The sequence below is a fragment of the Bradyrhizobium yuanmingense genome (genome assembly GCF_029167105.1).
GTDB classification, from domain to species: Bacteria; Pseudomonadota; Alphaproteobacteria; order Rhizobiales; family Xanthobacteraceae; genus Bradyrhizobium; species Bradyrhizobium yuanmingense_A.
Window position 1 is genome coordinate 57,514 of sequence record NZ_JARFML010000018.1, and the last position, 57,671, is coordinate 115,184.

The window sequence follows — 57,671 nt, forward strand, 5'->3', positions numbered from 1 at the left end:
AAACAGCCCCGTCTACTCCCGCGTATCGACGCGGACGAATTGTCCGAAGATCCTTGAGATGCACGGCCGTCAGATGGATCGCGACCGCTTATGCGCGTCGCCCGCGAGCGAGTCAGGGCGAAGGCTTCCTGACCTCTCCTTCTGCCGCACCTCCGGTTATCTCGGGAAACGGGGGATGTCTTCAAACATGGGGGGCGGCTCATGACTCATGTGGCGAACGGGCTTTTCGGCGCGGAGAATTAGGACGAGGTTTGCGGCTGTTGTCGTGGGAGGCCGCAACGAAATCGCAATGAATTGGGTGAAACGACCGTAAACAAAACGGGACAGGAACGACCGTCATACTAATAAATATCAATAACTTAGAAGGTGTACACTGCGTTCGGGACGCAGGGCAGCCCACGCTCAGATCGGGACTTGAACTGAATGTCGGTATCGGTAGTTGCGGCTCCAGGATTTGAACCTGGCTGCGCTCCATTTCCGCCGGCAAGGAATTGCGTACGAACGACGGCTATTGACGAACTATCGCGGGCTCAATTCGCCAGTTAGACTGCCCTTCGATAGAAAAGCAAGGCCTCCGAAATAGTGGGTCTAGCGATGTAGCGGACCAGCGACTCGAACCCCCGACATTGAGCTCAATAGAAGCAATACCTGCGCAGGATGATCTCTTTGTTTCCTGAAGTGACAGTATTCGAAAACCTCAGATTGGTGGCCCCAAATCTCGAACCAGCTGGGTTGATGTCCTTGCCGGTCTCTTGCAGCAAGAATGCGGGGGCAGGTGCCATAGAGCTGCGGATCATGAGCTGAACATTCACTTATCTCATCGTCCGCGGCAGATAGAGCGCAAGATCGGGGATCAGCATCAGGATGCCCAGCAAGAGTACCATCGCGGCGAGGAACGGCAGAATTCCACGATAGATCTGCTCCATCGGCACGTCCCTCACCATGCCCGATATGACAAACACGTTGAGTCCGACAGGTGGTGCGATCATGCCGGCCTGACACACCACAACGATAACGACGCCGAACCAGATCGGATCGTAACCGAGCGCAACGCAAACCGGAAAGAGTATAGGTACGGTCAGCAGAATCATGGCGAGTTCGTCCATGAATGCGCCCATGATCAGATATGCGGCTATGATGAGCAACATGATGGCCGCAGGCGACAATCCTGAATTGGCGAGCGCAGTTGCTAAGGACATCGGCAGTTGCGTAACGGCGAGGAAGTAGCCCAGAATCACCGCTCCGATGAGGATGACGGTAATGATGGCCGTAGTCTCGACCGTTGACATCAATGCCCGTAGCAACGCCTGCCAGGTCAGACGCCGCCGCGCCAACGCGAGGATCAAGGTGCCAAATGCGCCGATGCCGGCGGCCTCGGTCGCGGTAAAGACGCCGCCATACATGCCCCCAATCACCAACGTGAACAGCATCGCAACGGCCCAAACATCTCGAAAAGCCCGAGCACGTTCGGCGAAGCTTGCCTTCGCTTCAGTTCGGGGAGCAAGGGTCGGATCCCTCAACGTCGTGACAGCAATCGTGAGAACAAACAGGATCGTCAATAGAATCCCGGGAAGTACGCCGGCCAAGAACAATTTTCCGATCGAAGTTTCGGTGATGAAGCCGTAGATCAGAAAAATGATGCTCGGCGGAATCAGAATTCCGAGCGTGCCACCAGCGGCGATCGAACCGGTGGCGAGCCGTGGATCATAGCCGAATTTACGCATCTCGGGCAGTGCCACTGTTGTCATTGTCGCGGCTGTCGCAAGGCTGGAGCCACTGATGGCTGCAAATCCGGCGCACGCCATCACAGTCGCCATCGCGAGTCCTCCGCGCCGATGACGCAGCCAGGTTTGCGAGGCGGCATAAAGCTCACGGCCTACTCCTGTCTCATTGGCCAAGTGGCCCATCAGGACGAATAGCGGCACGACACTCAGCACGTAGTTGGCGACTGCGCTGTAGGGCGCGAGCCCGATCAGGTTGAGTGCCGAATCCCAGCTGTTGACGACGGCGAAGCCGATGAATCCGACGATGCCCATGGCGACGCCAATCGGCACGCCAAAAAACATCAGCAACAGCATTACAAAGAAGCCGATGACGCCGATTGTCGTATTGTCCATTTAGCGTCTCACGGTGTTGATCGCCCGCGCGATGCGCAGCACGAGCACGATCGCGACGAGGGCGGACCCCACGGCGAGGAAGCAGTAGAAGGGAAACGTCGAGACGCCGAGGTTGAGTGAGACTTCACCGCTATCGCGCACCTCTTGAGCGTGATCGATGGCGCGCCAGGAAATCAAACTCCAGAAAACCATTCCGAACAGCGCACCGACGCCGTCGAGCGCTGTACGAACCCGTTCGGGAAGCATCTGGGTAAAGAAGTCCACTTTGATGTTGCCGTTGCGAAGTTCCGCGCAGGCCAGTCCGCCAAAGCTCAGGAAGATGAGAAGAAACTCGGTGATTTCGACGCTCGCGAATAGCGGTTTACTGAAGAAGTAGCGACCGGTCACGTCGAAAACCGTCACTCCGACGAGACCGGCCAAGGCTATGATTGCGACAAAGTTCAAGCCCCTTGCGGCCGGTTCCAGGATACGAGCAGCCATTCGCTGATGCCTAGGGATCGTACTGCTTGATAAGGGCGCGGAGATCGCCAAGCGCCTGCTTTGCGGGCAGACCCTTTGATTCGGTCGCCTTCAGCCATTCCTCGACGATCGGCGCGGCCTTTTCGTGCCATGGCTGCAGTTGGTCGTCGGTGAACTTGTAGAACTGGCCGCCGGCCTTGTTGGCAGCATCGACGCCCGATAGCTCGCCCTTGTCCCATGCGGCTCCGGCGAACTCCGCGCCCCATGCACCGCCAAGTTCGTCCAGCACCTTCTTGAGGTCGGGTGGAAGCGAATTGTACTTGGCAAGATTCATTACGAGGAACTGCGATGTCGTGTACATGCGCAGCTCGATATGATGTTTTGTCACCTCAGCAAGCTTAAAACCGTGAAGGGCTTCGTGTGGAAGGATCGTACCGTCAACGATGCCCCGCTCCAATGCATTGTAGCCTTCAGGCACAGACAACGCGACTGGTACACCGCCGAGCGCCTTCACCAGATCGGAAACCGGCCCGCCGCCGACCCGAATACGCAGGCCGGCGAACTCTTCAGGCTTCAGCACCGGCTTGTTTGCCATCTGAAGATGGAAGGGTGGAGGAGCTTGCAGCCACAGCACCTTCACGCGCGCATGCTCTTTTTCCAGGTGCTTGACGTAGTATTCCCACAACGCGCGGCTAGCGCCTTTTGCCGTTTTAGTCTGGAACGGAAGATCGAAGGCTGCGGTTAGCGGGAAGCGCCCGGCCGTGTAGTTATGCGTTCCCCATGCGATATCGACGATGCCGTTCTGCGCCATGTCCCAATGGTCGGCCGGCTTACCGAGAATGCTGCCAGGAAAGATCGTGATCTTCAGTTTGCCGTTACTGTTCTTCTCGACCATCGCCGCCCACGGCACCAGAACGTGCTGATGGTTGACGTGCGCAAGCGGCAGCCAGTGAGACAACTTCAATTCGATGGGCTTGTCCTGAGCGACGGCGAGCGTACCGGACAACGCGAACGCCAAAAGGGCGTAGCCGCCCTGTTTGATCAAACCTAGCATCCCGATCCCCTCCCTCGGAGTTCTGTATCTCGGCTTCTGCCGACTTTTGGTTGCCTGTATCAGCAATTTTCGATGGCCGACGCGGGTGACGCGTAACTTGTGATAACAAATCACAAGCAAGTGCATTTGAAAAGGCTTATCTGCGCCATGGTTCCCAAGCGCAGCGAGGTAGACGCAATCAGAAAATACAACTGCAGCGGCACCCACGCGGACCAATCAAGGTGCGTGCGGCTCGCATCCCGAGCATCAGTGCCGTTCAAGGACACTGCCATTCGTGTCTATTGGCTTGCTGGGGTAACGTGCTGCATGCCGATAATATGCGGTGCCGTGGCACTCTCACCGAACCCGGGATGAAACTGATGATGTATGCGAAAACGATCCGCCAGCCCCTCCGCCAACCGATAGCCCTCGATGGTCGCTGCGCCATGGAAAGCAAGCAGCGACGGCCCGCTGCCAATCGCTTTCACTATCGTATCGACGCCATCGACCTTGGGCCTTAGCGTCTCGAATTCCATGCTTTCCACTTGGCGGCTGCGGTTAGGCGGAGCTGCGGTTACCATGTGTTGTGTAACGCATTCAAACGGCTTGCATCAGGCGCCTCGGCCACGGAAAAAGCGTTACTCTTCAAGGATACGGCGATACGCGTCTATTGCCTGCGCGGAGTTGAGCGCGGATCATCGGTGAGCGGCTAGGATGCATCCGGAGAAGGCGTCAGATTTGCCAAGCTCACGTCTCTTGATAAGGTGACGCGATTTCTCGGGGACGAGGCGACTCAGCGAATGGTTAAAGGGGTAGACAAGGTCGGGCTCGGGGGCTCGATTCGCGCTGTCGAACGAGAGACTCTCAACGATCGCGTGTACCGCGAACTCCGGACTATGATCATGTCTGGAGGCTTCGCGCCCGGCTCGGAAATGAAGCTCCGAGATCTGGCCCAAAGCCTACATGTTAGCCCGATGCCGGTTCGAGACGCCATTGGGCGCCTGGTCGTCGAACGTGCACTGAAAATGCTCCCCAACCATCGCGTCATCGTACCCGAAACGACGATCGATGAGTTCTTGGAAATTCGCAGAGTTCGGATTCTTCTTGAGGGCGAGGCCGCCGCCCTGGCATGTCAGCACGTTAGCCCTGACGTCATTGCTTCCCTCAAGCGCATCCATGAGAAGATTAAATCCTTGAGTGGAAATAAGCAGCGTCAATTTTGGGCGCTGAACCAGGAGTTCCATTTCACGGTGTATGAAGCGGCCAAGAGCCCGTTAATACTTTCCATGATCGAGTCGCTGTGGCTCCAGATCGGGCCCGTTTTCAACCATATTCCGATCAACTTGACCTCGGAAGGCGCCCGCGGCCATCAGCGAATTATAGCTGCGCTTGGTGCCGGCGATGCCAAGGCCGCAAGGGCGGCGCTAACAGAAGATCTTATGAAGGGTGGCGATCGCATCATCGCGGCCTTGATCCAGGACAAGCAGCCGGCCCACTAGCCGTCTAGTCCTCCACCAAACTATCCAAATTCAAACACGAAGCTGGGAGTGCTGCGCTGCTGCTAGTTGCGCGTGCGTGCTGGGGCGCGCTCAAGGCTCTTGACTCTCATATTTGATTTGTTATCACAAATCACAATTGGCGAGCTCCCGAGGAGGATAGCTCGCTTGGGAGGAGATTTGCGATGAGGTGGCTAGGTGCGGTTTTCGCAGGTGCGTTGATGTGGGCCAGTTCGGCGCGCGCTGACGTTGCACCCATCAAGATCGGCGTCATGAACGACATGTCTTCGGTTTATGCCGTGGCCGGCGGTCGAGAGACTGTTGAAGCCGTTCGCATGGCAATCGACGACGCTGGGCCCGTGCTCGGCAAGAAGGCCGAACTCATCTTTGCCGACCACCAGAACAAGCCGGACGTCGGCTCGGCCATCGCGCGCCGGTGGTATGACGTTGAGGGTGTCGATGCGGTCGTCGACGTGCCGAACTCGGCGGTTGCTTTCGCGGTCCAAAGTCTTGCCAAGGAAAAGAAGAAGATTTCGCTATTTGTCGGCGCCCTGAGTTCCGATGTGACTGGTCCCAAATGCGATAATTACACGACGCAATGGGCCGTTGACACGTATTCGCTGGCGCACGTGATGGGAGCCGCTGTTCTCAAGCGGGGCGGCAACCGCTGGTTCTTCCTCGGCGCCGATTATGTATTCGGACGTGCCCTTGTGCGCGATACCAGCGCCGTAATCGAGGCCAACGGGGGCAAGGTCCTCGGCGCCGTCTACGCGCCGCTGAACACGTCCGACTTCTCCTCCTTCCTCTTGCAGGCGCAGCCGACCAATCCGAACGTGATCGGCCTTGCAAATTCTTCGGACGATACGGTCAACTCCATCAAACAGGCCGTCGAATTCGGTCTCACCTCTAACGGCGCGACTTTCGCGGCTTACGTGCTGTTTCTCGAGCACGTCCAAAGCATCACGCTCAAGACCGGCCACGGCTTGCTTCTGGCCAATCCCTTCTATTGGGACCTGAATGACGAGACGCGTGCCTGGTCGAAGCGCTTCGAAGAAAAGATAGGTCACCCGCCAGATTGGGATCCTGCGATGTCGTACAGCGCGGTGTTCCATTATCTCAAAGCAGTCAACGCCGCCGGATCGCGCGACGCGGACGCCGTCGCTGCAAAGATGCGCGAGCTGCCGGTCAATGACTTCACGACCAAAGATGGGAAGGTGCGGATCGACGGCCGTGTGTTGCGCAACCTCTATCTTCTCCAAGTCAAGAAGCCCGAGGAGTCCAAAGGAAAGTGGGACCTCTATAACGTGGTGGCTACAGTACCTGGAGATGAAGCATTCCGTCCGCTCCAAGATGGCGGCTGCCCGTTGGTGAAAGCCGGCTCGGCCAAACCGTGATCAACGTAGCAAATCGTCGCGCGAAGCGGGGTTGTGGTCGTCAATGACAAAAACTGGATCGAGGCAATGGTGATGAAGAGTGGCGGTCAAGCCGTCGTTGACGTTCTCAAGGCCGAAGGCGTGAAGTTCATCTTTGGTATGCCTGGCGGCCATACAATCGGAATTTACGACGCTCTCTACGGACAACAGCAGATCTCTCACATTCTCGTGCGGCACGAGCAGCATGCTGCAAGCATGGCTGCCGGCTATTCACAGCTTACCGGTGAGCCCGGCGTGTGCTGTGTGACGGCAGGGCCCGGCGCCACCAATCTGGTCACGAGCGTAGCGGAAGCATATGTTGGTGCGTTGCCGATGGTCATCATTGCGGGACGTGGTGCCACTCGCAATGCACATCGTGGCGCAAGCCAAGAGATCGACCAAGTCAAGATTTTTGCCGCTATCACGAAATGGGGCGTCCGGATCGATCGACCGGACTTAATTGTCGAATGCCTGCGTCAAGCGTTTACCATTGCCCGCTCGGGTAAGCCGGGTCCAGTGCTTATCGATATCCCCGCGGATATTCTTAGAATGCAGTTTGACGTCGGCGACTATCTCCCAGTCGGCAAACCCGCTGTGGTCCGCGGTGATAGCGATCGTATCAAGACCGCGGCGGCGGCTCTTCTCGCGGCTAGAAAGCCGCTAATTGTCGCCGGTGGCGGCGCCGTAGCCGCAAACGCGACGTCTGAAGTGCGTCAGCTCGCGGAGATGCTGGGTAGCCCCGTCGTCACGACGCTCGCAGGGCGTGGCATTTTGCCTGACGATCATGAACTCACGGCTGGCGGCATCGGTCATCATCGACAGGACGTCACAAAGTATCTTCTGCCAAATGCTGACGTTGTCATCGGCATCGGCGCTCGCTTTGAGGAGCAGGAAAACAACTGGAAGCCAGAATATATTCCGGCGCCGGCGGCCACCTATATCCAGATCGATATCGATCCGAACGAACTCGGCCGCTCGGTCATTGCGACCATAGGCATCACGGGAGATGCGCGCCTGGTTCTCCAGGATCTTCTCACGGAGTTAAAAGCAAAGGGCACTGGTCAGCGCACGGCCTCCAAGGAGTGGCTCGCCGAGTTGTCGAACCGGCGCGCTGCGCTCGAAACAGAGCGCGAAAGCATGGCGAGCTCTAATGCCACGCCAATTCATCCGATTCGGATCTTCGATCGCATCCAGCGCGTGTTCCCACGCAATGCAACCGTCGCCATCGACGTCGGCGTGCTCGCGCAGGGGATGGGTGGCGCATTCCCCTATTTCAAGATCTTTGAGCCACGCGCCACGATCGTGCCCTCGAGCTTTTATGGCATGGGCTTCGCGGCATCGGCCTTTCCCGTCGCACGCCTTGTCTATCCTGACCGGCCTGCGGTCTGCTTCGTAGGCGATGGATCCTTCCAGATGGTGATGAATATCCTTCCCGTTGCCGCCGAACTCAAGCTCGGTGTCACGTGGTGCATATTCAACGATCACGCCTTGGGCTCGATCCGCGACATCCAAGTGCAAGCGTTCAATGAGCGGTTCATTGGAACCGAATTCGTACTTGATCTCGATTACGCGGGCCTTGCAATCGCCTCCGGCTGCTACGGCGAGCGTGTCACCGATCCCCACCAGGTCGAGGCCGCCCTACAACGGGCGTTCGTGGCCAATGAAAGCGGTAAGCCCGCAGTTCTCGACTTCGTGGTCGCCAAAGAGCGCTTGGCGGGGAGTAGGGAGTTTTTTGCACGATGAAGCCGCTCTCATTCGGACAGCCGGTCGGGGGATTAGTGCAGGCAGCCTATACGGTGGAAAACATCGATCAGGCGATGATGCATTATGTGAAGGCGCTGAATATCGGGCCTTGGTTTGTGAGCGGTCCTTTCGTGCCTGCGAAGGGAATGTATCGAGGCCAGCCGACCGACATGAGCCTGACTCTCGCCGTCGCCTTTACCGGCCACATGATGATCGAGCTCATTGAGCAGCACGACACCAAGCCGTCGGTCTATCAAGAGACGATCAAGGTCAAAGGTCACGGTTTCCATCACTGGGCCGTCTGTTCCAAGGACTTCGATGCGGACGTCGCTCGCTACGAGGCTGCCGGCTACCCAGTCTTGTTTTCCGACCTCTCGCCGCGCGGCGTGCGGATCGTCTATGTCGATACCCGCCGCGACTTGCCGGGCATGCTTGAGGTGATCGAAACGACGGAGGCGCTCGAAGGCATTTATCACAGCTACTTCGCAGCGGCGCAGAACTGGGACGGCAAGGATCCCATCCGGCGCTGGTCACTCAAACAGGGGACCTCGACGTGAAAACCCAGGATCTGTTCGACGTCACCGGCCTTTCTGTCGTCATTACCGGCGGTGCCAAAGGCCTGGGTCGGGCCTTCGCCGAGGCAATGCTCGACAATGGTGCACGCGTCGTCTTACTGGACAAAGACGAGGCGAGCCTTGATCAGGCCGTGTCCGAGCTCAAGGCGCGCGGCGATGTGGCCAGCGTTGCCGTCGATGTTACGGATCGCGATGCAGTCAGGGCTGCTGTCAACAAAGCCGTCGAACGAAACGGCCGTCTCGATGTCGTGTTCGCGAATGCGGGCATCGACGCCGGACCGGGGTTTCTGTCGATGGCCGGCGAACGGGATCCGGAGGGTGCGATCGAGGCCGTCCCGGACAGGCTGTGGGACAAGGTCATCGATACGAATTTGACCTCGATCTTTTCGACCATTCGAGCCGCTCTTCCGCATATGAAGCGACAGAGCGGCGGACGCATCATCCTGACCTCGTCGATTGCGAGCATCAGGCCAGGTGCTATCGTCGGTATGCCCTATCAGATATCGAAGGCGGGTGTGTCGCACCTCGCCAAGCAGGCCGCACTTGAGCTCGCCCGCTACAACATTCTCGTCAACGCAATCTTGCCGGGTCCGTTTCTGACCCAGCTCACGACGCCCGACCTCAAGAAGCGCTTCGAAGCTGGCAGTCCTCTTCACCGCGTCGGTCGACCCGAGGAGATACAGGGGCTGGCGCTTTTCCTGGCTTCACCAGCGTCTAGCTACATCACCGGGACCCATATCGTCATCGATGGCGGTGCCTTGCTTGGTCGCGCTGACTAAGCGGATCGAACGTTAGGCCACGAGAGACACGATGAAAGCCGCTGAACTGTTTGACCTGTCCGGACATGTCGCCGTCGTTACAGGCGCTGCGTCTGGCCTTGGACTCGCGATTGCGCAAGTGATCGCAGCCAATGGAGGGCGGGTCGCAATGCTTGACATCGACGAGGGCAAATTGAAGCAGGCGGCGGCTGCCATCGACGAAGCCGGTGGAGCCGTTGACACTTTCTGCGTCGACATAGCCGAGGCGGGCAGCGTCGAAGCTGTCGTGGATGCTTACGTCGAAAGATATGGCCGGCTCGATTGTGTGTTTGCGAACGCAGGCGTGAGCGGTGGCCCCGGATACGGCAAGCCCGAAGGCGAGCTCAAGGCGGCGTCCCTGGAGCTTTGGGACGCCTGCCTTCGGGTCAATCTTGATGGCGCTTTTCGGACAATTCGCGTGGCGGCAAAGCATATGAAGCCACGGCGGCAGGGATCGATCGTCGTGACGTGTTCCGTCGCTGCGCTGCGCGCGTCGGCGCTACCGAGTTACGGCTACCACGCGGCAAAGGCCGGCATTGCACAGGTGGTGCGCGTCGCGGCTCTCGAGCTCGGTCCTCACAATGTGCGTGTCAATGCCATCGCGCCAGGACCTTTTCGGACGAATATCGCCAATGGCCGGATGCATACGCCCGAAGGTGCCGCGGCGTTCGCAGATACCGTGCCCTTAGGGCGGCTTGCCGAACTGGATGAGATCAAGGGGCTCGCGCTGCTGCTGGCATCGCCGGCTTCCACATACATGACCGGCGCGATCATTCCAATCGACGGCGGAACGCAGGCCTGAGGGCCGCGTACTTGGAAAATCAGGAGAGCATCGATGGATATCGGATTTATCGTTAACGGTGGTGCGGTTGCGGCCGAGGGAGGGGGCACCTTCGAGCGCAAGGATCCCATGACCGGTAAGGTCGCGACACGCGCGCCGGCTGCGACGTTCGCAGACGTCGAGAAGGTCGTCGCTGCTGCGGCCAAGGCGTTCGAGACCTGGTCAGAGACCGGGCCCTCGCTGCGTCGCGGCCTCCTTCTGAAGGCGGCGGACCTTATGGAGAGCCGTACCAATGACTTTATCGAGCTGATGCTCGAGGAGACCGGGGCGACGGCGCCTTGGGCTGGCTTCAATGTCCATCTCGCCGCCGGCATCTTGCGCGAAGCTGCAGCTCTCACCACCCAAATCACCGGCGAAGTCATTCCATCCGACAAGCCCGGTATCTGGTCGATGGCGGTACGCCAGCCGGCCGGCGTCGTCCTCGGCATGGCGCCGTGGAACGCCCCGGTCATCCTTGGCACGCGGGCAATCGCGGCGGCGCTCGCCTGCGGCAACACGGTCATCTTGCGTTCGTCGGAAACCTGTCCCGGAACGCATCATCTTATCGGCCAAGTTCTGAATGATGCTGGCTTCCCCAAAGGAGTCGTCAACGTCCTGTCGAATGCACCTCCGGACGCGCCCAAGATCGTTGAGGCGTTGATTTCCAATCCTGCCGTACGCCGGGTCAATTTCACAGGCTCCACCAAAGTCGGTCGCGTCATCGCCAAGCTCGCGGCGGAGCATCTCAAGCCTGCCCTGCTGGAACTTGGCGGCAAGGCGCCTTTGGTCGTTCTCGATGACGCCGATCTGGACCAAGCGGTCGATGCTGCGGCCTTCGGCGCTTTCATGAATCAGGGGCAGATCTGCATGTCCACGGAGCGCATTATTGTGGATCAGAAAATCGCCGATGCGTTCGTCGCCAAACTCGCGGCCAAGGCATCGACATTGCCGGCTGGCGATCCGCGTGAGCATGTCGTCCTGGGATCATTAGTCGATCTGGCCCCCGCCGAGCGTATGGATGCGCTCATCAAGGATGCCACCGGACAGGGAGCGAAGATCGTCGCGGGCGGCAAGCGCAACGGAACGGTCGTCGAAGCCACCTTGCTCGACCACGTGACGTCGGAAATGAAAATCTACAACGAGGAATCGTTCGGACCCGTGAAATCGATCATTCGTGTCGCCGGCGTCGATGAGGCCGTGCGCGTCGCCAACGACACTGAATACGGGCTGTCCGCTGCGATTTCCGGCCGCGATGTCTCCCGCGCTCTGACGATTGCAAAACGTATCCAGAGCGGTATCTGCCACATCAATGGGCCGACCGTCGCCGACGAGGCTCAGATGCCATTCGGCGGCACAAAGGCCAGCGGGTACGGCCGCTTCGGCGGAAAGGCCGTCATCAACGAATTCACCGAGCTTCGTTGGATAACAATCGAAGGTCCGCAGCACTACCCCTTCTAAGGAAAGATCAGGAGGTCCAGCATGTTCATCGGCAAAGCTCTTGACAATATCCGGGTGCTGGACCGCCTGCACAAAACATCAACTGTAGATCGCTCCTCGGAGCGGCGAGATCGACCGGTTGGGGCACAAGCATGGCTTAGCAACGCCGCTGCATAGTCTCGCCTATCGACTTCTGCAGCCATTCCGTGAGGGTGCGCCGAAGGCAGCCCCTGGGGCTTGAGCGAAGCATGATGTGGCTAGGCCTCAATCGCAACAAGAAGGCAGTCACGCCTGTAGGAAATAGAAGAGGGATTATGTCCGTTGAAGCAAGAGTCGCCATCGTGGGCGCCGGCCCGGTTGGTTTGCTAAGCGCTCTTGGGCTCGCCCAGGCGGGCATCCCGGTTATCGTCATCGAGCGTGCATCGGAAATCATCGCTTCGCCGCGCGCGATAACTTATCATTGGTCTGTACTTGAGGGCCTCGACCGACTTGGCTTGCTTGAAGAGGCGCTAGACGTCGGGTTCGCCAAGCAGGACTATACCTACTTGGATTTCGCGACCGGCGAGAAAATCAACTACAGCCTGGACGTTCTCGACGGACGGACACCATTCCCATTCAATCTCCATCTCGGCCAGAATCTACTTGCCGGAATTGCGTTGCGCCGACTCCAGCAGTTTCCGCATGCCGAGGTTCGCTGGGGTGTGACAATGCGCGATCTGATGCAGGATGGCAGCGGGGTCACTCTCTCGGTTGACGGCCCTGAGGGCCCTTCCGAACTCCGTGCCGGATGGGTTATCGGCGCCGACGGCGCGACGAGCGACGTTCGAAGGGCCTTGCATCTGGAGTTCGAGGGTATCACATGGCCGAAGCGGTTCATCGCGGCCAACGTCCGGCACGATTTTTCGAAGCACGGCTACGCGCGCACCACCTTTCTGATTCACCCGACCCATGGCGCAATCATCGTAAAGCTGGATAGAGACGATCTGTGGCGCTGCACCTACAGCGAGCCGCTCGATCTACCCGAGGAGAGCATCGCCGAGCGTATGACCGCGTACTTCGACGTCATCCTTCCGGGAGCGCGCGACATTGAGGTCGTTGCCTTTGCGCCTTATCGCATGCATCAGCGGGCAGCCGAGCGGTTTCGTGTCGGCAGAGTGTTGCTGGCCGGCGACGCAGCGCATGCAACGAATCCCAGCGGCGCCTACGGGCTCACATCGGGTTTGTTCGACGCATTTGCGCTTTACGAGGCGCTGGCTGCTGTCGTTCGCGGCGATGTCGACGACGCGATCCTCGATCGTTACGCCGAGGAGCGCCGCCGCATCTTCCTCGAGGTCGTCTCGCCCGCGGCGGTCGACAACAAGCGGATCATCTTCGACACGACAGATCCGGAGCAGCACGAGGCCAATCTCATCCGTTTGCGCCGTCTGACGGACAAGGAGGTGCTGCTCGACCGGCTTATGCTGACGGTGCAAATGCGCAGCGAGGCGCGACCTCAGTAGCGTCTGAAGGTCAAGCCCCTGTTCGACGCACTGCAGTAGATAACGCGCCTCTTCAACGGGTTCGGCTTCGAGGCAGGCGGCTCGCTCCGGCTCGTTGGCGAGCAGATCGACGGCAGCTTCCTCTTGGGTGGCCAAACGAAGACATAGCGTGCTCAGAGCATTACTGTTATAACGAATTATTCTTCATCACCACGAGGCGCATATTGCGCTGCAGCGGGCCCCGTCAGACTACACGCGGAGCAGGAGATGGAAGCCAAGCGCGAGTTCAGAGGCTCCGATACCCACGGTGTTCTGCAACGGTTTGGGGCCGACATCCGTGCAACAAGTGAGGGGCATGGGTGGTCTTCGATCTACGCGTCGATCCAAAGGGAGAACCCCTTCGAGGGGCGGTTCGAAGCGATCGCTGACGACCTCATTGTTTTGCACCGTAGCGGCCCCGTGGAGACGACCTTTGCATCCGGCGGGCACGTCACTTCACGCCGCATTCCAAAAGGAAGCATCTTTTTTTTGCCGGCAGGTCATGCGTGCGAGGTGGGGTTGCATGGGGCGCTGGACACTCTCCACATTTATCTCCGCGCAAACTTAGTTTCTGTCCACAATGTTGCACCGCTGCTGGTGGAAAGGGACGTGGTTATACAGCATCTGGCGCAAGCGGTTGAGCAGGCGGTTTGCGAGAATGCGCCGAATTCAGATCGCTTCATCGATCCGATAGCGCGGGCGCTTGCGGACAGGGTTTCCGCGATCAGCAGGAGTAGCGAGCCGTGGCAGGTTCAGACCGCTGGGCTACCGGACTACGAACTTCGGCGTATTAACGATTTTATAGAAGCCAATCTTGAGGGTGAGATCACCCTTGCTGCGATGGCCAGCGCGTGCGGCATCGGCACAAAGTCTTTCGTTCGAGCTTTTGCAGCAGCGACCGGCAAGTCACCATACCAATATGTGATCGCGGCACGTGTCGAACGGGCCAAGCTCCTGATCGAGCAAAACCAGCAAGGTCTCGCTGAGATAGCACTGCGCTGTGGCTTCTCCCATCAGGAACACTTGACGCGTGCCTTCCGCCGGCTGACGGGCCAAACGCCCGGTCGGTACCGTCGCAGCGTCAACTGATGAGCAACCAGGCCGATGCAGACACGCTCTGATTCGCTATCGCCAGCCGCAGCGCAAAATGAGCGCACCGTGCGGCCTTTCGACGGAGGCGAGGTCCATTCCGTGTTGCGACAGTTCGCCGTGAAACGCGAGGCATCCAGTGCGGGGCTCGGCTGGTCGACTATGTTCGCATCGCTCCAGCGGGAAGAGCCGTTCAGGGGCCGCTTCGAAGCCAATGCCAACGCGCTGCTGGTGACTGCAGCGAGTGGACCAGTCGATGTGACCTATCGGATCGATGGGCGTGTCGTATCCAGGCACTTGCAGGAGAAGGGGATCTTTTTCCTACCGCCGCGCCGCGACTGTGAGGTGACGCTAAATACGCCGTTGAATTCGATCCATGTGTACCTGCGTCCTGAACTGTTCTCTGGCTCTGAAGATAAAGCGCAGAACTCCGATTTTGGCCTCTTGCCTTTGTTGGGTGAGCCGGAGCCCCTAACCGGCAATCTCCTGGCCGTGGTGGAAGAAATGGTGCGTGAGGGCGATACCTCGTGTTCCCTCCTGGCCGATTCGATTGCGCATGCAATAGCCAATCGCCTTTTCGTCCTCAATGCACGGGAGCGGAAAGCGCCGTGCGCTGTGGAACGCCAGCTGAGTACACGTAGCGTCCGCTCGATTCGTGATTTTGTCGAAGCTAATCTCGCGGATTGCATCAAGCTGGACGATTTGGCTGCGATCTGCGGCGTAAGTCCCGAGTATTTCATAAGGGTGTTCAAGTCTTCGCTGGGCGTGTCTCCTCACCGCTACGTTGTGGGGGTGCGAATTCATCATGCGAAACTGCTCCTGACGGATCCAAACATTGGCCTTGCGGAAATTGCGAGGCAGTGCGGGTTTGCGCACCAGCAGCATTTCACAAACACGTTCCGTCGGATGACCGGTTTGTCGCCAGGCGCTTATCGACGGGCAATGAACTGAGAACTCCACGATCAGCCTTTCCGATCTGAACGCTGGCTCGTTTCCTGGAAACGAAGCCGGCAGTTTGTGTCAGTTTCCTGCAAACCGGTCCGGTTTGTGCAGGCTTAGCCCCCCGGCTTGTCCTACTTTCACCTCACGTAGAGGCGCCAGACGCAATCAAGGCGCCAACGATAGGGAGAGACGCGCATGGCATTGTTCGATGCCGGGCGAGGGTGCTCGCATATCCGAACTGGCCAGCATTCGCTTGGGGAGCCTTGCACCTCGGGTGATCGTGCTGCGCAGGACAGCGGGCCGCTGCGATGAAAGACTGGTCACCGCTCGTCGTCGGGGTCGGCGGAACGTTGCGCGACGGATCAACCTCGGAGAGGGCGCTGCGCCTCGCTTTGACGGAAGCCGCGCGGCTCGGTGCGAGAACGCAAATCTTCGCCGGGCAATCGTTGAATCTCCCGCACTACGACAGCATTGAACGTACGGAGCGTGCGACCTCGTTGGTCGAAGCGCTGCGCACCGCAGACGGCGTCATCATAGCCACCCCAAGCTATCATGGCTCGATCTCCGGCCTGGTCAAGAACGCAATAGATTACACCGAGGATCTCCGCGCGGACGCGCGCAGCTATCTTGCCGGACGCGCTGTCGGCGCCATCGTATGCGCGGGCGGAGCCCAAGCCATGGGAGCGACGCTCGGAACTCTGCGGACCATCGTTCACGCGCTGCGCGGTTGGCCGACTCCATTTTCAGCGGTCATTAACAGTGCGCAGAGGCCATTCTCCGCAGATGGTGCGTGCAGCGATCCGATCATAGCGCAACAGCTCGCATTCGTGGCCGAGCAGGTCGTCGAGTTCGCGAGAATGCGGCGGCTGTATGAGAGCCGGCGCAATGGGCTGGCGCCTCGAGAAATATCAGAAGCCGCGCCGGCGCAATGCGCCTAGAACGCGGCCGCAAACGACCATAACGGGAAACAATAGGGAGGGGTCATGAGCAGGAATCGCATCCTTAGTTATGAAAATCTCGTTGTCGTCTTGATGGGGTCCGCGTTTGGCTTCGTATTCTTCGACCGTCTTGCGCTGAATTTTCTATCTCCGTTTCTGATGCCTGAGCTCCAACTGAACAACACCCAGCTGGGTGCCCTCTCGGCTGGCCTGGCTCTGACCTGGGCAATCGCCGGCTATGCGGTCGGCACTCTTTCGGACTATTTTCAGAATCGTAAGACGCTCCTGGTCTGCGCGATAGTGATCTTCTCGATGTGCTCGGTAGGATCCGGTCTCGCCAATTCGTTTCTGACGCTGCTTGCCGCGCGCCTCGTCATGGGATTTGCGGAAGGACCTGTACTTCCGATCGCGCAATCGATCATGGCGGCGGAATCGTCGGAGCACCGTCGCGGCTTCAACATGGGCGTTCTGCAGAATTTCTTCAGCGCGCTCCTGAGTAATTTTGCCGCTCCTCTGCTGCTCGTCGCAATTGCGCAGATCTACGGCTGGAGAAGCGCATTCTACATTGCGGCGGTGCCTGGCTTCGTGGTGGCGGCTCTGATTGTCGCATTCGTCCGTGAACCCTCGTCGGGTGCCGCTCCGATGTCGAAAGCGTCAGCGCGCAACACGATCCCGCTTTCGACGATGCTGAAACATCGCAACATCTGGGTTTGCGCGATCGTGAGCTGCCTGATGGTGGCTTGGCTCCTGATCCAGATCACGTTCCTCCCGATCTACCTGGTGCAGGTCCGGGATCTGTCGCCCAGCGCGATGAGCGTTGCCGTGGCCGCGACCGGTATTGCAACGGCCGCGTCTTCGATCATCGTCCCGGCGCTGTCGGATCGGTTCGGCCGCCGTCCGATCCTCGTCTTGTCAGGCTTCGTTGGCGTGATTGCCCCGGTGACCACCGTCATGTTCGACGGACCTTTGCCGTTGATGGTGTTGTTCATGGGTGTCGGCTATCTCGCCATTGGCGGCTTCTCGTTGTTCATGGCCACCGTGCCGTCCGAAACAATCCCGCCGACCCATGTTGCTACCGCGCTTGGCTTCATCATGGGGGTTGGCGAGCTCGCGGGAGGCTTCGCGGGCCCGGCCCTCGCCGGGATCGCTTCCGACGTGTTCGGTCCGTCCAGCGCGATGTGGATCTCCGCTACGCTTTGCATCTGTGCGGGCTTGCTCTGCCTGATGCTGGACGAGACTGCTCCGCGGGTGCTCGAGCGCCACAAAAGAATGATTGTGAGTTCGCCGGCATAAATCGCTATCGCCGCTTAGCTGCAACCGCGGTCAACGGAAGTATCAGGAGATTGAAATGAACGTTCAGGCCATGCGCAAGAGCATGCCGGCACCGGAACCTCACCTCACTCCGCAGGATCTGGTCGACCGCGCAGCCTCGATGAGAACGCTGCTGCGGGAATCGCAAGCCGAAACCGATGAGCGGGGACATTATTCGGACGAAATCCAGCAGAAGTTCATCGATGCTGGATTCTATCGGATCTTGCAGCCCAAAATGTTTGGTGGCTACGAGTTCGATTACGAAACATTTTTTCGCGTCATGGTGGAGATATCGCGCGGTCATCCGTCTGCAGGGTGGTGCTTGACGTTGGCCGCTTCTCATGCGCCGGTCATTGCCTCGCACTGGTCGGAAGCCGCGCAGATCGAAATCTTCGGTTCATCCGGACATTTCGCATCACCGCATCGGGCTGCCCCCGGGGGCACGTGCCTGCCGGTCGAAGGCGGCTATATCATCAATGGTGTGTGGCCATATTCGTCGGGAATACCGCACAGCACGCATTTCCTGGGCGCAACGTTGCTTCAAACGTCGTTTCCACCACGCATGTTGCACTTCGTTGTGCCGCGTGGGCAATACACAATTCTGGGCGATTGGGGTGGAGACCGCACCTTGGGCATGCGCGGCTCCGGCTCGAACAGCGTCAAGCTGGACAATGTCTTCGTGCCCGAGCACATGACCGCGTTTTTCGACGCGCTGGGTGTGAAGCAGGATCTCTCCGATGGCACACCCGGAACGCGATTGCATGGCAACCCCATGTATCTCGGCGTTCTCATGGGTCCTTATCACGCGTCTCTGACATCGCCGATCATCGGTGCCGCGCGCGCGGCGATCGATGAATATCGCGATATCCTGTTCTCGCAGAACACATTTGTTCCACCCTTCATCAAGCGCGCCTTCGAGACTGATTTCCAGGTCAACTATGGCCGCGCCATAGCGTTGACCGATGCCGCCGAAGGCGTGCTGCTCCAGGGCTTGCGTAAGCACATGGACTACTGTCAGCGGTGGGCGAAGACGGGTTTGCAAGCCTCCGCGGAAGAAAACTTGCGACTCTGGGGAATGCTGCAGACCGGCGCACGTCTTGCCTGTGAAGCCATCGAACTCTTGTTCCAGACCGCCGGGTCGACCGCGGCGCGGAAGGGCTCGAGGATGCTTCGATACTTTGGCGACGCCCAGATGTATCGAGGACATATGTCCTCCCAATACATGACCTTCGCGAAGTACATTGGTCGCAGCAATCTCGGGCTGCCGACCGGTTTTCTGGATCTCTGAAGAAAGTCGGAGGGGGACGTGACCCAAACTAAGGCAAAACCTGCTCCGTTGGTGCTGTCAGATCAGGGATTCTTTTGGACCGGTTTGGTCCGCCAGCCGACACCGAATGGCACCATCCCCGCGGGCCAGATGTTCGTACAATATCAGATCCCGGAGCACATCCGGCATCCATATCCCATCGTCATGGTGCATGGAGGTGGGGGGCAGGGAACGGATTTTCTCGGTACTGCCGATGGACGGCCGGGATGGGCCACTTACTTTCTGAAACAGGGTTACGCGGTCTACGTCGTCGACCGCCCAGGGCACGGTCGTTCACCCCTGCATCCGGAGGCGCTGGGTCCCATGACGCCTCCGCTGACCTACGAATTTGCGATGACGCTGTTTAGCGCGCCCGGCAAGCAGCCGAACAGCTGGCCAAACGCGCAAAAGCATAATCAGTGGCCTGGTTCGGGCGTTGTCGGCGATCCAGTTCTGGACCAATTCATCGCGACCCAAGGTCCGTTCCTTGTCTTTTTGGCACAGACGCAACAGCTGATGCAGCGAGCCGGAGCCGAATTGCTGGATCGTATCGGTCCAGCGATCCTGCTCACCCATTCCATGGGCGCGCCTTTCGGCTGGCTCGCGGCAGATAGTCGACCGAACCTGGTGAAAGGCATTGTGGCGGTCGAGCCGATGGGGCCGCCTTTCGCCCAGTTGCCGATGGGGCTGGGCGACCTCTCTTACGGGCTCACTGCGGTCCCGATGACGTTCGATCCGCCCCTCAAAGGCCCAACTGAACTGCGGCGCGAAATTCGCAAGGCCCAGAAGCCGGGGCTGGCGGACTGCTTCGTTCAGAAAGAGCCGGCGAGGCGTCTTCCCAACCTGGCATCGATACCCGTTGCTGTCGTGACATCGGAGGCGTCGGCCTGGTCCATGCACGACCACGGCACCGTCGATTATCTCGTCCAAGCCGGCGTGCGAGCCGTCCATCTGCGGCTCGAGGACCATGGGCTGTACGGCAACGGCCACCTGATGATGCAAGAACGGAACAGCGATGACATCGCTGCTTTCCTGGAAAGGTGGATCTCGGAATATGTGGGCTCACGACCGACATAAATTCGATTTTTCGCGCCGCACTTGTGGTGAAGCAGCGGCTGGAAGGTGCGAGTGAGATGGTCCGGTTTGTCAACAGACCGTTAGCGCAAGAGGAGTGCGAGATGGCGAAGAAGGGATATTGGGTCGGTCACGTCAACGTCACGAACCCGGAGCGCTACAAGGACTACATCGCGGCCAACGCCGCACCATTGAAGAAGTACGGGGCGCGGTTCCTTGTCCGAAACGGTGCATGCGAGGTGCACGGCGACGCACTTCAAGGGCGTCGCCACGTCGTCATCGAGTTCGAAAGCTACGCAATGGCCAAGGCCTGCCACGACTCACCCGAGTATCAGGCGGCGGCCAAGATTCGCGACGAAGCCAGCACCTCCGATTTCGTCATGATCGAGGGCCACGAGGACTAACAGCGATCCGCGGCGGGGACTGGCAACTTACGATTAAGAGCCTAGCCGGAGGTGGAGACGCTAATTCGTTCCACCTTATGCCGGTCGGTATCCGTCGCCGTAGCGGCGGGGCTTGCACTCCACCTTCTCGCTCATGCTGGAGAAGTCGCGATGACGTCGAGGGGTGTGCGCAGGGATCAGGAGCACCATCAAATGAAAGATATCGAAGATAAGGTCGCGTTCATCACGGGAGGCGCGAGTGGGATCGGGGAATGGCCCGCGCGTTCCTGCAACATGGGTTGAAGGTCGTTATCGCGGACGTCCGTCAATCGCATCTCGATGCGGCGGCTTCCGCCCTCGATCGCTCCAACAAGAACTACCATCTGATCCGTCTGGACGTTACCGACCGCGACTCAATGGCACGGGCCGCGACGGAGACCGAGAAGGTATTCGGCAAGGTCCACATACTCTGCAACAATGCAGGCGTATCGAGCATGGTGGCTATGGAAGACGCGAGCTTCGCGGATTGGGATTTTGTGATGAACATCAACGTCGGGGGCGTCGTCAACGGCGTCGCGACGTTCGTTCCCCGGATTCGGGCGCATGGAGAAGGTGGTCACATCGTCAACACCTCCTCGATGGCCGGCATTCTCGCTCTTCCAAATCCCGGCGGCATCTACTCGACATCCAAATTCGCGGTGCGCGGCCTGACGGAGTCGTTGCGTATGGCGCTCGGACCGCACAACATCGGCGTTTCGCTCCTTTGTCCCGGTCTGGTTCGCAGCAATCTCGTCGACACGACGCTTCACCTCAACACGGTCGGTTCTGCTCAACCGGCGGGCGGCCCGTTCGCGGCCGGCGGTTCGCCGTTGGAAGCCGGGATGGATCCTCTCGCCGTAGGCGAACGGGTGGTCGAAGGAATCGTCGGGAACGAGCCATACATTCTTCCGCACGGCGAATTCAAAGACGAAGTCGCAGAAGCGTTCGGAGAGATACTTCAGTCGTTCCCCATCGATCGAGATATCGATCCGAAACGGCAACAGTTCGAAGCGATGCGCCGGCAAGCGACGACGGAGGCCAAGCGCTTGGCTGCAAGCATCGGTTAGAACTTCGATCTGGCGATCGAGGAGGGCGCCGATCTCCATTGGACGCCCGCTCGCAGCCGGGTCATTCGAAAGACGTCGCAAGAATCGGAGGGAAGCAATTCTCCGGACAAACAGCCGCTCTCAGCGCGGCCTATCAGGGAGGTATCGATGCGAAGCGTTATCGCAGCTGCAGGGCTGTGCGTGGTCTGGTCCGTTCTCGCGGCGCCGGCCGTTGCCGAAGACCAGCCCGGTATCACCGCCACCGAGATCCGCATCGGACAGACCATGCCCTATAGCGGGCCAGTTTCCGCCTTCGGCATCCTCGGCAAGGGTGAGGTCGCATATTTCAAGATGGTCAACGACCGCGGCGGCATCAACGGCCGCAAGGTCAACCTGCTCTCGCTCGACGACAGCTACGTGCCCCCCAAGACCGTGGAGCAGACGCGCCGGCTGATCGAGAGCGACGACGTCTCGTTCATCTTCTCGACGATGGGGACCGCGCATAACACGGCGATCGCCAAATATCTGCAGGGCAAAAAGGTGCCCCAGCTGTTCGTCGCCTCGGGCGCCTCGAAGTTCGGCGACCCCGCGCAGTTTCCCCTCACGCTGATGGGCGTGATGGCGCCGTTCCGGAACGAGGCCCGCCTGTATGCGCGCTATGCCCTGCAGAAGAAACCCGACGCGACCTTCGCAGTGCTGGCGCAGAACGACGATTTCGGACGCGACTACCTCGCCGGGCTCAAGGACGTGCTCGGCAGTCGCTATGAGACGGCAGTCACGGCGGCGGCCTACGAGACGACTGAGCCGACGATCGATTCCCAGATCGTGAAGCTCAAATCGACCGGTGCGGATGCGCTCGTGATCGCCGCGGCGCCGAAATTCGCTGCGCAGGCGATCCGCAAGACCTACGAGATCAACTGGCGTCCGATGATGTTCCTGACCAATGTGTCGGTATGGATGTCCTCGGTGATGGAGCCGGCCGGGCTCGACGCCGGCACGGGCATCATCTCGAGCGCCTATGTCAAGGATCCGCTCGATCCGGCATGGGCGGACGATCCCGGGGTAAAGGGGTGGCGCGACTTCATGGCCAAATACGTGCCTGACGGCGACATCCGCGATGCCAACTACGTCAACAGTTACAACAATGGCATGGCGCTGGAGCACGTGCTCAAGGCGGCGGGCAACGACCTCAGTCGCGAGAACATCCTGCGGCAGGCGCTGTCGATCAAAGATTTGGAGTTGCCGATGCTGCTGCCCGGCATCAAGGTCAACACCGGCGAGAGTGACCATCTGCCGGTCGAGCAGCTGCAGTTCATGCGCTTCACCGGCAAGCAATGGGAGCGGTTCGGGGAGGTGCTCTCGACCAAGTAGCGCGTCGATATCGAACCGCATATCGAGGCAGGTTGGTCCGCGGGTTGCTGCCATTGCGCTGCAGCAACAATGGAAGCGATCGTATTGAAAATCGAGGGCCATTGGGTTTTACTCCGCAGCACCGAAGCCTCGAGCCCTTGGTCTGTCGGATGCAGGCGACGTCGAATTTTGGGGTGCAGGAGACGCACGGGATCCTGAACCGCTTCCAGGCCGAATTCCGCGGTTCGAGCGAAGGGCTCGGTTGGTCGTCCGCCTTTGCCTCGGTCCAGCGCGAACGGCCGTTCGAGGGGCACTTCCACGCACTATCCGACAATCTGATGGTGCTGCATCGGGGCGGCCCGGTCGACATAACGTATGTGATGGACGGCAAGTCGGTTGCCCGGCACATCCCGCGCGGCGGGGTTTTCTTCCTGCCGGCGGGCCATGCATGCCACGTGCTCCTGCGCGAACCGCTGGAATCCACCCATATCTATCTGCGCTCCGACCTTTTCGCCGGCCCTGACGGGTCGCCCGGCGTGATCGGCGGCCTCGCGCCGATGCTCGGCGATCAGGACGCCGTGCTGGAGCATCTTGCCTCGGCGATCGGCGATACCATCACCGGTGGTCTGCCGGCCTCGTCGCTCTTCGTCGATCCGATCGCGCAAGCGATCGCTAGCCGTTTCGTGGCGATCAACTTCCACAAGCCGAGCGTGGAGGCCGGCAAGCATCCGAACCTGCTCAGCGGCAGGCAGATGGCCCGCATCCGCGAATTCGTTGATGCCAATATCGATAGCGATATCCGCCTCGACCAGCTGGCGGAACTGTGCGGCCGCAGCACCGAGTATTTCGTGCGGCTTTTCAAGGCGACCAGCGGCGTCTCGCCTTATCAATACGTGCTCAATTTGCGCATAGAGCGCGCCAGGGCGCTACTTGCCGACGAAACCTTAAGTCTGGCCGAGATCGCGCTGGCTTGCGGCTTCTCCCATCAAGAGCATTTCACGCGGATGTTCCGCCGCTTTACCGGCATAACACCCGGACGATACCGACAGAGCCACTAGGTCCCGCTGATCGCGGCCCCGGCGGTCGAAGGCCCGATCCGGCCCTGCATTATTTTTCCGGTTTTGTGCAGATTTTCTTCGGTTTCGTGCAGGCCCGCCGCGCCAGCCCGCCCCTAGCTTCCTTCCCAACGACATGAGAACGCCGGTTCGCCGGCTTGGGAGGATTGCCATGAGGATCGCGCTGGCCGATGCCGGAGGCGCGTCCGTTGCGACGGCCGGTGATGCCGGCAGGGGCGCGTTTGCCTATTGCTCGCGGCAATATCGCGTCCTGTTCGGTACCGGCACCTCGGTACGACTCGGCGAGGAGGCAGCGCGCCTCGGCATCAAGCGGGCATTTGTGCTGACCACAAGCGAGCAGCATGATCTGGGGCGCCGGCTCGGCGCAGGCCTCGGTGACAGGCTTGCTGGGCTGTTTTCCGGCGCGCGCATGCATACGCCGGTCGAAGTCACAAACGAAGCGCTTCGGATTGTGGAGTCCCGCGACATTGACGGGCTGGTCGCGATCGGTGGCGGCTCGACGGTCGGACTCGGCAAGGCGCTCTCGCTGCGCACCGGGTTGCCGCATATCGCGATGCCGACCACCTATGCCGGCTCCGAGATGACGCCGATTCTTGGCGAGACCAGCAACGGCATCAAGACCACGCAGCAATCCCAGGATCTGGTGCCTGATACCGTCATCTACGACGTCGATCTCACCGTCAGCCTGCCGCCGCACATCTCCGCCGCCAGCGGCCTGAACGCGATCGCCCACGCCGTCGAGGCGCTTTATGCGCCCGACGCCAATCCGCTGACCTCGCTGATGGCGGAGGATGGCATCGCCGCGCTCGCCCGCGCGCTGCCGCGCATCATGGTGGCGCCCGCCGATCCCGGCGCCCGTCGCGATGCGCTCTATGGCGCCTGGCTGTGCGGCATCTGCCTCGGCGCGGTCGGCATGTCGCTGCACCACAAGCTCTGCCATGTGCTGGGCGGCATGTTCAACCTGCCGCATGCCGAAACCCACGCGATCGTGCTGCCGCACGCCGCCGCCTACAACGCCGCCGCGGCGCCTGAGGCCATGACTCGCGTCGCGCGGGCGCTGCACAGCGCCAATGCTCCGCAGGGCCTGTTTGACCTTGCCCGGCAGCTCGCGCTGCCGCGCGCGCTTGCCGACATCGGAATGCCCGAGGACGGCATCGCACGCGCCGCGGAGACGGCAGTGCGCAACCCGTATGCCAACCCCAGACCGATTGATCGCGCCCCGATCGAGCAATTGATCGCGGCAGCTTGGCGCGGCGATGCGCCCGCGCAGGACTGAACCTCAGGAATCAAGGACAACACCATGGCCAATTTCAACGAGCATGACCTCACTGACGAGGTGGTTCGCAGCTTCGCCAACACGCCGAACGAGCGGCTGAAGTTCCTCATCGAGGAGACGGTGAAATCGCTGCACGATCTGGTGCGCCGCACCGAACTCACCTTCGAGGAATGGAATGAGGCGATCGAGTTCCTGACCCGAACCGGCCAGACCTGCACGCCGCTGCGCCAGGAGTTCATCCTGCTCTCCGACGTGCTCGGCGTCTCGATGCTGGTCGACGCCGTCAATCACCGCGAGCGCGAGGGCGCGACCGAGACCACGGTGCTCGGCCCGTTCTATGTCGGCGAGCACCGCGTTACGCCGCACGGTGGCAATATCTCCGAGGGCATTGCCGGTGAAGTGATGTTCGTGCAGAGCCGCGTCACCGACCTTGCCGGCAAGCCGCTCGCCGGTGCCGAGATCGACGTCTGGCATGCCGACGACGACGGCTTCTACGATTCGCAGAAGGCCGATTACGCGACCCACGGCCCGTCGCTGCGCGCGCGCTTCGTCACCGATGCCGACGGCCGCTTTTCGTTCCGCACGATCTTGCCGTGCAGCTATCCGATCCCGACCGACGGCCCGGTCGGCGATCTCATCACCGCCACGCAGCGTCATCCGATGCGCCCCGCGCATGTGCACTTCCTGGTCAATGCCGAAGGTTACGAGCCGCTGATCACCCACGTCTTCCTCGATGGCGACCAGTATCTGCGCAGCGACGTGGTGTTCGGCGTCAAGGACGAGCTGGTCGCGCGCGTCGAGTCGCGCAACGAAGCAGCGCTGCCGAACGGCGAGCGGGTCTCCGGCCCGTGGCACCTGATGACCTACGATTTCCAGATGAAGCCCGGCGCGGGGCTGGTGCCCCGGCCGATGATGGCGGCGGAATGACGATCGCAACCAACAACACGACGAAGGAGGGGATGATGACCAGTAAACCTGTTGAGACCGACGTGCTTGTCGTCGGCAGCGGCCCAGCCGGCGCGACGGCGGCGGCGCTGCTCGGCATGTACGGCGTCAAGCACATCTTGGTGACGAAATATGGCTGGCTGGCTGACACGCCGCGCGCCCACATCACCAACCAGCGTGCGATGGAGGTGCTGCGCGATCTCGGCCTCGAGGACAAGGCGGTGGCGCAGGCGGTGCCGCAGCATCTGATGGCCAACAACGTGTTCTGCGAAAGCCTCGCCGGCGAGGAGTTCGGCCGGCTCTATTCCTGGGGCAATCATCCCTCGCGCAAGGCGGATTACGATCTCGCCAGCCCGACCCGGATCTGCGACCTGCCGCAGAATTTGCTCGAGCCGATCCTGATCGAGGCCGCCGGCCAGCGCGGTACTTCGCTGTGCTTCAACACCAAGTTCGTCGACCTGGTGCAGGACGCCGACAGCGTCACGGCAACGGTGAAGGATCGGCTATCCGGCGAGACCTGCCAGATCCGCGCGAAATATCTGATCGGCGCCGATGGCGGCCGCAGCCGGGTTGCCGAGGTGATCGGGCTGCCGATGGAGGGTCAGATGGGTCGGGCCGGCAGCATGAACATCATCGTGCAGGCCGACTTGACCAAGTACGTCGCGCACCGGCCGAGCGTGCTGTACTGGGTGCTGCAGCCTGGCGCTGAGATCGGCGGCATCGGCGCCGGCCTGATCCGCATGGTGCGGCCCTGGAACGAATGGCTGATCATCTGGGGCTACGACATCGAGCAGGGCGAGCGCAAGCTCGGCAATGACGAGGCGATCTCGATCGTGCGCAATCTCGTCGGCGACGAGAGCCTCGAGGTCAAGGTTCGCTCGACCTCGACCTGGACCGTGAACGAGATGTATGCCGGCCACTATTCATCGGGTCGCGTGTTCTGCGTCGGCGATGCCGTGCACCGCCATCCGCCGACCAACGGCCTCGGCTCCAACACCTCGATCCAGGACTCCTATAATTTGTGCTGGAAGCTGAAGCTGGTGCTCGAGGGCCACGCGGCACCGTCGCTGCTCGAGACCTATTCGGCCGAGCGCCAACCGGTCGGCAAGCAGATCGTGACCCGCGCCAACAAGAGCATCGGCGATTTCCCGCCGATCTTCGAGGCAGTGGGCCTTGTCGCTTCGACCGATCCGGCGGAAGCACGCAAGGCGATCGCCGCGCGCAAGGCGCCGACCGCCGAGGGCAAGGCGCGCCGCAAGAAGCTCTATGAGGCCATCGCCAACAAGAGCTACGAGTTCAACTGCCACGGCGTCGAGCTGAACCAGCGCTACGGCTCGACCGCCGTGGTGTCCGACGGCACGCCGATGCCGGCCTTCACCAGGGATCACGAACTTTATCATCAGGCCACCACCTGGCCCGGCGCACACTTGCCGCATGTCTGGGTCGAGCATCAAGGCCAGCGCAAATCGACGCTCGATCTTGTCGGCAAGGGCCGTTTCACGCTGCTCACCGGGATCGGGGGCGATGGCTGGAAGGCGGCTTCTGCCGCAGTCGAGAAGGCCTACGGCCTGCCGGTCGATGTCGTCACCATCGGCCCGCAAGGCTGCGATGCGCTCGACATCTATGCTGACTGGTATCGCCAGAGCGAAGTCGACGAGGACGGCTGCGTGCTGGTGCGGCCCGACATGTATGTCGCCTGGCGCGCCAGGGAGGCGGCCGTGAATGCCCCCGACGTGCTGCTCGATGTGTTCGGCCAGATCCTCGGCCGTGGTGCGAAGGAGCAGGCGAAGTCCGTCGCCGCCGCGTGATGCGACGCTGCGATGGATGATTTTCCAGAACGGAATGAAGACCGGCTTGCCTCAAGGGAGGGGAAAATGACCAACGACCTATTGAACATACAGTCTTTCGATCGCCGCCGTGTGCTGCAGGGCATCGCCGGTGGGCTCACAGCCGCAGGCGCGACGACCTTGTTCGCGCCGGCGGTGCGGGCGGCGAGCAAGCCGATCAAGATCGGCTATGTCTCGCCAAAGAGCGGTCCGCTGGCCGCCTTCGCCGAAGCTGACGATTTCGTGCTCGGAGAGTTCAGAAAGTTCATCAAGGACGGCGTCAAGGTCGGATCGCAGATCTATCAGGTCGAGGTAGTGACAAAAGACAGTCAGTCGAATCCGAACCGCGCCGCCGAGGTCGCCAAGGAGCTGATCACCCGTGACAATGTCGGGCTGATCGTGGTCGGTGCCACGCCCGAAACCAACAATCCGGTGGCGACGCAGTGCGAGCTCGAGCAGGTGCCTTGCATCTCCAGCGTCGCGCCGTGGCAGACCAACTTCATCGGCCGGCAGGCCAACCCCGCCGATCCCAAGAGCTGGAAGCCGTTCGAATACACCTTCCACTATTTCTGGGGGCTGGAGGACGTGATCGGCGTCTTCACCAGCATGTGGAGCCAGGTCGCGACGAACAAGTCGGTCGGCGCGCTGTTCCCCAACGATGCCGACGGCAACGCCTGGGGCGACACCACCATCGGCTTCCCGCCCGTGTTGGCCAAGCAGGGTTTCAAGCTCACCGATCCCGGCCGCTTCCAGAATCTCACCGATGATTTCAGCTCGCAGATCGCGGCGTTTCGTGGTGCCGATGCCGAGATCGTCACCGGCGTGATCATCCCGCCCGACTTCACCACGTTCTGGAACCAGGCGCGGCAGAAGGGGCTGAAGCCGAAAGTCGTGTCGGTGGCCAAGGCGCTGCTGTTCCCGGCGTCGGTGCAGGCGCTCGGCAAGGGCGGCAACAACATCTCGACCGAGGTGTGGTGGACGCCGACGCATCCCTACAAATCGAGCCTCAGCGGCGTCAGAGCGGCCGATCTGGCCAAGGGATATGAGCAGGCCTCCGGCAAGCAATGGACCCAGCCGATCGGCTTCGTGCATTCGCTGTTCGAGGTCGCGATCGACTCGATCAAGCGCTCCGGCGACCCAGCCGATGGCGCGGCGCTCGCCAAGGCGATCGGCGCCACCAAGCTCGATACGATCGTCGGCCAGATCGCCTTCGGCTCCAGCGCCGTGCCGCCGTTCGCCGCGAAGAACATCGCCAAGACCCCGCTGGTCGGCGGCCAGTGGCGGCTCAGCGGCGACAAGTACAACATGGTGATCACGGACAACAAGCTGGCGCCGCAGATTCCGCTCGGCGGCGACATGCAGGCGCTGAGCTAGCGCAAGCTGGCTGCTTCATCGAAGGCGGAGGATGCGTGGCGTCGCTACGCATCCTCCTCTCCGCCGAAACCAGATGTGGGCGACCATGCTCGAACTCCACGCCATCTCGAAACGGTTCGGCGCCATCGTGGTTGCCGACGCGATCGACCTGACGCTGTCCTCGGGCGAGGCGCTGGGCGTGATCGGGCCGAACGGCGCCGGTAAATCGACGCTGTTCAACCTGATCACCGGGCTGCTGCGGCCCGATGCCGGCCGCATCGTTCTCGATGGCGCCGACATCACGGGTCTCTCGCCCGAGGCACGCTGTCGCGCCGGCATCGGGCGCTCGTTCCAGATCCCGCAACCGTTCGACCATCTCTCGGTGTTCGAGAACCTTGCGGTCGCCGCGCTGTTCGGCGGCGGCCTGTCGGAGGCGGAGGCGATCCAGCATTGCGGCCGCATGCTCGATCTGACCGGCCTCGAAGCCAAGGCCAATCGGCTCGCGGGCAGCCTGCCGCTGCTCGATCGCAAGCGGCTCGAACTGGCGCGGGCGCTCGCCACCCGGCCGCGCACGCTATTGCTCGACGAGATCGCGGGCGGCCTCACCGATGCCGAATGTCACGAACTGGTCGAGACCATCCGCACCATCCATGCCGAAGGCGTCGGCATCATCTGGATCGAGCACGTGGTGCATGCGCTGCTCGCGGTGGTGCAGCGGCTGGTCGTCTTGAACTTTGGCAAAGTCGTCGCCCAGGGCGCACCAGTCGAGGTGATGCGCTCGCGCGAGGTCGAGACCATCTATATGGGCGTGCCGGCATGACCGCGCTGCTCAATGTCACGGCGCTCGATGCGTTCTACGGCGACTTCCAGGCGCTGTTCGGCATCGACTTCGAGCTGAACGAGGGCGAGGCGGTCGCAGTGATCGGCGCCAACGGCGCCGGCAAGTCGACCATGCTGAAATCGCTGGCGGGGCTGGTCAAGAACCGTCCCGACGCGATCCGCCTCGCGGGACGGGCGATCGGCGATGCGTCCGCCGCCAGCATCGTCCGGCTCGGCCTCGCGCTGGTGCCGGAGGGGCGCCAGCTGTTTCCCTCGCTCAGCGTCGAGGAGAACCTGTTGATCGGCGCCTATGGCGGCGAACGCAGCGCGCCGTGGGATCTCGCCGCCGTCTACCGCATGTTCCCGGTGCTGAAGGAGCGGCGGCGCGGCGACGTCACCGCGCTGTCGGGTGGGCAGCAGCAGATGGTGGCGATCGGCCGCGCGCTGATGTCCAACCCGTCGGTGCTGCTGTGCGACGAGATCAGCCTCGGCCTCGCGCCGATCGTGGTGGAGGACATCTACCGCATGCTGCCGCAGATCCGCTCTGGCGGTACCGCCATCGTGCTGGTGGAGCAGGACATCGCCCGCGCCTTGCGGGCTTCGGATCGCTTCTACTGTTTGCAGGAGGGACGGGTGACGCTGAGCGGCCGGCCAAGGGATGTCGATCAGGACACCATCCGTGCGGCCTATTTCGGAGCATGAGGGAGCGATGAGCGGGTTCGACACCATCATCGAAGGCGTGCTGCTCGGCGGCGTCTATGCGCTGTTCGCGCTCGGCCTGTCGCTGATCTTCGGCATCATGCGCCTGGTCAATCTGGCTCATGGCGATCTGATCCTGTTTGCCGCCTATCTGGTGCTCAGCGCCACCATCGCGCTCGGTCTGCCGCTGGCCGTCGCATCCCTGCTGGTCGTCATCACGATGTTCGTGCTCGGCTTCGTGCTGCAGCGGCTGGTGCTGGAGCGGGTGCTCGGCGACGACATCCTGCCGCCGCTGCTCGTCACCTTCGGCCTGTCGGTCGTGATCCAGAACGGACTGCTGCTCGGCTACGGCGCCGACAGCCGCAGGCTGCAGGCGGGCGCCTTCGAATCCTCGTCGGTGGTGCTCGCTCCTGGCCTGAGCGTCGGGTTGGCGCCGCTGACAGCGCTGGTGACGGCGGTTGCCGCCGTCGCGCTGCTCCAGCTCATCTTCTATCGCACCTCGCTCGGCCGCGCCTTCCGCGCCACTGCGGATAATCCAGCGATCGCGCAGTTGATGGGCGTCAACGAGCGCAATGTCTACGCCATCGCGGTCGGACTGTCGCTCGCAGTGTCGGTGATCGCCGCCGTTGTGCTCGGTATCCGCGCCAGCTTCGATCCGTCGATCGGCCCGGCGCGGCTGCTCTACGCATTCGAGGCGGTGATCATCGGCGGGCTCGGCAGCCTGTGGGGGACGCTGGCGGGCGGCATCGTGCTCGGGTTGGCGCAGGCGATCGGAGGGCGGATCAATCCGGAATGGCAGATCCTGGCCGGCCATCTCGCCTTCCTTGTCGTGCTGATGGTGCGGCCGCGCGGGCTGTTCCCGGCGAGGCGGACATGAGCGTCGAAAGCATCCATATCCCGGCTGCCCGCGAGCAGCGCCCGGCGGACGCGCCGGTGTGGCAGGTTCGGGTCGGCACACGGCTGTCGCGCTTCGCGGCTGTGGCCGGCATCGCGCTGATCGTGGCACTGGCCGCGCTGCCTGCGATCGCCTCGCGCAACCTGATCCAGGATCTGATCTTCGTCTTCACCATGCTGACCTTGGCACAGCTCTGGAACGTGCTGGCCGGGTGGGGCGGACTGGTATCGGTCGGGCAGCAGGCGTTTGTCGGGCTCGGCGCCTATGCGCTGTTTGCCGGCATCGTGATGGCCGGGCTCGATCCGGTTGCGGCGATCTCGCTGGCCGGACTGTTCGCGGCGCTGGTCGCGGCGGTGCTCGGGCCGCTGCTGTTCCGGCTGGAAGGGCCATATTTCGCGATCGGCAGCTGGGTCGCCGCCGAAGCGCTGCGGCTGATCTGCGCCCAGTTCAAGTCGCTCGGCGGCGGCACCGGGATGTCGATCTCGCCGGGCGAACTGTCGCAGATGGTCGGACTGAAGATGGTGCAGGCGCTGCTTGGCCTGCGCCCGGCGGCCGCGCGTGACGTGCTGGTTTACTGGCTGGCGCTGCTGCTTGCCGTGCTGGTCACGCTCGGCATCTACGCCTTCATGCGCTCACATCACGGCTTGGCGCTGGCCGCAAGCCGTGACAACGCAGCGGCGGCCCGCAGCGTCGGCGTCCGCACCGCGCGGACTCGCTACGTGCTGTGGATCGCAGTCGCGTTCGCCACCGGCATGGTCGGCGCCGTGGTTTATTTGCAGAAGGCGCGTATTTCGCCTGATGCGGCCTTCAGCGTCACTGATTGGACCGCCTATGTCATCTTCATCGTCGTGATCGGCGGGGTGCGCACCATCGAAGGCCCGATGGTCGGCGTGCTGCTGCTGTGGGGGCTCGTCACCTATCTCGCCCAGTTTGGCAGTCTCTATCTGGTCGTGCTCGGCACGCTCGCCATCCTGATCATGCTGTTCATGCCCACCGGCGTGTGGGGCGCGGCCGCTCGACGCTGGCAATTGCAGCTGTTCCCGACCCAGCGCTGGCTAGGCCGGAGCGAGTCCAGTCCAACGCCATTGTGACCGAACTTGTGCCGAGTAGCTTCGTCCGTTCAGAAGCGCCACCAATCCATCTTTGGGAAGGAGGCGCTCGGGCGTCCATGCGCCTTTGCAGTTGGACGTTTCGCTGTAAGCCATTGATCTCCAATGATCGGATTTTGGCTTAGTTGGAAAAATTCTCTTGAGAAATCAATGGGAGCAGCATGTCTCTTAATCAGCGGGTCCCAGGTTCGAGCCCTGGTGCGCCCACCATATAAATCAAGACTTTAGCGAGACAAACCGTTTGAGAGAGCCAGACTAAAACGGTTTTTCAAACGGTGTTTCTGTCGATCCTTCCGGACGTCTATTCTCGACAATGTGATCGGCAGAAGCGGCTCGGGCTTGTTGTTCAATTTGTCCTCCCGAGATGCTTTAAGGCCTTTTGGGCCGCGTGGAACGTGGCCTCAAAACATAACCTGATCCCGAGGTACGAATGATCGGTTGGTCGCACTGATGTTTCTGAGCTCTTCGGAGAAGAAGCTTTTGATGCCAAGTCCACTCTTGCGGGCACCGGTACAATCATAGGCCCAGAACTATTCGAAGCCGCGGTTGTCCTTCTTTCGGATCTTATATTCGAGCTTATAGTGTTCCATCAGCCTCCGGACGCCGTGATAATCGGCTTCGATCATTGTCAGTGATCGCCCTGCTTCAATGATGACTTGCCTCGCGGCGGGCATAAAGCTCCCGCCGTAGCCGAAGGCGCGCACCAAGGAAGGCCGGACACCGCCGTCGATAATGCGGGGAGATACCACCGGCTCGAGTAACTCGAAGAGTTCTTCGATGAGAGAACTGAAGCGCCCCTGTATCATGTCAAAACGTGATACGGCTGGCTTTTGGCGTCACAAGATCATCCCACAGGTCATGGAAGAGTTGAAGCGGGACGGCAAGCAATTGCATTCGCGCTTGTTGCGCTTCGGCATCGTAGATGGACTTCTTGAGGAAGGTGCGCACGACCTCGGCGCGGCTGACCGGAAAATCTCCGCTGAATACGATCGAGTAAAACAGATCGAACAGGTCCTGGGCTTTGCGTCGAAAAATCAGCGTGGTCAGTTTCGCTGCCAGAAGCTCTTCGAGTTTTTGGCAGCGGATCGGGCCCGTGCACGCAGCTTGGTCCGAATAGGGGTGTAACAGCGGCCGTGTCTGGATCGGCAGGTAAGGCTTTTCGAATTCGCTAATATCCAGATGCGAACGCAGGGTTACGCTTCTCTTCCGCATAGAAGCCTTTGAAATAGATCCGCACTTCCAGGGCCTGGACGCCGGGGATTTTGAGGTTCTTCTCGGCGACGCGTGTCCGGTCCATCGCGAACTGAACGCCGCTTCCGGCCTTAGCAGCTTCGAGGATTTCGCTCAGATCGGAATGCAGCTGGTTTTCATTGAGCGCATTCTCGCAGGAGAAATCCAGGTCCTTGGAATATCGCGTGCCCGGAAGGTATCCTTTGCGTATGCCGCTGCCACCTTTCGGGACCAAGAGATTCGAAAGACGACGATGCGCGAATTTCTCGCGCAAGAGCCATCCATGGACGTATTCCCGCTCAACGTTCTGCGGAGAGATGTCGTCTTGGTCGCCAGCCACCGATCAGTCAGCTGTTAAAACGTCTCGGTAATCTTGCTCAGGCCAGGAGGGCGATCCGGATCAAATCCGCGGGCGCATGCCGCCTCCTCGATCATCCGATAGGCCGGAACGAGCATGGCGATCGGATCAGTGGCAGGATCATCCTGGACCAACCAGGGCAGCGAGCCATGCGGTCCGCCGCAGAGATGCAGCGCGACCTTTTGCTCACGCAATTCCTCTGCAAGAGCGTCCACCGTGGCCGCAGTTTCATCCATGAGGCGCATCATGACAACGGGCGTGCGCGACGATAGCGCGGCACGTGGCCCATGCTGCAGCTCTGCGGCGCTCAAGCCGATGGAGGGCAGGCGCAGGATCTCCGAAAGTTTAAGCGCAATCTCCCTCGCCGAACCCAGGGCCAGGCCTCGAGCTGCCACAAACACGGCTGACGCCTTGACGAGATCATCGGCAATCTCGGACCAGTCGAGCGCCAGCGCACGGTGCAGGCGTTCGGGCAGCCGGTCGAGGGCTGACCCCAGCGCACGATCTTGCGCCAGCTCGGCAACAAGTCCCGCGCCGGCGGCCATCGAGCCGATGACGGTCTTTGTCGCCGCGACGGAGTGCTCTTCGCCGGCTTCGATCGGAACGACGAACTCCGCTTCGTCGGCCACCGGCGACGACGTCGTATTGACGATGGCAACGGTGCGGGCGCCCGAAGCGCGCGCCGACCTTGTTGCTGCGACGAGATCCGGGCTGCGCCCGGATTGCGAGATCACGATGAACAGCGCATCGCGCAGCATCAAAGGTTTGCGAAATGCCGTGATCACCGAGGGGGCGCTTGCTGAAACGGGCAGGCGAAGCCGCGTCTCGACAAGGTATCTCAGGAAGAGGCCGGCATGCCCGGAGCTTCCCCGACCGCACACGACGCACAGGGGAGCTGAGCCAATCCCAATCCGCTGCGCGATGTCGCGCGTGGTCGGGCGGCTACGAACAATGTTGGCGACAACATCGGCGCTTTCCCCGATTTCGTTCGCCATCGCGGATGTCGTCACGGCTCAACCGCTCCGCCTTGCTTGCGTGCTGCCGGTGCCTTGGGATGCGAGTCCCGATCCGAGTCCCGATCCTTGGCGAGCTCGGCAAACACGCGCCTGAGATTGCCGTCGCCGTCCTTCAGAATAGTCTCCGCTTCGGTCCTGCCGACGCCCAGCGCCAGAAGGACCGCCGTCTTGACGTCTCCCTCGGCCTGCTCCAGCGAGCGTGCCGCGTGCGACGGATCGCAGTCGGCGATTTGCGCCACCATGGCCTCGGCGCGTCGCTTTAGCTTGGCATTGGTCGGCTGCATGTTCACCATCATGCCGCGATACACCCGGCCAAGACGCAGCATGATTCCCGAGGAGATCAGGTTGAGCACAACCTTCTGCGCGGTGCCCGCCTTCATCCGCGTGGAGCCGGCGATCAGCTCGCGGCCGGTCTCGATCAGGATCGGAAACTTGGCCGATGCCAGCAGTGCGGTGCCAGGATTGTTGGCGATACCGATCGTCACTGCACCGCACGAGCCTGCCTGCTGCAGCGCCGCGACCGTGAATGGCGTTGTGCCGCTGGCGGCGACCGCGATCACCACATCATGCGGTGTGAGCCGCGCGGCATCGATCTGTGTGACCGCATCATCAATGTCATCCTCCGCGCCCTCGATGCTCTTGACGAAGGCACTGTCTCCGCCGGCGACGATGAAGCGGACGCGCTCTTTGGGCCAGGCGAAGGTCGGCGTCAGCTCGGCGCCGTCCTGGACCGCCACGCGCCCCGAGGTGCCGGCGCCGACATAGACAAGGCAACCGTAATCGCCCAGCGCCGCTTGGGCCGCCTCGGTCGCCGCCGTGATCGCGGGGAGGGCATGACCGATCGCAGCGACCGCCGCAAGCTGACCCTCCCACATCGCTTCCATCGCTGACACCAGCGGCCATGCATCGAGGTCGGAAAATCTAGGATCGACGTCTTCGGTGGCCATACTGTTGATCCAAGCGCCATCAAACGCGGAACTTCGGAGCCTGTTCATGGTCAGTTTCTCTCTCGGTCAAAGCCAGCGTGGGTAGGTTCAGCCGCTCTCGCGCGACAAGTAGCGCGCCGGCCACCGCGTCCGCGTCAGGAGGCTTCAGGCGGGCGCGCAGGTCGGGCGTCAGCCATGGCGTCATGGCATCCGCCAGCCCGCCCACCAGCGAGAGCCGATCGATTCCTCTTGCCAGGAATAGATCGAGCAGATCGCCAATGGCATCGGCCGCGCGTTCGACAATGCGACGGCCGACCGGATCGCCCTGATTGGCGTGCCGCATCACGATCGGTGCGAATGCGGCGTAGTCCGTTGCTCTGGCTTGTTCGGACCAGGCCACCGCCCGATAGGGATCATGATCGAATGCGCCCAGCACCTCTGCGAGCAATGGCGTCAACTCGCGGCGGCGATCCGCAGCCCGCAGCGCCAGTCGAACGACCTGCAGGCCGATGTCGGCGCCGCTGCCTTCGTCCGATACGGGAAACCCGTAACCGGCGAGACGGATCTCGCAGCCGTCGACCAGGCCGACACCGACCGAACCCGTGCCGGCCACCACGATTGCCCCGTCCGCGCCGCTATGGGCGCCAAGACAGGCCGCGAGGCCGTCGCTGATGAAGTCAACGGATGCAAAGGGATGCGCGATCTTGCTGAGCGCCGCTTTCGCCCCCCGGCGGCCAATCCCGGCAAGGCCAATTCCGGCGTGCATTTGCGCGAAATCCTCGCGGCTTAGTCCGGCCTGTGTGGCCGCCGCTTCGGTGGCCTCCATGATGGACCGCCAAGCCTTGTCGATGCCAATTCGTGTCGTGGCCGGTCCCGAGCCCGCTTCTCCGAGCGCCGTGCCGTTTTCGTCTTCGATCCGGGCGCGACAGCGGGTTCCGCCCCCATCAATGCCGAGATACGTGGTACCTTTTGTTCCCATGGAACGTTAACGCGAGGGTTTCGCTTCGGGTCCGCACAGGTCCCCGTGGCTTACATGTGAACGCTTATGGCAGACTCGCCTCACGAGTCCGTGACGGCCATTCCAGGATCGATACTGATGGGCCATGCTGGTTCTGCCTCTCTCACGATTGCTGCACAGCACATTTTTGATGGGACCGACATGCGCGGGCCCGGGTCGGTCAGGATCTCGCAGGGACGGATTGAAAGCATCAGCTTCGACGAGGCCGCGCCAGCGTCAATCCGCCTTCCCCGAGATGCGATCCTTGCACCCGGATTGATCGACATCCAGGTGAACGGAGGCGGTGGCGTGCTTCTCAACGACCAGCCGACGGAGGCCGGCGTTCGGCGCATCGTCGAGGCGCACCGCAAGGCCGGGACCACGGGCTGTTTGCCAACCCTCATCACCGATCGACCCGAGGTCGTCGAACGATTGGCCGTCGCAGCTCAGGCGTGCCTCGATATTCCTGGCGTGCTCGGCTTTCATCTGGAAGGTCCGGCCCTCAACAGATCTCGCAAGGGCATTCATCCGGAAACCGAGATACGCGTGCCCGATCGGCGCGACCTCGCCGCCATCAAGAGCTTCGGCGATCGCGGCCGCTCCATTGTGACCTTGGCCCCGGAATGCGTGCCTGCGTCGATGATCGATGAATTGGTCGGCGCTGGATTGCGTGTCGCAGCTGGCCACAGTGATGCCAGCGCAGAACAAATCCGGCAGGCGGTCGGTCGCGGTCTCTTGGGGGTGACCCATTTGTTCAACGCCATGTCGCAGTTGAGCGCCCGGGAGCCGGGCGTGGTGGGCGCCGCTTTGGAGGAAGACCGGTTGTTTGCTGGAATCATCTGCGACGGCATTCACGTTGAGCGCGCTGCTTTGCGTGTTGCCTTCCGCTGCAAGGGACGCGATCGATTGATGCTGGTCAGCGATGCCATGCCATTGGTCGGCACGGACGACCGGCAATTCCTGCTCCAAGGAAGGCAGATCACGTTGCACGACAATCGCCTGACTGGCAGTGACGGCACACTCGCGGGCGCTCACCTCACCATGATCCAGGCGGTCCGCAACGCTGTTACGCTCATTGGAATCGCGCTCGTCGATGCCCTCATCATGGCGTCCCGGACGCCAGCGGCATTTCTGGGCCTTGGGTCCGAGCTCGGACGGATCGCGGCCGGATACCGCGCGGACTTTGTCGCGTTCAATCCGAGCTTTGAGGTCGTCGACACATGGATCGGCGGCGTCGGTTCGATGGGCGAGGCAACCAAGGCTTCCGAGCGAGGTTAGATGGGCAACCATCCGATCATCGTGCAGAAATATGGCGGTATCTGCCTTGAAACACCGGCGAAGATTCGCGCGGTTGCGCGCAGTCTCGCCGACCTGCATGGCCGCGGTCATCGTGTCGTCGCGATCGTCTCCGCCATGGGCACGACCACCGACCAGTTGATCCAGATGGCTCATCAGGTCAGCCCTGCTCCCAACCGCCGTTAACTCGATATGCTGCTGACGACTGGCGAGCGCATCAGCATGTCCCTGATGAGCATGGCGCTTTCCGATCTCGGCGTCCCTGCGATCAGCTTCACCGGCAGCCAGGCTGGCGTGATGACCGACGACTCGCATTCCGCCGCACGCATTCTGGATGTTCGGCCGATTCGCGTGCGTGAGGAACTCGACCGCGGGCGCGTTGTCGTGCTGGCAGGATTTCAAGGCGTGAACCCCGCGACCAGGGAAATTACTACACTCGGCCGCGGCGGCAGCGACACCACGGCGGTCGCGATGGCCGCGGCGCTGAAGGCCGAACGCTGTGAGATCATCAAAGAGGTCGACGGCATTTGTTCGGCCGATCCGCGCATCGTGAAGGACGCAAAGCCGCTCCGGCAGGTAGATTTCGCATCCCTGTCGGAGATGTGCTTCTGGGGTGCGAAGATCTTGCATTTTCGCAGCGTAGAGCTGGCGCAAAGTCAGGATGTGCCACTGGTTCTCAAGCAGTGGGATGGCGTCGAGCACAGCACACAAGTGATGAAAGGGGTTTTAGGCATGGAAAACGGGAGAGTTCTAGCCGTCAACTCGATAGCTCGCATTGAGCATGTGGAAATCGATTCCAGGGATCTCAATCACGGGTTCGAGAAACTCGCGCAGCATCTCAAGCAAAACAGCCTGTCCTGGCCGCAGCTCCTTGCATCACACTTCGCTGCGGGAAAAACCAGCATGACCGTGGCTTGCGATACGGAGTGGCTGGATGCCTTGCTGCGCACGTTGGAGGGCGCTACGGATCTGCGCAAGCAGCGCGAGGCGTCAAGCTCGGTTAGTCTCACCTGCTTCGGCGGCGTTTCATCGGAATTGCCGTTCAGGGCGTTGCAGGTTCTCGAACATCACAGGATTGTCCCTGACAGGTACGTATTGTCCCCGCATTCGGTCAGTCTTTTTCTCTCTGTGGAGAACCGGGAGGCTGCCGTCAAAGCGTTGCATACGCTTGTTCAGCAAACTTACGATCTGAGAAGCATTACGAACGCGAGCTGACGCGGGAGCCGTTTGCAAAATTGTCGTTTGGGAGTCCTGTAAACAAATTCTGGCAATGCTCAGAAGCCGCGCCGAGGGTGACGCCGTCCGAGCGCATCATGGGTGTGAGCTGGTGAAGGAAATCGCGGTCACGCCGGTTGAGATCGTCGGAGAAGGCACGACTTGGCATGCGAACCTCCTCGATAGCGGCTCGGCGGACTGGCAGCTTGCCGCCAGCGTGCTGAGACAAACCAGGGATGATCTAGAGCCTGCGTTCGATTGGCAAAGTAGGTCAATCAACGTGGCTCCCCGATTGCTACCTTAAAAACCGTACGCTCGATTTCAATGTCATTTCTACGTAGCGTGTAAGTTGCCGTGTAGGTGCCAGGCGGCCAGGCGGCGCCCGCCCGCTTCCGTCCAGCCGAAATGAAATATTGGGCTTGGTCTCGCGGCAGCTCCGGTGCGCGATACTCCGCGATGACTTGCCCCTGAGGCGATCTCAGCTCGATCACTTGCTCGTCCTCCGCCTGCAGTCCGATAGCGCGAACATACGCGACGATGGTCGCAGAGTGAGGGCCAGGCAGAGATCGCTTGATTTCTCCTGCCTCGATCTCGTCCATGGTCACCGCTCGATCGGCAAAACCGGCGTTGATGATCTCGGTCGGCCGGTAGCCGGGAGCAGCGCTCCCGGTTTGCAGCCACAACGAACGACCAACGTTGCATTCGCCTTTGACGCCTCCCTCAGCGAATGGATCTACGACGGCCCGGCTCTGCCTCACCGTGAAATGGAGATGCGGGAACTCCGTGTTTCCGGAGAGACCCACCAGTCCGAGTGTCTGCCCGGCGCTCACGCTGTCGCCAGGCTTCACTCTGAGACTGCCTTTGGCCATGTGGCAGTATTGCGTGCTCCAGCCGTTTCCGTGTTCGACGACTGCGCCGTTGCCACATTCCCTGCCGGCGACTGCGGCTTTTCCTGCGACTTTGACCGATACGTCATCCATGCCGTCTCGGGTGTGAGCAACGCGCCCTGAAGCGGCCGCAACGACTGCGACGCCTGTTCTCTGAACGTCCAGATCGGGCAGCCGGATGTCGGTGCCGTCGTGACCATCATAGGTTCGGCGCCCGCATCGAAAGTCCAAGGTCTTGTCGGAGGGATCATGGTCAACGTAGTTCTGGATGAAGCACGTCCTTCCCAAGTCGCAGGCAACCGGCCAAGCAAACAGTTGCGGTTCGGAGCTGGGGGATGCCGTCGCGCAAGTCATGACTGTGCAAAGCGCGAAGGCAAACACAAACGTTTTCATCCGGCCTGTCCGTGCTGATGAAGGGGAGCGCGATAAAGCGTACTGCGGAAGCGCAATTTCATGACTGATGTCCCAAGAACTTTGGCGAATACCACACCGTGAAGCCACCCGAAAGGATGAGGATCAGCCCGCGAACGCAACAATCGACTCCTTATCTGCCGAATTTGTGCTGTTTCAGCCAACCCCGTGTCTCTCGCGCGAGGAACACGCATCCTAAGCAGCCTACAACGATGCACAGCAGATGCAGCCCAAACAAGCCGACGAAGTTGAACGGCTGATCGATAAACCTGATCAGCTGATAGTTACTGGGGCCGCCTTTGGCGCGAAAATTCGCCCACAGCATTCCAGCAGGGTACCACTGGCTCAGCTGGTAGAACCCGTGCACTTCCATTCCATGACAATCGATACTAAGGCGCCGACGAGCGGCCTTGGTACGTACGCGATGCTGTAGAATGGGACGATCCCCTGATCTCCTCAAGGCCAGAGACAGATTCGGGCAACATCAGCACACCACGCCTGCTCGCTTGGCGAGGATCCGAAGATCAAACGACTTCGAAATTCGGGATATCTCGCCGGCGGCAATGTGGCGGCATGCCGACCAACGCTGGCGACAGGGGCTTCTATTATTTCTGCCGCAGTGCACGGGCGAGCTGATCTTCCAGCGGCTTGCGCAGGTAGGCGATCGCCGTCCGCACGCCGTTCTGGATGAATGCTTCAACCGGCATGCCGGGCACCAAAGCCTTGCCGTCGAGCTTGGCGAGTTCGCTCGCGTCAATGCTGATGCGGGCGACGTAGTAGGCCGCGCCGGACTGCGAGTCTTTGGTCAGATCGGCGGCGATCCGCGTCAGCGTGCCGTCGAGCTCGGGGGTCACGGCGGCGTCGAACGCGCTGAAGCGGAGCTTGGCGGATTGCCCGAGCTTGAGACGGTCGATCATTTGCGGATCGACCCGGGCCTCGACCACAAGCGAATCCTTCGGCACGATCAGCATCAGCTGTTCGCCCGCGGTGATCACGCCACCGACGGTGAAGACCGATTTCTGATGGATCAGACCGTCCTGCGGCGCGCGCAATACCACGCGATCGAGCTGGTCCATCGCGGCGATGCGGCGTTCGCCGAGATCGGCAAGCTTGGTCTCGACGTCGCGCAGTTCGGTCGCGACTTCACGGCGCTGGTCCTGAACCAGCTGGATGATCTGCAGTTCGGTCTCGGTGATCCGGCCCTTGGCGCGCGCGATCTCGGCGATCAGCTGGCCTTCCTCGCCGGTCAGGCGGGAGGCCTCGCGCTCGAGTACGGTGAGGCGCGCATAGGGCACCAGACGCTTGTCGTACAGCTGGCGCACGCCCTCCAGCTCGGTTTCGATCCAGCGGATCTGTGCACGCTTCGACGCGATCTGCGCCTCCAGGCCGCGGATCTCGTCCGCGATCTGCGCCTTGCGTTCGCGCAACTGCGATTGCTGGCCGCTGATAGCTTCGCGCCGCCGGTCGAACAGCGTGGTCTCGCCCTCGATCATCTCCGCGATCGAGGCGATGGCGCGGCGTGCGACGATCTCGCCGGGCAGCACCACCGCGTCGCGGCCGTTCTGCTCGGACTGCAGCCGGGCACGACGCACCCCGAGCTGGTTGAGCTGGTTTTCGATCAGCGCAAGGTTGGCGCGCGGCAGCGTCTCGTCAAGTCGGACCAGCATGTCGCCGGCCTGAACCTGATCGCCGTCGTTGACGGAGATTTCGGCGACCACGCCGCCGGTCGGGTGCTGAACCCGGCGGACGTTGCTGTCGACCACCATCTGCGCCGGCGCGATCACGGCGCTGGCGAGCGGTGCGGTCATTGCCCAAACGCCGGCGGTGGACACAACGATCGCCAGTGTGCCGATCCCCAGCACGGTGGCGCGGCGGATATCGCGAAACGGATCTTCGCGGCGGGCCTCGGGCCTGCTTGCTTCGGTCATATGAAGGTCCTCAACTGGCGGCGGCGGCAGGAACCGAGCGCGCATCAGGCACTGCCTGCAGGGCCGCGCCGCCCTGCGCCGGATGAGCGGCAAGCGATTTTCGTAGCACTTCGTCCTTCGGTCCAAAGGCCTGCACTTGGCCGGTCGCCAGCGTCAGCACGAGATCGACCGCGGCGAGCGCCGCCGGTCGATGTGCAATGATGACAGCAATGCCGCCGCGAGCCCGGACACGCCGGATGGCGTCCGTTAGGGCGGCGTCGCCTTCGGCGTCCAGGCTGGCGTTCGGTTCGTCCAGCACCACCATGAACGGATCCTTGTACAGCGCGCGTGCCAAGGCGATCCGCTGCCGCTGGCCGCCCGACAGGGTGGCGCCGGCTTCGCCGATCCGCATCTCGAACCCCTTCGGCAGCTTCAGGATCATTTCGTAAGCGCCGGCGGCCTTCGCTGCGGCGATCACCGCCGCCTCGTCGATCTCAGGGTCGAAGCGTGCGATGTTTTCCGCTACCGTTCCGTCGAACAATTCGACGTCCTGCGGCAGATAACCGATCATGCCGCCGCGAATTTCTGGCGGCCACTGGTCTAGGGTGGCGCCATCCAGGCGGATCTCGCCGCGTGCGATCGGCCAGATCCCGACCAGCGCCCGCGCCAGCGTCGATTTGCCGGCAGCTGACGGGCCAATGATGCCGACCGCCTGGCCGGCTTCAAGTAAGAAAGACGCGTTGTGCACGATCGCAGTGGTGCCTCCGGGGGCGGCGATCGTTACCTGCTCGACCGTGAGCCGATGGACGGCGCGTTCGGGCGCGACGTTGGGGTGTGGGGCGTCGCCGTCGCGCAGGGCGGCGCGGAGCCGTTGACTGGCCTGTCGCGCGCCGATGAACGGTCGCCAGATGGAGATAGCCAGTTCCACCGGCGCGAGCGCGCGGCTACCCATGATCGACGCGGCTATCATCACGCCGCCGCTTGCCAACCCCTCGATCACGAGATAGGCGCCAAGGCCTAGCAGCGCCGATTGCAGCATGAAGCGCAGCGTCTTCGACAACGCGCCGAGCGATCCGGCGATATCGGCGTTGCGCTGCTGGGCCGCTACGAGGTCGTCGTTGGCGCCGCCCATCCGGTGGATCAACCGCTGCTCCATCCCAAGCGCGGCCACGATTTCGGCGTTGCGCCGGCCGGCTTCGAGCTGCACGCCGCGGATTGCGCCGGCACGCGAGGCGTCCCGGGTCGGGGCCCGCGTGAGCAGTTCGGTGAGCAGCGCGACCCCGAACAGCAGCACCGCGCCCACGACCAGCGTCCAGCCGAGATAGGGATGCAGCAGAAAGCAGCCAGCGAGATACAGGGGCATCCACGGCAAGTCGAACAAGGTCGTTGGGCCGAGCCCGGAAAGGAACGAGCGGACCGAGTCCAGATCATGGGACAATTGCAGGCCCCGATTTGCGCCGCCGCCACGCAGCGGCCCGCGCAGGATGTTGCAGACGACCGGTTGCCACAGCGCGGCGTGCAGTGCGGATCCGATGCGGGTCAGAATGCGCTGACGCAGCAGGTCGAACAGCCCTTGCATCGCATACGCCGCCGCCACCGCGATCGACAGCGCAATCAATGTCGGAATGCTGTGCGATGGAATGACCCGGTCGTACACCTGCAGCATGTAGATCGAGCCGGTGAGCATCAGTAGATTGAGAACTGCAGAGAACAGTCCCACCGTCAAAAAGGCCGTTCTGCAGGACGCGATCGCAGCCGACGTCAGATCGCCGGGCGCGGGAGTCGACGCGGAGGTTGTTGCTGTCATGGTACTCAGTTCAAAACGACGTCGGACCGTCACGGTCGGATGTGGTCGGCGTTCGTTAACGAGGTTCGACGTCAGGCACATGACAATGCGGCCCGTGCACGAAACGCGGCCCGGCAGCGACTAGGCCACGATACCTGCAGCGGAACGCCGACTTTTTCAGAGGTTCTGCCGCGCAGGCCGACAATTGGCGCGTCGCCGCTCGCGGCGGGCCGATCCAGCTGTGATGCGAAGACTCGTTGGCGGTTGCTGCCGGCCGAGAGATTGAGCGCGTCGCTGCTCCAATAAGAGTCGTTGCTTCGCTCGGTCTTCACCTCTCGGGTCATGACTTCACCGGTCCGTTAAGAAGCAGTCACTGATCTGTTGTCGTCGGCGTTCTATCAAAGCGCATTAACGATCCGTTAACCATCGGCCGTCTGGACCGTGCCCTTACGCATGCCGTGAGGCGGCGATTCGCGACGTCTTCTCTCAAGCGCTGGAGTGGCGATACATGTCGACGACCCCTCATGTCCTGGCGAACGGCGATTTCCTGCAGGATTGGTCCAATACCGGCCTCATCACGACCAACGATGACTGGTCGGGGGTCGCATCGATCGTCGGCTATCTCGGCAATGATATCGTTTCGGCCACAGGTGTGGACGCGCGTACGGCTACCGGATCGTCGTCAGGAGATGTGGATGTCGTCGCCAACCAGAGCAACACCGCCATCACCAACGGCGGTGTGGCCGAGTTCCGGATCGCCAACCCGACGGTGGCGCTGAACGGCTCAAACAGTGCGGATGCCCCCAGCCTCGTGATTCATCTCGATGCCACCGGCCGCAAGGATGTGCGGCTGAGCTTCAACGCCCGCGATCTCGACGCCGGCACGGACGACGCCGCGCAGCAGATCAACGTGCAGTACCGGCTCGGTTCGAGCGGGTCGTGGACCAATGTTCCCGGCGGTTACGCCGCTGACGTCACCACTGGCGGTTCCGCGACCCAGGTGACGCCGTTCGATCTGCTGCTCCCCGACGCCGTCAATGGTCGCAACGACCTCCAGGTTCGCATTCTCACCACCAATGCCACAGGCAATGACGAGTGGGTCGGTATCGACGACGTCCGCGTCACCAGTGCGTCCGAATCGTCGGCCGAAACGCAGCTTGTCGCCTTCGCGCCGGATTCGCTCACGGTGGCGCATGACGAAGTCGACAGCGGTCCAACCGTCTTCCAGTTCACCGTCGAGCGTAGCGGCGGCACCACGGGCGACGTCGCGTTCTCGGGAACGATCGCTTCGGCGCAGACCGATGCGGCCGACTATGTCGGCGGCGAACCGGTCAGCTTCAGCGGCACCATCGCCGCGGGAGAGACCTCCGCGGTCGTGACCGTCACCGTCGCCGGCGACACCGACAATGAGGTGAACGAGAGCTTCACGCTGACGCTGCAGGACGTTTCCAATTCGGCGGCCGTGAACACCACGATCGGCAGCGCCGCGACGGCGACCGGCACCATCGTCAACGACGACCTCGGCATCACCAAGATCAGCGCGATTCAGGGCAGCGGAGCCAGCAGCGCGATGGTCGGCCAGATTGTGACCGTCGAAGCCATCGTGGTTGGCGACTTCCAGAACGGCGACGGCGACGCCGGCCGCAATCTCAACGGCTTCTATCTCCAGGAGGAGACCACCGATTCCGACGGCAACGTGCAGACCTCCGAGGCGATCTTCGTGTACGGCGGCGCCATCGATGTCCAGATCGGCGACCGGGTCCGCGTCACCGGCTCGATCAGCGAACATTTCGGCCTGACCGAGCTCACGGCCAGCAGCATTTCGGTCGTTCAGGCCGGCGCGGTGGCCGACATCGACACGATGGCGATGCAGATCGACCTGCCGTCGATGGGCACCACGCTGAGCCAGGACGGCGACTACCAGCCCGATCTTGAAGCCTATGAAGGCATGCTGGTCACGGTTGCGGAGACCCTGACCGTCACCGAGCAATTCAATCTCGACCGGTTCAACGAGATCAAGCTTGTGGCGGGCGAGCGGCCCGAACAGTTCACGCAGGAGAACGCGCCGGACGCTGCCGCCTACCAGGCGTATCTGGCCGAACTCGGTGCTCGCACCATCACCTATGACGATGGCCTGAACGTCCAGAACGCTGCGATCGACAACCTCGACGGCTTCGATCCGAACGACAACCCGTCCGCAACGCCGAACTACGGCACCGTCGACGCCGTCCGGATGGGTGACACCATCACCGGGCTGACCGGCGTGCTCGACTATCAATGGGCCGGAAACTCCGCTTCGGGGGCGACCTGGCGGATCCGCTCGGTCGAGGACGGCGCCAATACCTTCGAAGCCGGGGACAATCCGCGCACCGATGCGCCGGAAGACGTCGGCGGCCGCCTGAAGGTGGCGAGCTTCAACGTGCTGAACTATTTCACCACGCTCGACAATGGCGGCACCACCGCGATCGGCCAAGCGCCGCGCGGCGCCGACAACGCCGCTGAGTTCGCACGTCAGACCGAGAAGCTGGTCGCGACGATCCTCGACATGGACGTCGACGTGCTGGCGCTGACCGAGCTGGAGAACGACTTCTCCGCTGCGTCGTCCGGCAACGCGATCAAGTATCTGGTCGATCAGCTTAATGCCGTGGCTGGGGCTGGTACCTATGCCTGGGTTGATCCTGGCCAGCAGTTCGTCGGCGGCGACGCCATCGCGGTCGGGTTCATCTACGACACCACCGCGGTGAAGGTCGCCGACGGTACGACCATCGCGACCCTCAACGACGCCGACCTGCTCGGCCTCGGCCTCGGCGGCCTGCTCGGGCAGAGCACGGTCGGCGCGGTCTTCGACGGCGAGAACACCAGCCGCAATGCGCTGGCGGTGACCTTCGAGGAGCTTGCGACCGGCGAAACCTTCACGGCGATCGCCAACCATCTCAAGTCCAAGAGCGGCATCGGCTCCGGGGCCGATTCCGATCAGGGCGACGGCCAGGGCAACTGGCAGAACCAGCGCGAGCTCGCCGCCACCGCGCTGACCGCCTGGGCAGCGACCGATCCGACCGGCTCGGGCGATCCGGACGTCATGCTGCTCGGCGACTTCAACGGCTACGCCAAGGAGCAGTCGACCGCGATCATTACGAGCGCTGGCTATGAGTATTTGCAGGTCCGCGAGGACGACGCTTATTCCTATGTGTTCGACGGCCAGACCGGCACGCTCGACTATGCTTTCGCCAATGCCAGCCTCGGCGAGCAGGTGTCCGGCCTGACCACTTGGCACATCAATGCCGACGAGGCTGACGCGCTCGATTACAACACCGACTTCGGCCGCGACACCTCGATCTTCGACGGCGGCGCCCCGATCCGGGTATCCGACCATGATCCGGTGATCGTCGGCCTCGATCTCGGAGAGCAGGAGCCGACCCCGGCTTACACGCTGCAAATCCTGCATGCATCGGACTTCGAGGCGGGCCTGAACGCAGTCGATCGCGCCGGCAACTTCGCGGCGATCGTCGACTATCTCGAGGAGACCTACGAGAACTCGCTCACGCTGTCGTCGGGCGACAATTTCCTTCCCAGCCCGTTCTTCAGTGCCGGCAGCGACGCCTCGCTGAAGGAGGTCTATGAAAACGCGCTGGAGACCTATTACGGCCTCGCCGCCGGTACACTGAACATCTCGCCAGGCTTCGGCACCGCCGACATGGCGATGCTGAACATCATCGGCGTACAGGCCTCGGCGATCGGCAATCACGAATTTGACGCCGGCACCCGGGCGTTCGCCGACATCATCAGGCAGACCGCCGGTTACCCTGGTGCGCAGTTCCCGTACCTCTCGGCCAATCTGGACTTCTCCGGCGATGCCAACCTCGCGTCGCTCTACACCAGCACGATCCAGGATGCCGACGCCTACACCGGCTTCCCGCCGGCAGCCGGCATCGGCAAGAAGATCGCGCCGGCCACGATCATCGAGGAGAACGGCGAAAAGATCGGCGTGATCGGCGCGACCACCCAGATCGTGCAGAGCATTTCTTCGACCGGCGGCGTCGAAGTGATCGGCAACAACGTCGATGACATGGCGGCGCTGGCGGCAATCCTGCAGCCGACGATCGACGGAATGCTGGCTCAGGGGATCAACAAGATCATTCTGGTCAGCCATCTTCAGCAGCTCGCGCTTGAAAAAGCGCTGGCGCCCCTGCTGCACGGCGTCGACGTCATCGTCGCCGGTGGCTCGCACACGCTGCTGGCTGACGAGACCGACGCGCTTCGTGCCGGCGACAGCGCCGCCGACACCTATCCGATCGTCACCGCGAATGCCGACGGCAAGACCACGCTGATCGTCAACACCTCCGGCGAGTACTCCTACGTCGGACGGCTGGTGGTCGATTTCGATGCCGAAGGCAACGTGATCTACACCCCCAATACGGCGGTCAACGGCGCCTACGCCAGCACGGAAGAGTTGGTCGCCTCGCTCTACGACGGCAACACCACCGTCGACGTCGACGATGACGGCGACGTCGATGCCGACGATGCCAACGCGTTCGCCGACCGCGGCCGTGGCGATCTGGTCAACGACATCGCCCAGGCGGTGGGCGGCATCATCGACGCGCAAGACGGCAACACTTTCGGCAAGACGGACGTTTATCTCGAGGGCCGCCGCGTCGAGGTGCGGACCGAGGAGACGAACCTCGGCGACCTCACCGCCGATGCAAACCTGTGGTACGCACAGAAGGTCGACCCGACCGTGCTGGTCTCGATCAAGAACGGTGGCGGCATCCGCGACTCGATCGGCTACGTCTATGCGGTCGGCGGCGAAGCGGTGGAGAGCCCGCCGCTGGCGAACGCCGGCGTCGGCAAGGAAGCGGGCGAGGTGTCGCAGCTCGATATCGCCAACTCGCTGCGCTTCAACAACGCGTTGTCGATGGTCACGGTGACCGCGGATCAACTGCTCAAGGTGCTCGAGCACGCAGTGGCGGCGACCACTGCGACCGCGACGCCCGGCCAGTTCGCCCAGGTTGGCGGCATTGCGTTCTCGTTCGACAAGGACTTGCCCGCCGGCAACCGCGTGCAGTCGGCAGCGCTGATCGATGACAATGGCAACCCGGTGCTGACGCTGGTCGAGAATGGAGACCTGGTGGTCGATCCTGAGATGGCGATCCGGGTCGTGACCTTGAGCTTCCTGCTCACCGGCGGCGACGGCTATCCGTTCGCGAGCTTCATCGCCGCCAATCCCGCTTTTGCCAATGTCGTCAACCTGTCGCCGGACCTGGTCCCGGATGCCGAGCAAGTGGCGAACTTCGCCAACGAAGGCACCGAGCAGGATGCTTTCGCAGAATACTTGGCGGCGAACTACTCCGAGACGCCCTACGACGTTGCCGACACTGACCGGACGCACGACGAGCGCATCCAGAATCTCGACTATCGTCAAGATACGGTGCTCGAAGGCGAACCCTTGGTGCTAGTCGGCGACGACGGTGACAACGTACTCACCGGCGCCATTGGTGATGACGTCCTCACCGGTCTCGGGGGCGACGATGTTCTCGCCGGGCTCGCAGGCGACGACCAGCTCGACGCCGGCGAAGGCGACGATACCCTGTCGGGCAGCGAGGGCGACGATGCGCTGCTTGGCGGTGCGGGCGACGACACGCTCGAGGGTGACGCTGGCGACGACCGGCTGTCGGGCGGCGAGGGCGATGACACCCTGACCGGCGGCGAGGGCGACGACGTCCTGGTCGGCGGCGAGGGCTACGACACCCTGGAGGGCGGCGAAGGCAACGACGAACTGGCGGCTGGCGCCGGCGACACTGCCGAAGCCGGCGACGGCGACGATCTCGTCGTCGTCTCCACCGACGACGCCGCACCGAGTTTGATCGACGGCGGCGAAGGCAATGACACAGTCAAGCTGATCGGCGGCGGCACGGCCGAATTGATCGCCACGCTCGATGTCGAGAACCTGCTGGTGGCCGAAGGCACTTGGTCGGCGGCCGGGTCGGCATCGTACGACAACGTGACGATCCAAGACGGTGCCAAGCTGGCCTCGAGCCTCATTGTCGACAACAACGACCACGTCGTCATTGAGGCCGGCGGTGCGCTCTCGGTGTCCGGCAACGCGATCGTCTGGCAGGGCGGTGGCGACGCGGTCATCGACAATGCCGGCGAGATCGCCGGCTCGTCCCGTGCGCTTACCACCACGGCGGGGGCGACGGGTTCGTTGACCCTGAACAACCAGGCGGGCGGCGTCGTCCGCGGCGCACTGACCCCGGAACGGGCCGGTCACGCCGACGCCACCATCATCGTCAACAACGCCGGCGTGATCGAAGCGAACGGCCGCGTCCTCGATTTCCGCACCTTCGACAACAACGGCGCGTCGGCGCCGATCAACAACCTCGCCGGGGGCGTCATCCGTCAGCAAGGCAGCGATACCGATGTGATCCGCCCCGGCACTGACGGCGTCGTCAACAACTGGGGGACGATCACGACGGATCCGACATTCGTCGGCGGAGGCGATCTGATCGACTTCCAGAGCGACACCGGCGGCAAGGTCAACAACTATGCCGGCGGCTGGATGGAAGCTTCGCGTCATGCCGTCACCGGGGACAATGCCGTCACCGTCGTCAACCGCGGCACGATGATCGGCCGCAACGGGTCCGCCGTGAACCTGGACACCGACGGGTCGCTCGCGCAGAAGGCCTTCATCACCAACCATGGAGTGATGGAAGGCCGCTCCGCCGAACTGGCCGACTCCGATGGCGACGCCATCGACGTCGACGGCTTGGTACAAGTGCTCAACTACGGCCGAATTGCCGGCCTCGGTGCGGAGGGCCATCACGACGGTGAACCGAACGTGTCCGAAGCGATCGCGATCGGCGGCGGCGAGATCGTCAACAACGCCACCGGTGAGATCTACGGTTACGGCCGAGCGATCCAGGTCGACAATTCCAGCAACAGCAACGCGCTGGGGGCGACGACCATCGTCAATGACGGTCTGATCCAGGGCGACGGCCACGGACCGGAAGGGGTTTCGCCGGCGGACGCTGCCCGGTTCGACCTCCGCGGCAACGAGGCCATCAACCTCGTCGGCGACTACGAGGACTTCGTCGGCAACAACAGCACCGGTCGGATCATCGGTGGAATCTCGATGGGCGGCAGCCGCGACACCCTAAACAACTCTGGATCGATCGTTGCGACCGGCGGTTCGGCGATCGACATGGGTGCCGGCAACGACCAGGCTAACCTCTACGTCGGCGCCACGGTGACCGGCACGATCCTGCTCGGCGTTGGCGACGACGTCGCGCTCTCGACATCCGCGGCCGGCTTCGTCATCGATGGTGGTGAGGGCAGCGACACCATCGCCATGGACTACACCTACGGCGGCGATGACGTGTTGTCCGGCGGCACCGGCAACGACTATATCTACGCCGGCGCCGGCAATGATCAGGTCGATGGCGGTGCTGACAACGATACGTTGTACGGCAATGACGGCACAGACGTGATCAAGGGCGGAGCGGGCAACGACATCATCGATGGCGGCGCCGGCACCGACACCGCGAAATTCGCCGGCGCAATTGCCGGATACGCGATCACGCTCAACGCCGACGGCTCTGTGAACATCGCCGACCAGGTCGGCGTCGATGGCACGGACACCATCAGCAACATCGAGGACCTCGGCTTTGCCGACGGCATTTGGAGGCTGCGCACCGGAACCCGTGGCAGCGACACCATCGTCGGCGGGAACGGCAACGATCTGGTGTTCGGCGGCGCCGGCAACGACACCTTCATCGGCGGTCTGGGCCTGGATCGTTACGATGGCGGCGATGGCGTCGACATCCTCGACTACAGTCAGATCCAGTTCAAGCTGACGATCGACCTTGCCTCAGGGCTGGCCTACTACCCGAGCTATCTCCCGGGCGCCGACCATTTCACGAGCATTGAGAACGCGATAGGCACGGCGTTGGATGACATGCTGATCGGGTCGGCCGGAGCCAACACCCTGAATGGCGGCCTGGGCAACGACCTGCTGATCGGCGGCGCCGGCAATGACCTTCTCGTCGGCGGCGACGGGAACGACGTCCTCCGGGGCGGTGCCGGTGACGACACCATCGAAGGCGGCAGCGGTCAGGATGTGCTGGATCTGTCTGATGCCACCGGCCCGGTCACGATCAACCTGGCAGCCGGCACCGCGACAGGCGCAGGCGTTGGCACCGACCACTTCAGCGGCATCGAGGGCTTTAAGCTTGGCGCCGGTGCGGACAATTTCACGGGCGGCAACGGTGCGGATATCTTCGATGGCGGAGCTGGTAACGATGTCATCGCCGGTGGCGCCGGCAATGATACGCTACTTGGCGGCGAGGGCGATGACGGTGTCGACGGCGGCTCCGGCAACGACGTAGTCGAGGGTGGCCTCGGCAATGACGTGCTGAAGGGCGGTTCGGGCGTCGACGTCGTCTCCGGCGACGATGGCAACGACAACATCGACGGCGGCTCGGAGAACGACACGTTGAATGGCGGTGCCGGCAACGACATCATCAAGGGCGGCTCGGGTGCCGACATCATCGCGGGCGGTGCCGGCAACGACGTTTTGTCGGGCGGCTCGGGCGCGGATGTGTTCGTGTTCACTCCCGGCTTCGGCAAGGACAACGTCACCGACTTCGCCACCGCCGGCGCGTCGGCCGACGTGCTGCAATTCTCGAGCAGCCTGTTCACCGACTTCGCCGACGTGATGTCGCATGCGAGCCAGGTCGGCAACAGCGTCGTGGTGACGTTCGATGCTGACAATACCATGACGCTGGTCAATCTGCAGATCAGCTCGCTTGCGGCAGACGACTTCCGCTTTGTCTGATCCATCGCGGACTGAGCCGAACCACGGAACGCAACAGCGTTCCGTGGTTTATTGGCAAAGACGCGGGCCTCGATGCCCGCCTGAGCCTCGCTGCCAGACTGCGGTTGTTGTGCGCAGACTTCGATAAGAATGTCATCTCGAAGGCGCGGCTTCCCGGATATTTCTTTTTGCCGCCGCTGACGATGGGAACGCCCGCCTTCCTCATCTCGGCGATGCGCCCGCTAGGGCACTCGATCTTCGTCTCGCGCTGGATGTCGGACGTGGTGCAGCCGCGATGGTCGCGGATGTATGTTATTCGGCGCGCGGTTTAAGGCGCCGCGTTGCTGGCGGCCAGGACCAAGGCTCAGCCCGCATCCGAGTATCTCAGATCTCCCGCAAGTCCCGTCGTCTAGGACGCCGCAACGAATTCGCAACGAATTGAGTGAAACGACCGTGAACAGAACGCGACCAATGCGGTCCCCGCAGCTAGAAAGATCAATAACTTAGAAGATGCTCACTGCGTTCGGGACGCTGGGGCTACCCGCCGGTCAGATCGCGACTTTGAACCGGTATCGGTAGTTGCGCCTCCCCATTTAAGCCTGGGGGAGATCATCGGTCGAGGGCGAGAAAGGAAAGTTTCTTTTCTGTAATTGTAGGATGACATTGTCTTGATTCTGGGCTGATCCGACATCGGCTGCTGTAGTTATGGCAGCTTAGACCAAGGCCCGTCTAAGCGAGGAGAATCGCGTCTAGGACCCGTTGCTTCGAGCTCTCAATATGGGCTGTCATGGCTGCGACGGCAGAAGCCTCATCACGCTTTTTCAGCGCCTCGATGATGAGGAGGTGCTCCTGCATGGCTGGCAGAACCCTTAGACGTACGACACTATCCGCATCGATGCGGATCAACCGAACGTGCAGGCTGTTGACGCGATAGATCTCCGAGAGGATTTCGTTGCCCATCGCGTCGACCATGCGGTCGTGCATGCCCCAATCCACAGCGCGGGCATCAGCGTCGAGCGCTTCCTTGTCATGCGCGACCTCGGCCCGCCGCAGGATGTCGCGATGGGCGGCTTCGAGGACGTCGAGTTCCTCGTCGGTGGCCGTCCTGGTGAAATGACGGACGGCTTCGCTCTCGATCATGCTGCGGACCTGGAAAGCGTTGCGTACGAGCTTGAGGTCGACTGATGCGACTTGCAGGCCTCGCTTCGGCACGGTGACGATCAGGCGCGCGGCTTCAAGCCGCGGGATCATCTCGCGGACGGCGCCGAGCGGGAGACCGAGTTGCTCAGTCAACTCACGTTGCGAGACGAACTGCCCCGGGCGGATTTGAGCGCTCATGATCTGCTTGCGGAAGCTCTCATAGGCAAGGAGCCGCTGCGAAACAGCGGGGGCCCTGAGCTTCTTTGGCTTTGTCGACGTTCGCTTGTCTGCACTCACGTTGGTTTCCCGGTTTGAGGCAACACTAACGTCTCCCGCGCCCAAGGAGGAGGGGGTCCTTTTCCGTCACGCCCCTCTTGGCAGCGACGCTCAACCGTGTTAGTGCGCTCTAACATGTTAGTGAGTATGTACCACGTTACCACGGCGTCGTCGACCACTGACTGAGGCGAACTGCCCATGCCAGACCGGGCAGACAGGAATCCCGCGGCGAAGGGGCAAGATCCCCTTCCCGATCCGGGGACAGGGAGGCGAAATGCTCGGTCAGGTCATCGCCAGCGGCCTCGCTATGGGCTGCATCTACGCCCTGGTGGCGTTGGGCTACGCCTATGTGTGGAACACCATGGCGATCGTGAATTTCGCCGCAGGCGAGTTCCTGACTTTTGCAGCCTATGTGTTCGTCGCAACCTGTACGACGAGCCTCGGTCTGCCGTTCTGGCAAGCGCTGCTCTTGACGGCGGCCGCGATGGCCGCACTCGGGGCTCTGTTCTCGCGCCTCGTCTTCGCCCGCCTGCAGCGCCAGCGGGCGCTCGTGGCGATCATCGCAACGGTCGGCTTCGGCATTTTCCTTAAAGAGATGGCGCGCATCATCTACGGGCCCGAGCCATTGCTCTATGTCAGCCCCTTCGGCGACGACATGCTCGATTTCGGCGGCTTCCGCCTGTCGGTTCAGCAATTGCTGATCATGGTCGTGGTCGTCGTCATCATGGCGGCTCAGTATTTCGTTCCGCGCTACAGCATGATCGGCAAGATCATGCGCGCCACCGCGCTCGACCGCGAGACCGCCGCGCTCATGGGCATCCCGGTCAATGCGGTGCTGGCCGGCACTTTCGCCTTTTCCGCGGTGCTGGCCGCACTTGCCGGCATCCTGCTGGCGCCACTCTTCTACGTCACCACGGAGATGGGCACGCTCGTCGGCCTCAAGGGCTTCGTGGCGATGATCATCGGCGGCTTCGGCAGCGTGCCGGGCGCGATCGTCGGCGGCGTCCTGCTCGGCGTGATCGAGAATGTCGGCGCCTTCACCATCTCGTCCACCTACAAGGACGCGATCGCTTTCACGATATTGCTCGTTTTCCTCGTGGTGCGCCCAGAAGGGCTCATCCCCGAGCGCAGCGCCGACCGCGCCTGAGGTTCGCGATGACGTCCTTCCTGCGCCCGGTCGCTTGGCTTCTGATCGCAACCGCGATCGTCGCGCCCATCGCGATGGGCATGAACACCTATTATCTCCACATTCTGAACCTGGCGTGGATCTTCGCCATCGCGGCGCTTGGGCTCTCGGTCGCGACCGGCGTCGCCGGACAAATCGTGCTCGGACAGGCCGCCCTCGTCGGAATCGGCGCGTACGCGACTGCGCTGCTGATGATGCGCCTTTCGCTGCCCTGGTGGCTCGCGCTGATGCTGGCGATGATGCTGACCGGTGCGGTTGGCGCCGCGCTCGGGTTGATCTCGACCCGCATCAAGGGTCATTACCTCGCCATCGTAACGCTCGCCCTGAACGAGATTTTCCGCATCGTCGCGGTCAACGAGGAAGCGCTGACCGGCGGCCCGATGGGGCTGCGCAACATCCCTACGCTGAGCATCCCCGGTCTCGGCGAGACCGTCACCCAGCAGCTCTATTTGCCGCTCGCCGGGCTGATGTTCGCCAGCTACGCGCTGATGATCCTCTTCCACCGTTCCGCGCTCGGCCGCGAGTTGCGCGCCGTGCGCGACGACGAGATGGCCGCAGAGGCGATGGGCGTGAACTCCGTGCGGGCAAAGACGATCGCCTTCATGATCTGCAGCCTGTGGGCGGCGCTCTCCGGCGGTCTCTACGTGCTGCTGGTCGGCTTCGTCGCTCCCACCAACTTTACCATCGCCGAGAGCATCAAGATGATGCTGATGGTCGTGCTCGGTGGCCTCGGTTCGGTTCCCGGCACGATGCTGGGCGCAATCGTCGTCACGATCCTGCCGGAGGCGCTGCGCGATCTGCAGACCTACTACATGGCCGCCTTTGGTGCTGCCGTGGTGGTCATCATGCTGCTCTGGCCGAAGGGGCTCGGCGTCTTCGCCGACTGGCTCTGGGGCAGCTTCCTGACGGGCCGGCGCGAACCCGAGATGCCGGCGCTCGCCGGCCCGCTCAGCCTCGCTGCTGCGGCCGCGGCAGCCAGCTCCGCGCTCGCCGCAGGGTCGGCTGCGCCGGATCCCAGTGGCTCGCTGATGCGCGTGCGCAAGGTCTCGCGCAGCTTCGGCGGTGTGCGGGCGTTGAACGATGTCTCGTTCGACGTGATGCGCGGTGAGATCCTCGGCCTGATCGGTCCGAACGGGTCCGGCAAGTCGACCATGATCAATGCCTGCTCCGGCGTGGTCGTGGTCGATGGCTCGATCGAGCTGGAATCGCATCCGCTGCAGAACCGCCCGGCGTGGGAGGCGCATGCCCACGGCGTTGCCCGCATCTTCCAGAACGTGCGGCTGTGGGAATCCATGACCGTTCTGGAGAACGTCATGGTCGCCTGGCGGCGAATCCCCGGCCAGCCGGGG

At 62.2% G+C, this 57,671-nt stretch carries 44 protein-coding genes and 2 pseudogenes (2 of these 46 only partly in view); 31 read left to right on the top strand and 15 right to left on the bottom strand.

From position 1 onward, the window contains the following. The 5 genes and pseudogenes from P0R31_RS23205 to P0R31_RS23225 all read right to left on the bottom strand — a co-directional run. A pseudogene (locus tag P0R31_RS23205) lies at window positions 1-82 on the bottom strand (GNAT family N-acetyltransferase); its annotated part reaches 132 nt to the left of the window's first position; the annotation flags it as partial. A gap of 730 nt (window positions 83-812) precedes the next feature. Beyond that, window positions 813-2,117: a TRAP transporter large permease gene (locus tag P0R31_RS23210; RefSeq protein WP_275511650.1), complete on the bottom strand. Its 1,305-nt coding sequence runs from the start codon at window positions 2,115-2,117 to the stop codon at window positions 813-815. After that, complete coding sequence (locus P0R31_RS23215; protein WP_275516508.1) at window positions 2,118-2,597, bottom strand: TRAP transporter small permease; 480 nt, start codon at window positions 2,595-2,597, stop codon at window positions 2,118-2,120. Between the two features lie 10 nt (window positions 2,598-2,607). Continuing rightward, entirely contained in the window at window positions 2,608-3,630 is a 1,023-nt protein-coding gene (locus tag P0R31_RS23220; RefSeq protein WP_275516509.1) for a TRAP transporter substrate-binding protein, read from the bottom strand. Window positions 3,631-3,908: 278 nt separating this feature from the next. Beyond that, the gene (locus P0R31_RS23225; RefSeq protein ID WP_275511648.1) at window positions 3,909-4,145 is read right to left on the bottom strand and encodes a hypothetical protein; all 237 of its coding nucleotides are present in this window, start codon (window positions 4,143-4,145) and stop codon (window positions 3,909-3,911) included. Between the two features lie 264 nt (window positions 4,146-4,409). Between P0R31_RS23225 and P0R31_RS23230 the strand changes: the two genes are divergently transcribed. The 26 genes from P0R31_RS23230 (at window position 4,410) to P0R31_RS23355 (ending at window position 32,864) form a co-directional block, all read left to right on the top strand. Continuing rightward, window positions 4,410-5,108 carry a GntR family transcriptional regulator gene (locus tag P0R31_RS23230; protein ID WP_275502638.1) on the top strand — a complete coding sequence of 233 codons (699 nt, stop codon included), beginning with the start codon at window positions 4,410-4,412 and terminating at the stop codon, window positions 5,106-5,108. Window positions 5,109-5,290: 182 nt separating this feature from the next. Next, the gene (locus tag P0R31_RS23235; RefSeq protein ID WP_275502641.1) at window positions 5,291-6,499 is read left to right on the top strand and encodes an ABC transporter substrate-binding protein; all 1,209 of its coding nucleotides are present in this window, start codon (window positions 5,291-5,293) and stop codon (window positions 6,497-6,499) included. A 33-nt stretch (window positions 6,500-6,532) separates the two neighbouring features. After that, entirely contained in the window at window positions 6,533-8,260 is a 1,728-nt protein-coding gene (locus tag P0R31_RS23240; protein ID WP_275511647.1) for a thiamine pyrophosphate-binding protein, read from the top strand. After that, the gene (locus P0R31_RS23245) at window positions 8,257-8,817 is read left to right on the top strand and encodes a VOC family protein (RefSeq protein WP_275502644.1); all 561 of its coding nucleotides are present in this window, start codon (window positions 8,257-8,259) and stop codon (window positions 8,815-8,817) included. The genes P0R31_RS23240 and P0R31_RS23245 overlap by 4 nt, the downstream gene beginning before the upstream one ends. After that, entirely contained in the window at window positions 8,814-9,614 is an 801-nt protein-coding gene (locus P0R31_RS23250; protein ID WP_275502645.1) for an SDR family NAD(P)-dependent oxidoreductase, read from the top strand. The genes P0R31_RS23245 and P0R31_RS23250 overlap by 4 nt, the downstream gene beginning before the upstream one ends. A 31-nt stretch (window positions 9,615-9,645) precedes the next feature. Beyond that, window positions 9,646-10,434 carry an SDR family NAD(P)-dependent oxidoreductase gene (locus tag P0R31_RS23255; protein WP_275516510.1) on the top strand — a complete coding sequence of 263 codons (789 nt, stop codon included), beginning with the start codon at window positions 9,646-9,648 and terminating at the stop codon, window positions 10,432-10,434. Between the two features lie 33 nt (window positions 10,435-10,467). Continuing rightward, a complete protein-coding gene (locus tag P0R31_RS23260) occupies window positions 10,468-11,910 on the top strand; it encodes an aldehyde dehydrogenase (RefSeq protein ID WP_275516511.1) in 1,443 nt (480 codons plus the stop codon). A 293-nt stretch (window positions 11,911-12,203) separates the two neighbouring features. Then, complete coding sequence (locus P0R31_RS23265; RefSeq protein ID WP_275516512.1) at window positions 12,204-13,388, top strand: FAD-dependent oxidoreductase; 1,185 nt, start codon at window positions 12,204-12,206, stop codon at window positions 13,386-13,388. A gap of 246 nt (window positions 13,389-13,634) precedes the next feature. Continuing rightward, on the top strand, window positions 13,635-14,495 hold the full coding sequence (locus P0R31_RS23270; protein WP_275511642.1) for a helix-turn-helix domain-containing protein: 861 nt from the start codon (window positions 13,635-13,637) through the stop codon (window positions 14,493-14,495). Window positions 14,496-14,564: 69 nt separating this feature from the next. Then, window positions 14,565-15,446: a helix-turn-helix transcriptional regulator gene (locus tag P0R31_RS23275; protein WP_275511641.1), complete on the top strand. Its 882-nt coding sequence runs from the start codon at window positions 14,565-14,567 to the stop codon at window positions 15,444-15,446. Between the two features lie 299 nt (window positions 15,447-15,745). Continuing rightward, entirely contained in the window at window positions 15,746-16,375 is a 630-nt protein-coding gene (locus P0R31_RS23280; protein ID WP_275511640.1) for an NADPH-dependent FMN reductase, read from the top strand. A gap of 45 nt (window positions 16,376-16,420) precedes the next feature. Beyond that, entirely contained in the window at window positions 16,421-17,668 is a 1,248-nt protein-coding gene (locus tag P0R31_RS23285; protein ID WP_275511639.1) for an MFS transporter, read from the top strand. 55 nt (window positions 17,669-17,723) lie between these two features. Then, on the top strand, window positions 17,724-18,974 hold the full coding sequence (locus tag P0R31_RS23290) for an acyl-CoA dehydrogenase family protein (protein WP_275511638.1): 1,251 nt from the start codon (window positions 17,724-17,726) through the stop codon (window positions 18,972-18,974). 18 nt (window positions 18,975-18,992) lie between these two features. Continuing rightward, window positions 18,993-20,069 carry an alpha/beta hydrolase gene (locus tag P0R31_RS23295; protein ID WP_275511637.1) on the top strand — a complete coding sequence of 359 codons (1,077 nt, stop codon included), beginning with the start codon at window positions 18,993-18,995 and terminating at the stop codon, window positions 20,067-20,069. 101 nt (window positions 20,070-20,170) lie between these two features. Next, on the top strand, window positions 20,171-20,470 hold the full coding sequence (locus P0R31_RS23300) for a DUF1330 domain-containing protein (protein ID WP_275511636.1): 300 nt from the start codon (window positions 20,171-20,173) through the stop codon (window positions 20,468-20,470). Between the two features lie 251 nt (window positions 20,471-20,721). After that, a complete protein-coding gene (locus P0R31_RS23305) occupies window positions 20,722-21,555 on the top strand; it encodes an SDR family oxidoreductase (RefSeq protein WP_275516513.1) in 834 nt (277 codons plus the stop codon). Between the two features lie 147 nt (window positions 21,556-21,702). Then, the gene (locus P0R31_RS23310) at window positions 21,703-22,905 is read left to right on the top strand and encodes an ABC transporter substrate-binding protein (RefSeq protein WP_271543861.1); all 1,203 of its coding nucleotides are present in this window, start codon (window positions 21,703-21,705) and stop codon (window positions 22,903-22,905) included. Between the two features lie 32 nt (window positions 22,906-22,937). Next, window positions 22,938-23,942, top strand: coding sequence for a helix-turn-helix domain-containing protein (locus tag P0R31_RS23315; protein ID WP_275511633.1), 1,005 nt, complete (start codon window positions 22,938-22,940; stop codon window positions 23,940-23,942). A 169-nt stretch (window positions 23,943-24,111) separates the two neighbouring features. Next, complete coding sequence (locus P0R31_RS23320; RefSeq protein ID WP_275511632.1) at window positions 24,112-25,236, top strand: maleylacetate reductase; 1,125 nt, start codon at window positions 24,112-24,114, stop codon at window positions 25,234-25,236. A gap of 24 nt (window positions 25,237-25,260) precedes the next feature. Next, the gene (locus P0R31_RS23325) at window positions 25,261-26,163 is read left to right on the top strand and encodes an intradiol ring-cleavage dioxygenase (RefSeq protein WP_275516514.1); all 903 of its coding nucleotides are present in this window, start codon (window positions 25,261-25,263) and stop codon (window positions 26,161-26,163) included. Further along, entirely contained in the window at window positions 26,160-27,989 is a 1,830-nt protein-coding gene (locus P0R31_RS23330) for an FAD-dependent oxidoreductase (RefSeq protein ID WP_275516515.1), read from the top strand. The genes P0R31_RS23325 and P0R31_RS23330 overlap by 4 nt, the downstream gene beginning before the upstream one ends. Before the next feature lie 66 nt (window positions 27,990-28,055). Further along, window positions 28,056-29,381 (top strand): ABC transporter substrate-binding protein, encoded by a 1,326-nt coding sequence (locus tag P0R31_RS23335; RefSeq protein WP_275516516.1) that lies wholly within the window; start codon window positions 28,056-28,058, stop codon window positions 29,379-29,381. Window positions 29,382-29,466: 85 nt separating this feature from the next. After that, window positions 29,467-30,180 (top strand): ABC transporter ATP-binding protein, encoded by a 714-nt coding sequence (locus P0R31_RS23340; protein WP_275511628.1) that lies wholly within the window; start codon window positions 29,467-29,469, stop codon window positions 30,178-30,180. Continuing rightward, the gene (locus tag P0R31_RS23345) at window positions 30,177-30,881 is read left to right on the top strand and encodes an ABC transporter ATP-binding protein (protein WP_275516517.1); all 705 of its coding nucleotides are present in this window, start codon (window positions 30,177-30,179) and stop codon (window positions 30,879-30,881) included. The genes P0R31_RS23340 and P0R31_RS23345 overlap by 4 nt, the downstream gene beginning before the upstream one ends. Window positions 30,882-30,888: 7 nt before the next feature. After that, the gene (locus P0R31_RS23350) at window positions 30,889-31,755 is read left to right on the top strand and encodes a branched-chain amino acid ABC transporter permease (RefSeq protein WP_275511626.1); all 867 of its coding nucleotides are present in this window, start codon (window positions 30,889-30,891) and stop codon (window positions 31,753-31,755) included. Then, a complete protein-coding gene (locus P0R31_RS23355) occupies window positions 31,752-32,864 on the top strand; it encodes a branched-chain amino acid ABC transporter permease (RefSeq protein WP_275516519.1) in 1,113 nt (370 codons plus the stop codon). Before P0R31_RS23350 ends, P0R31_RS23355 begins: the two co-directional genes overlap by 4 nt. 548 nt (window positions 32,865-33,412) lie before the next feature. Here P0R31_RS23355 and P0R31_RS23360 read toward each other — a convergent pair. The 6 genes from P0R31_RS23360 to P0R31_RS23385 are packed head-to-tail and all read right to left on the bottom strand — an operon-like array spanning window position 33,413 to window position 37,391. Next, window positions 33,413-33,688, bottom strand: a complete 276-nt coding sequence (locus P0R31_RS23360; protein ID WP_275516521.1) for a hypothetical protein — start codon at window positions 33,686-33,688, stop codon at window positions 33,413-33,415. 1 nt (window position 33,689) lies between these two features. Beyond that, complete coding sequence (locus P0R31_RS23365; protein ID WP_275516524.1) at window positions 33,690-34,094, bottom strand: nucleotidyl transferase AbiEii/AbiGii toxin family protein; 405 nt, start codon at window positions 34,092-34,094, stop codon at window positions 33,690-33,692. Then, window positions 34,051-34,452, bottom strand: coding sequence for a nucleotidyl transferase AbiEii/AbiGii toxin family protein (locus P0R31_RS23370; RefSeq protein ID WP_275516526.1), 402 nt, complete (start codon window positions 34,450-34,452; stop codon window positions 34,051-34,053). Before P0R31_RS23370 ends, P0R31_RS23365 begins: the two co-directional genes overlap by 44 nt. Before the next feature lie 14 nt (window positions 34,453-34,466). Then, window positions 34,467-35,465 carry an SIS domain-containing protein gene (locus tag P0R31_RS23375; RefSeq protein WP_275516528.1) on the bottom strand — a complete coding sequence of 333 codons (999 nt, stop codon included), beginning with the start codon at window positions 35,463-35,465 and terminating at the stop codon, window positions 34,467-34,469. Window positions 35,466-35,476: 11 nt separating this feature from the next. After that, window positions 35,477-36,433, bottom strand: coding sequence for an N-acetylmuramic acid 6-phosphate etherase (locus P0R31_RS23380; protein WP_275516529.1), 957 nt, complete (start codon window positions 36,431-36,433; stop codon window positions 35,477-35,479). A 19-nt stretch (window positions 36,434-36,452) separates the two neighbouring features. Then, complete coding sequence (locus P0R31_RS23385) at window positions 36,453-37,391, bottom strand: BadF/BadG/BcrA/BcrD ATPase family protein (protein ID WP_275516530.1); 939 nt, start codon at window positions 37,389-37,391, stop codon at window positions 36,453-36,455. 117 nt (window positions 37,392-37,508) lie between these two features. Here P0R31_RS23385 and nagA point away from each other — a divergent pair, with 117 nt between their 5' ends. Further along, window positions 37,509-38,687 carry an N-acetylglucosamine-6-phosphate deacetylase gene (gene nagA / locus P0R31_RS23390; RefSeq protein WP_275516531.1) on the top strand — a complete coding sequence of 393 codons (1,179 nt, stop codon included), beginning with the start codon at window positions 37,509-37,511 and terminating at the stop codon, window positions 38,685-38,687. Further along, a pseudogene (locus P0R31_RS23395) lies at window positions 38,688-39,920 on the top strand (aspartate kinase). 275 nt (window positions 39,921-40,195) lie between these two features. Here P0R31_RS23395 and P0R31_RS23400 read toward each other — a convergent pair. From P0R31_RS23400 to P0R31_RS23410, 3 genes are all read right to left on the bottom strand, one after another. After that, complete coding sequence (locus P0R31_RS23400; RefSeq protein WP_275516532.1) at window positions 40,196-41,200, bottom strand: M23 family metallopeptidase; 1,005 nt, start codon at window positions 41,198-41,200, stop codon at window positions 40,196-40,198. A gap of 623 nt (window positions 41,201-41,823) precedes the next feature. Continuing rightward, window positions 41,824-43,146: an HlyD family type I secretion periplasmic adaptor subunit gene (locus tag P0R31_RS23405; protein ID WP_275516533.1), complete on the bottom strand. Its 1,323-nt coding sequence runs from the start codon at window positions 43,144-43,146 to the stop codon at window positions 41,824-41,826. Window positions 43,147-43,156: 10 nt separating this feature from the next. Next, the gene (locus P0R31_RS23410; RefSeq protein ID WP_275516534.1) at window positions 43,157-44,932 is read right to left on the bottom strand and encodes a type I secretion system permease/ATPase; all 1,776 of its coding nucleotides are present in this window, start codon (window positions 44,930-44,932) and stop codon (window positions 43,157-43,159) included. 487 nt (window positions 44,933-45,419) lie between these two features. Between P0R31_RS23410 and P0R31_RS23415 the strand changes: the two genes are divergently transcribed. Beyond that, window positions 45,420-53,741, top strand: a complete 8,322-nt coding sequence (locus P0R31_RS23415; RefSeq protein ID WP_275516537.1) for an ExeM/NucH family extracellular endonuclease — start codon at window positions 45,420-45,422, stop codon at window positions 53,739-53,741. A 708-nt stretch (window positions 53,742-54,449) separates the two neighbouring features. On the opposite strand, the gene P0R31_RS23420 is transcribed toward P0R31_RS23415, so the two are convergent. Then, window positions 54,450-55,202 carry a GntR family transcriptional regulator gene (locus P0R31_RS23420; RefSeq protein ID WP_275516538.1) on the bottom strand — a complete coding sequence of 251 codons (753 nt, stop codon included), beginning with the start codon at window positions 55,200-55,202 and terminating at the stop codon, window positions 54,450-54,452. Window positions 55,203-55,410: 208 nt separating this feature from the next. On the opposite strand from P0R31_RS23420, the gene P0R31_RS23425 reads away from it, so the two are divergent. Both P0R31_RS23425 and P0R31_RS23430 read left to right on the top strand, forming a co-directional pair. Beyond that, a complete protein-coding gene (locus tag P0R31_RS23425) occupies window positions 55,411-56,283 on the top strand; it encodes a branched-chain amino acid ABC transporter permease (protein WP_275516541.1) in 873 nt (290 codons plus the stop codon). An 8-nt stretch (window positions 56,284-56,291) separates the two neighbouring features. Beyond that, window positions 56,292-57,671, top strand: partial view of a branched-chain amino acid ABC transporter ATP-binding protein/permease gene (locus P0R31_RS23430; protein WP_275516543.1) — the 5' portion only. 465 nt of this gene lie beyond the right edge of the window; the window shows 1,380 of its 1,845 coding nt (coding positions 1-1,380); its start codon is at window positions 56,292-56,294; the stop codon falls past the right edge of the window.

What these genes read in the sequence shown, in the direction of transcription:
- nagA (WP_275516531.1), top strand. Translation starts at nt 37,509, where the DNA reads ATGGGCCATGCTGGTTCTGCCTCTCTCACGATTGCTGCACAGCACATT.
- P0R31_RS23245 (WP_275502644.1), top strand. Translation starts at nt 8,257, where the DNA reads ATGAAGCCGCTCTCATTCGGACAGCCGGTCGGGGGATTAGTGCAGGCA.
- P0R31_RS23405 (WP_275516533.1), bottom strand. Translation starts at nt 43,146, where the DNA reads ATGACCGAAGCAAGCAGGCCCGAGGCCCGCCGCGAAGATCCGTTTCGC.
- P0R31_RS23280 (WP_275511640.1), top strand. Translation starts at nt 15,746, where the DNA reads ATGAAAGACTGGTCACCGCTCGTCGTCGGGGTCGGCGGAACGTTGCGC.
- P0R31_RS23320 (WP_275511632.1), top strand. Translation starts at nt 24,112, where the DNA reads ATGAGGATCGCGCTGGCCGATGCCGGAGGCGCGTCCGTTGCGACGGCC.
- P0R31_RS23305 (WP_275516513.1), top strand. Translation starts at nt 20,722, where the DNA reads ATGGCCCGCGCGTTCCTGCAACATGGGTTGAAGGTCGTTATCGCGGAC.
- P0R31_RS23290 (WP_275511638.1), top strand. Translation starts at nt 17,724, where the DNA reads ATGAACGTTCAGGCCATGCGCAAGAGCATGCCGGCACCGGAACCTCAC.
- P0R31_RS23310 (WP_271543861.1), top strand. Translation starts at nt 21,703, where the DNA reads ATGCGAAGCGTTATCGCAGCTGCAGGGCTGTGCGTGGTCTGGTCCGTT.
- P0R31_RS23255 (WP_275516510.1), top strand. Translation starts at nt 9,646, where the DNA reads ATGAAAGCCGCTGAACTGTTTGACCTGTCCGGACATGTCGCCGTCGTT.
- P0R31_RS23415 (WP_275516537.1), top strand. Translation starts at nt 45,420, where the DNA reads ATGTCGACGACCCCTCATGTCCTGGCGAACGGCGATTTCCTGCAGGAT.
- P0R31_RS23425 (WP_275516541.1), top strand. Translation starts at nt 55,411, where the DNA reads ATGCTCGGTCAGGTCATCGCCAGCGGCCTCGCTATGGGCTGCATCTAC.
- P0R31_RS23355 (WP_275516519.1), top strand. Translation starts at nt 31,752, where the DNA reads ATGAGCGTCGAAAGCATCCATATCCCGGCTGCCCGCGAGCAGCGCCCG.
- P0R31_RS23365 (WP_275516524.1), bottom strand. Translation starts at nt 34,094, where the DNA reads ATGCGGAAGAGAAGCGTAACCCTGCGTTCGCATCTGGATATTAGCGAA.
- P0R31_RS23260 (WP_275516511.1), top strand. Translation starts at nt 10,468, where the DNA reads ATGGATATCGGATTTATCGTTAACGGTGGTGCGGTTGCGGCCGAGGGA.
- P0R31_RS23215 (WP_275516508.1), bottom strand. Translation starts at nt 2,597, where the DNA reads ATGGCTGCTCGTATCCTGGAACCGGCCGCAAGGGGCTTGAACTTTGTC.
- P0R31_RS23350 (WP_275511626.1), top strand. Translation starts at nt 30,889, where the DNA reads ATGAGCGGGTTCGACACCATCATCGAAGGCGTGCTGCTCGGCGGCGTC.
- P0R31_RS23400 (WP_275516532.1), bottom strand. Translation starts at nt 41,200, where the DNA reads ATGAAAACGTTTGTGTTTGCCTTCGCGCTTTGCACAGTCATGACTTGC.
- P0R31_RS23225 (WP_275511648.1), bottom strand. Translation starts at nt 4,145, where the DNA reads ATGGAATTCGAGACGCTAAGGCCCAAGGTCGATGGCGTCGATACGATA.
- P0R31_RS23345 (WP_275516517.1), top strand. Translation starts at nt 30,177, where the DNA reads ATGACCGCGCTGCTCAATGTCACGGCGCTCGATGCGTTCTACGGCGAC.
- P0R31_RS23330 (WP_275516515.1), top strand. Translation starts at nt 26,160, where the DNA reads ATGACGATCGCAACCAACAACACGACGAAGGAGGGGATGATGACCAGT.
- P0R31_RS23285 (WP_275511639.1), top strand. Translation starts at nt 16,421, where the DNA reads ATGAGCAGGAATCGCATCCTTAGTTATGAAAATCTCGTTGTCGTCTTG.
- P0R31_RS23380 (WP_275516529.1), bottom strand. Translation starts at nt 36,433, where the DNA reads ATGGCCACCGAAGACGTCGATCCTAGATTTTCCGACCTCGATGCATGG.
- P0R31_RS23375 (WP_275516528.1), bottom strand. Translation starts at nt 35,465, where the DNA reads ATGGCGAACGAAATCGGGGAAAGCGCCGATGTTGTCGCCAACATTGTT.
- P0R31_RS23335 (WP_275516516.1), top strand. Translation starts at nt 28,056, where the DNA reads ATGACCAACGACCTATTGAACATACAGTCTTTCGATCGCCGCCGTGTG.
- P0R31_RS23325 (WP_275516514.1), top strand. Translation starts at nt 25,261, where the DNA reads ATGGCCAATTTCAACGAGCATGACCTCACTGACGAGGTGGTTCGCAGC.
- P0R31_RS23230 (WP_275502638.1), top strand. Translation starts at nt 4,410, where the DNA reads ATGGTTAAAGGGGTAGACAAGGTCGGGCTCGGGGGCTCGATTCGCGCT.
- P0R31_RS23385 (WP_275516530.1), bottom strand. Translation starts at nt 37,391, where the DNA reads ATGGGAACAAAAGGTACCACGTATCTCGGCATTGATGGGGGCGGAACC.
- P0R31_RS23210 (WP_275511650.1), bottom strand. Translation starts at nt 2,117, where the DNA reads ATGGACAATACGACAATCGGCGTCATCGGCTTCTTTGTAATGCTGTTG.
- P0R31_RS23410 (WP_275516534.1), bottom strand. Translation starts at nt 44,932, where the DNA reads ATGACAGCAACAACCTCCGCGTCGACTCCCGCGCCCGGCGATCTGACG.
- P0R31_RS23265 (WP_275516512.1), top strand. Translation starts at nt 12,204, where the DNA reads ATGTCCGTTGAAGCAAGAGTCGCCATCGTGGGCGCCGGCCCGGTTGGT.
- P0R31_RS23220 (WP_275516509.1), bottom strand. Translation starts at nt 3,630, where the DNA reads ATGCTAGGTTTGATCAAACAGGGCGGCTACGCCCTTTTGGCGTTCGCG.
- P0R31_RS23300 (WP_275511636.1), top strand. Translation starts at nt 20,171, where the DNA reads ATGGCGAAGAAGGGATATTGGGTCGGTCACGTCAACGTCACGAACCCG.
- P0R31_RS23235 (WP_275502641.1), top strand. Translation starts at nt 5,291, where the DNA reads ATGAGGTGGCTAGGTGCGGTTTTCGCAGGTGCGTTGATGTGGGCCAGT.
- P0R31_RS23340 (WP_275511628.1), top strand. Translation starts at nt 29,467, where the DNA reads ATGCTCGAACTCCACGCCATCTCGAAACGGTTCGGCGCCATCGTGGTT.
- P0R31_RS23270 (WP_275511642.1), top strand. Translation starts at nt 13,635, where the DNA reads ATGGAAGCCAAGCGCGAGTTCAGAGGCTCCGATACCCACGGTGTTCTG.
- P0R31_RS23360 (WP_275516521.1), bottom strand. Translation starts at nt 33,688, where the DNA reads ATGATACAGGGGCGCTTCAGTTCTCTCATCGAAGAACTCTTCGAGTTA.